The 57,671-nt window shown below is 71.0% G+C and carries 42 protein-coding genes and 1 pseudogene (2 of these 43 only partly in view); 28 read left to right on the top strand and 15 right to left on the bottom strand.

Going from position 1 to position 57,671, the window contains the following annotated elements:
* A protein-coding gene (gene dnaE, locus ABIA35_RS15205) for a DNA polymerase III subunit alpha (protein ID WP_370358302.1) crosses the window boundary here: on the bottom strand, positions 1–1,688 show its start. It extends 1,885 nt beyond the left edge of the window; the window shows 1,688 of its 3,573 coding nt (coding positions 1–1,688); its start codon is at positions 1,686–1,688; its stop codon lies off the left edge, out of view.
* A gap of 122 nt (positions 1,689–1,810) precedes the next feature.
* On the opposite strand from dnaE, the gene ABIA35_RS15200 reads away from it, so the two are divergent.
* From ABIA35_RS15200 to ABIA35_RS15185, 4 genes are all read left to right on the top strand, one after another.
* Positions 1,811–2,044, top strand: coding sequence for an SCO4848 family membrane protein (locus ABIA35_RS15200; protein ID WP_370346506.1), 234 nt, complete (start codon positions 1,811–1,813; stop codon positions 2,042–2,044).
* Entirely contained in the window at positions 2,041–3,231 is a 1,191-nt protein-coding gene (locus ABIA35_RS15195; RefSeq protein ID WP_370358301.1) for a winged helix DNA-binding domain-containing protein, read from the top strand. Before ABIA35_RS15200 ends, ABIA35_RS15195 begins: the two co-directional genes overlap by 4 nt.
* Before the next feature lie 386 nt (positions 3,232–3,617).
* Positions 3,618–6,029, top strand: a complete 2,412-nt coding sequence (locus tag ABIA35_RS15190; protein ID WP_370358300.1) for a ricin-type beta-trefoil lectin domain protein — start codon at positions 3,618–3,620, stop codon at positions 6,027–6,029.
* Positions 6,030–6,037: 8 nt separating this feature from the next.
* A complete protein-coding gene (locus tag ABIA35_RS15185) occupies positions 6,038–6,610 on the top strand; it encodes a hypothetical protein (RefSeq protein ID WP_370358299.1) in 573 nt (190 codons plus the stop codon).
* 26 nt (positions 6,611–6,636) lie between these two features.
* Here the strand turns inward: ABIA35_RS15185 and ABIA35_RS15180 are convergent, their stop codons facing one another.
* Both ABIA35_RS15180 and ABIA35_RS15175 read right to left on the bottom strand, forming a co-directional pair.
* Entirely contained in the window at positions 6,637–7,332 is a 696-nt protein-coding gene (locus ABIA35_RS15180) for a response regulator (protein ID WP_370358298.1), read from the bottom strand.
* Positions 7,329–8,732 (bottom strand): sensor histidine kinase, encoded by a 1,404-nt coding sequence (locus ABIA35_RS15175; protein WP_370346598.1) that lies wholly within the window; start codon positions 8,730–8,732, stop codon positions 7,329–7,331. The genes ABIA35_RS15180 and ABIA35_RS15175 overlap by 4 nt, the downstream gene beginning before the upstream one ends.
* A gap of 141 nt (positions 8,733–8,873) precedes the next feature.
* On the opposite strand from ABIA35_RS15175, the gene ABIA35_RS15170 reads away from it, so the two are divergent.
* Both ABIA35_RS15170 and ABIA35_RS15165 read left to right on the top strand, forming a co-directional pair.
* Complete coding sequence (locus ABIA35_RS15170) at positions 8,874–9,791, top strand: ATP-binding cassette domain-containing protein (RefSeq protein WP_370358297.1); 918 nt, start codon at positions 8,874–8,876, stop codon at positions 9,789–9,791.
* Entirely contained in the window at positions 9,788–10,678 is an 891-nt protein-coding gene (locus ABIA35_RS15165) for an ABC transporter permease (protein ID WP_370358296.1), read from the top strand. Before ABIA35_RS15170 ends, ABIA35_RS15165 begins: the two co-directional genes overlap by 4 nt.
* 7 nt (positions 10,679–10,685) lie before the next feature.
* On the opposite strand, the gene ABIA35_RS15160 is transcribed toward ABIA35_RS15165, so the two are convergent.
* The 7 genes from ABIA35_RS15160 to ABIA35_RS15130 form a co-directional block, all read right to left on the bottom strand.
* Positions 10,686–12,554 (bottom strand): beta-galactosidase family protein, encoded by a 1,869-nt coding sequence (locus tag ABIA35_RS15160; RefSeq protein ID WP_370358295.1) that lies wholly within the window; start codon positions 12,552–12,554, stop codon positions 10,686–10,688.
* Positions 12,555–12,646: 92 nt separating this feature from the next.
* Positions 12,647–13,525, bottom strand: a complete 879-nt coding sequence (locus ABIA35_RS15155; protein ID WP_370358294.1) for a helix-turn-helix domain-containing protein — start codon at positions 13,523–13,525, stop codon at positions 12,647–12,649.
* Between the two features lie 43 nt (positions 13,526–13,568).
* On the bottom strand, positions 13,569–14,351 hold the full coding sequence (locus ABIA35_RS15150) for an NAD-dependent deacetylase (RefSeq protein ID WP_370358293.1): 783 nt from the start codon (positions 14,349–14,351) through the stop codon (positions 13,569–13,571).
* Positions 14,352–14,364: 13 nt separating this feature from the next.
* Positions 14,365–14,862: an NUDIX hydrolase gene (locus tag ABIA35_RS15145; protein ID WP_370346486.1), complete on the bottom strand. Its 498-nt coding sequence runs from the start codon at positions 14,860–14,862 to the stop codon at positions 14,365–14,367.
* Positions 14,863–14,917: 55 nt separating this feature from the next.
* Positions 14,918–15,415 (bottom strand): peroxiredoxin, encoded by a 498-nt coding sequence (locus ABIA35_RS15140; protein WP_370346484.1) that lies wholly within the window; start codon positions 15,413–15,415, stop codon positions 14,918–14,920.
* A gap of 70 nt (positions 15,416–15,485) precedes the next feature.
* Positions 15,486–16,112, bottom strand: a complete 627-nt coding sequence (locus tag ABIA35_RS15135; protein WP_370358292.1) for a class I SAM-dependent methyltransferase — start codon at positions 16,110–16,112, stop codon at positions 15,486–15,488.
* Positions 16,109–17,758: a PucR family transcriptional regulator gene (locus tag ABIA35_RS15130; protein WP_370346596.1), complete on the bottom strand. Its 1,650-nt coding sequence runs from the start codon at positions 17,756–17,758 to the stop codon at positions 16,109–16,111. Before ABIA35_RS15130 ends, ABIA35_RS15135 begins: the two co-directional genes overlap by 4 nt.
* Before the next feature lie 492 nt (positions 17,759–18,250).
* Between ABIA35_RS15130 and ABIA35_RS15125 the strand changes: the two genes are divergently transcribed.
* The 6 genes from ABIA35_RS15125 to ABIA35_RS15100 all read left to right on the top strand — a co-directional run bounded on the left by ABIA35_RS15125 (position 18,251) and on the right by ABIA35_RS15100 (position 25,537).
* Positions 18,251–19,726 (top strand): gamma-aminobutyraldehyde dehydrogenase, encoded by a 1,476-nt coding sequence (locus tag ABIA35_RS15125; protein WP_370346480.1) that lies wholly within the window; start codon positions 18,251–18,253, stop codon positions 19,724–19,726.
* 62 nt (positions 19,727–19,788) lie between these two features.
* Positions 19,789–21,075, top strand: coding sequence for a spermidine/putrescine ABC transporter substrate-binding protein (locus ABIA35_RS15120; protein WP_370346478.1), 1,287 nt, complete (start codon positions 19,789–19,791; stop codon positions 21,073–21,075).
* A 65-nt stretch (positions 21,076–21,140) separates the two neighbouring features.
* A complete protein-coding gene (locus tag ABIA35_RS15115; protein ID WP_370346476.1) occupies positions 21,141–22,304 on the top strand; it encodes an ABC transporter ATP-binding protein in 1,164 nt (387 codons plus the stop codon).
* The gene (locus ABIA35_RS15110) at positions 22,301–23,260 is read left to right on the top strand and encodes an ABC transporter permease (RefSeq protein WP_370358291.1); all 960 of its coding nucleotides are present in this window, start codon (positions 22,301–22,303) and stop codon (positions 23,258–23,260) included. The genes ABIA35_RS15115 and ABIA35_RS15110 overlap by 4 nt, the downstream gene beginning before the upstream one ends.
* Positions 23,260–24,066 carry an ABC transporter permease gene (locus tag ABIA35_RS15105; protein ID WP_370346472.1) on the top strand — a complete coding sequence of 269 codons (807 nt, stop codon included), beginning with the start codon at positions 23,260–23,262 and terminating at the stop codon, positions 24,064–24,066. The genes ABIA35_RS15110 and ABIA35_RS15105 overlap by 1 nt, the downstream gene beginning before the upstream one ends.
* 91 nt (positions 24,067–24,157) lie before the next feature.
* Entirely contained in the window at positions 24,158–25,537 is a 1,380-nt protein-coding gene (locus ABIA35_RS15100) for an NAD(P)/FAD-dependent oxidoreductase (RefSeq protein ID WP_370358290.1), read from the top strand.
* Positions 25,538–25,603: 66 nt separating this feature from the next.
* Here ABIA35_RS15100 and ABIA35_RS15095 read toward each other — a convergent pair whose 3' ends face one another.
* Positions 25,604–26,014 carry an SgcJ/EcaC family oxidoreductase gene (locus tag ABIA35_RS15095; RefSeq protein ID WP_370346468.1) on the bottom strand — a complete coding sequence of 137 codons (411 nt, stop codon included), beginning with the start codon at positions 26,012–26,014 and terminating at the stop codon, positions 25,604–25,606.
* Positions 26,015–26,240: 226 nt separating this feature from the next.
* Here ABIA35_RS15095 and ABIA35_RS15090 point away from each other — a divergent pair, with 226 nt between their 5' ends.
* Positions 26,241–27,755 (top strand): CoA-acylating methylmalonate-semialdehyde dehydrogenase, encoded by a 1,515-nt coding sequence (locus ABIA35_RS15090; RefSeq protein WP_370346466.1) that lies wholly within the window; start codon positions 26,241–26,243, stop codon positions 27,753–27,755.
* A 61-nt stretch (positions 27,756–27,816) separates the two neighbouring features.
* Here ABIA35_RS15090 and ABIA35_RS15085 read toward each other — a convergent pair whose 3' ends face one another.
* On the bottom strand, positions 27,817–28,203 hold the full coding sequence (locus tag ABIA35_RS15085) for a helix-turn-helix domain-containing protein (RefSeq protein WP_370358289.1): 387 nt from the start codon (positions 28,201–28,203) through the stop codon (positions 27,817–27,819).
* Between the two features lie 434 nt (positions 28,204–28,637).
* Here ABIA35_RS15085 and ABIA35_RS15080 point away from each other — a divergent pair, with 434 nt between their 5' ends.
* The 12 genes and pseudogenes from ABIA35_RS15080 to holA all read left to right on the top strand — a co-directional run bounded on the left by ABIA35_RS15080 (position 28,638) and on the right by holA (position 50,010).
* Entirely contained in the window at positions 28,638–28,970 is a 333-nt protein-coding gene (locus tag ABIA35_RS15080; RefSeq protein WP_370346462.1) for a hypothetical protein, read from the top strand.
* Between the two features lie 128 nt (positions 28,971–29,098).
* Positions 29,099–32,365, top strand: coding sequence for a PDZ domain-containing protein (locus ABIA35_RS15075; RefSeq protein WP_370358288.1), 3,267 nt, complete (start codon positions 29,099–29,101; stop codon positions 32,363–32,365).
* On the top strand, positions 32,365–35,754 hold the full coding sequence (locus ABIA35_RS15070) for a PDZ domain-containing protein (protein ID WP_370358287.1): 3,390 nt from the start codon (positions 32,365–32,367) through the stop codon (positions 35,752–35,754). The genes ABIA35_RS15075 and ABIA35_RS15070 overlap by 1 nt, the downstream gene beginning before the upstream one ends.
* Before the next feature lie 213 nt (positions 35,755–35,967).
* Complete coding sequence (locus ABIA35_RS15065) at positions 35,968–38,943, top strand: BTAD domain-containing putative transcriptional regulator (RefSeq protein WP_370347811.1); 2,976 nt, start codon at positions 35,968–35,970, stop codon at positions 38,941–38,943.
* A 744-nt stretch (positions 38,944–39,687) separates the two neighbouring features.
* Positions 39,688–39,948: pseudogene (locus tag ABIA35_RS15060) on the top strand (helix-turn-helix domain-containing protein); the annotation flags it as partial.
* A gap of 583 nt (positions 39,949–40,531) precedes the next feature.
* Positions 40,532–42,040 (top strand): GTPase HflX, encoded by a 1,509-nt coding sequence (gene hflX / locus ABIA35_RS15055; RefSeq protein WP_370358286.1) that lies wholly within the window; start codon positions 40,532–40,534, stop codon positions 42,038–42,040.
* Between the two features lie 259 nt (positions 42,041–42,299).
* Entirely contained in the window at positions 42,300–43,574 is a 1,275-nt protein-coding gene (locus ABIA35_RS15050; RefSeq protein WP_370358285.1) for a ComEA family DNA-binding protein, read from the top strand.
* Positions 43,575–43,578: 4 nt separating this feature from the next.
* Positions 43,579–45,150 carry a ComEC/Rec2 family competence protein gene (locus tag ABIA35_RS15045; protein WP_370347817.1) on the top strand — a complete coding sequence of 524 codons (1,572 nt, stop codon included), beginning with the start codon at positions 43,579–43,581 and terminating at the stop codon, positions 45,148–45,150.
* Positions 45,147–46,229 (top strand): ComEC/Rec2 family competence protein, encoded by a 1,083-nt coding sequence (locus ABIA35_RS15040; RefSeq protein ID WP_370358284.1) that lies wholly within the window; start codon positions 45,147–45,149, stop codon positions 46,227–46,229. The genes ABIA35_RS15045 and ABIA35_RS15040 overlap by 4 nt, the downstream gene beginning before the upstream one ends.
* 130 nt (positions 46,230–46,359) lie before the next feature.
* Positions 46,360–48,228, top strand: coding sequence for a tetratricopeptide repeat protein (locus tag ABIA35_RS15035; protein ID WP_370358283.1), 1,869 nt, complete (start codon positions 46,360–46,362; stop codon positions 48,226–48,228).
* A 108-nt stretch (positions 48,229–48,336) separates the two neighbouring features.
* Positions 48,337–48,921 carry an HhH-GPD-type base excision DNA repair protein gene (locus tag ABIA35_RS15030; RefSeq protein ID WP_370347823.1) on the top strand — a complete coding sequence of 195 codons (585 nt, stop codon included), beginning with the start codon at positions 48,337–48,339 and terminating at the stop codon, positions 48,919–48,921.
* A 96-nt stretch (positions 48,922–49,017) separates the two neighbouring features.
* Positions 49,018–50,010 (top strand): DNA polymerase III subunit delta, encoded by a 993-nt coding sequence (holA, locus tag ABIA35_RS15025; RefSeq protein ID WP_370347825.1) that lies wholly within the window; start codon positions 49,018–49,020, stop codon positions 50,008–50,010.
* A gap of 67 nt (positions 50,011–50,077) precedes the next feature.
* Here the strand turns inward: holA and ABIA35_RS15020 are convergent, their stop codons facing one another.
* Both ABIA35_RS15020 and rpsT read right to left on the bottom strand, forming a co-directional pair.
* On the bottom strand, positions 50,078–52,453 hold the full coding sequence (locus tag ABIA35_RS15020) for a protein kinase (protein WP_370358282.1): 2,376 nt from the start codon (positions 52,451–52,453) through the stop codon (positions 50,078–50,080).
* A 202-nt stretch (positions 52,454–52,655) separates the two neighbouring features.
* Positions 52,656–52,922: a 30S ribosomal protein S20 gene (gene rpsT / locus ABIA35_RS15015; protein WP_370338494.1), complete on the bottom strand. Its 267-nt coding sequence runs from the start codon at positions 52,920–52,922 to the stop codon at positions 52,656–52,658.
* Positions 52,923–53,159: 237 nt separating this feature from the next.
* Here rpsT and lepA point away from each other — a divergent pair, with 237 nt between their 5' ends.
* The 3 genes from lepA to ABIA35_RS15000 all read left to right on the top strand — a co-directional run bounded on the left by lepA (position 53,160) and on the right by ABIA35_RS15000 (position 56,417).
* Positions 53,160–55,013: a translation elongation factor 4 gene (gene lepA, locus ABIA35_RS15010; RefSeq protein WP_370338496.1), complete on the top strand. Its 1,854-nt coding sequence runs from the start codon at positions 53,160–53,162 to the stop codon at positions 55,011–55,013.
* Positions 55,014–55,050: 37 nt separating this feature from the next.
* Positions 55,051–55,758 (top strand): PhzF family phenazine biosynthesis protein, encoded by a 708-nt coding sequence (locus ABIA35_RS15005; RefSeq protein ID WP_370338498.1) that lies wholly within the window; start codon positions 55,051–55,053, stop codon positions 55,756–55,758.
* Between the two features lie 68 nt (positions 55,759–55,826).
* Entirely contained in the window at positions 55,827–56,417 is a 591-nt protein-coding gene (locus tag ABIA35_RS15000; RefSeq protein WP_370358281.1) for a hypothetical protein, read from the top strand.
* Positions 56,418–56,445: 28 nt separating this feature from the next.
* Here the strand turns inward: ABIA35_RS15000 and ABIA35_RS14995 are convergent, their stop codons facing one another.
* Positions 56,446–57,671, bottom strand: the final stretch of a protein-coding gene (locus ABIA35_RS14995) for an RNA repair domain-containing protein (protein WP_370358280.1). The gene runs 1,516 nt beyond the window's last position; 1,226 of the gene's 2,742 nt are visible here — the last part of the coding sequence; the start codon falls outside the window, past its right edge — the gene reads right to left on this strand; its stop codon occupies positions 56,446–56,448.

Below are 57,671 nucleotides of genomic sequence, written 5' to 3'. Positions count from 1 at the left end.
CCGTCGGCGGGGCGCATCATGACCGGCACGTGGTCGGTGATCGTCTCCGGGGAGATGATGACGCCGGCCGCGTGCACGCCGGGCTGCCGGATCAGGCCCTCGACGCCGCGGCCGGTGTCGATGACCTTCTTGACGTCCGCGTCCTGCTCGTACATCCCGCGGATCTCGCCGGCCTCGCCGTAGCGCGGGTGGTTGCTGTCGAACACGCCGGTCAGCGGCATCGACTTGCCCATCACGTCCGGCGGCAGCGCCTTGGTGATGCGGTCGCCCATCGCGAAGGGGTAGCCCAGGATCCGGCTGGAGTCCTTGATCGCGGCCTTGGCCTTGATCCGGCCGAAGGTGGCGATCATCGCGACCTTGTCCTCGCCGTACTTCTCGGTGACGTAGCGGATCACGTCCGAGCGGCGGCGGTCGTCGAAGTCGATGTCGATGTCGGGCGGGGTGACGCGGTCGGGGTTCAGGAACCGCTCGAACAGCAGGTCGAAGGGGATCGGGTCGACGTCGGTGATGCCCAGCGACCACGCCACCAGCGAGCCTGCGGCCGACCCTCGGCCCGGGCCGACGGCGATGCCGTTGTCCTTGGCCCAGTTGATGAAGTCGGCGACCACGATGAAGTAGGACGGGAAGCCCATCGACAAGATGACGTCGAGTTCGAACTCCAGGCGCGCGTGGTAGGTCTTCTCATCCGGCACCCCGGCCGGGAAGCGCTTGTTCAGGCCGTCGTAGGCGAGCTTGCGGAACCACTGGTCCTCGGTCAGCCCGTCCGGGGCCTCCAGGCGCGGCATCAGGTTCCGGTAGGAGAACATCCCCTCCGGATTGACCTTCTCCGCGATCAGCAGCGTGTTCCGGCAGCCCTCCTGCCAGATGTCGTCCGTGGCGGCGATCGCCCGCATCTCGTCGGCGGACTTCAGGTAGTAGCCGTCGCCCCCGAATCGGAAACGGTCCGGGTCGGCGATGTTCGAGGCGGTCTGGATGCACAGCAGCGCGTCATGCGCGGCGGACTCTTCGCGGTAGGTGTAGTGCGAGTCGTTGGTGACCACCGGCGGGATGTTCAGCCGCTTGCCGATGTCCAGCAGCCCCTCGCGGACCCGGGTCTCGATGTCCAGGCCGTGGTCCATCAGCTCCAGGTAGAAGTTCTCTTTGCCGAAGATCTCCTGGTACTGCGCGGCGGCCGCGAGGGCCTCGTCGAACTGGCCCAGGCGCAGCCGGGTCTGGACGAAGCCCGAGGGGCAGCCCGTGGTGGCCATCAGACCGGCGGAGTGCTGCGCCATGAGCTCGGCGTCCATGCGCGGGTACTTGCGGGCGAAGCCCTCGGTGAAGGCGCGGGAGGAGAGCTTGGTGAGGTTCTGCAGGCCGGTGACGTCCTTGGCCCAGATGGTGGCGTGGCCGTAGAGGCCGCCGCCGGAGACGTCGTCGGACTTCTGGTGCGGCTGGCCCCAGCGGATCGGCTTCTGGTTGTAGCGCGATTCCGGGGCGACGTACGCCTCGATCCCGAGGATCGGCTTGATGCCGGCGGCCGTCGCCTGCTTGGTGAAGTCGGCCGCGCCGTGCATGTTGCCGTGGTCCGTCATGGCCACCGCGGGCATGCCCAGGGAGGAGGCATGCTTGAACATGTCCTTCAGTCGTGCCGCACCGTCGAGCATCGAATACTCGGTGTGAACGTGCAGGTGGACGAAGGAATCGGACACGGAGGATCCTCCTGCGGGACGTGACTTTCGGTGGGGCACCGAGAGTCTAATCCGCTTCGGCGGGCCGGGCGGCGGGGCCCGATAGGCTGCTTGCGGATCCGCTGGTAAGTAGGAGTGAAGAAGTGAAACTCGGGCGTGTCGCGTCATGGTTCCTGGTCGCCTTCGGCGTCTGGTCGGTGATCATCTGGCCGCGCTTCATGGAGGCCATCTGGGATGACAAGAGGTCGTGGGACAACGGGCCCACGTCGTTCTTCCTGGTGCACGCGGTGCTGGTCACGGTGTCGATCGTGGCCGGGGTGTCGATCGGCGTGATCGGGTGGCGCTCGGTGCGGGGGCTGCGCAAGATGAACCCGTGACTTCGCGTGTGGTGGACACCATGAACAACAGCGAACGCCGGGCCCGGCTTGCGACGCGACACCTTCTGGCACCGGGGACCAGGGCGGCCTCGGCGGAGGCCGTGGCCGACGCGCTGGTCGCGCTGCACGCGACCGACGCCGCGACGGTCTACCTGTCCGCGCTGGCCCGTTTGCGGAAGCCCGAGACCGGCGAGGTCGAGCGCGCGCTGTACGACGACCGGACGCTGGTGCGCATGCACGGCATGCGCCAGACGCTGTTCGTGGTCCCGGCCGACCTGGCCGCGGTGGTGCAGGCGTCGACGACCCGCGAGATGTGGGGCAAGGAACGCGGCTCGCTGCTGAAGAGCGCGGCCGACGCCGGCCTGGACGCCGCCTGGCTCGATCGGGTCGAGGCGGCGACGGTCGCGGAGGTGGCGCGGCGCGGTTCGGCGACCGGCGCGGAGCTGGGCAAGGCCGTGCCCGGACTGCGCGACCAGGTGCTGTACGGCAAGGGCACGAAGTGGGAGGCCTGGCAGCCGGCCTCGGGCCGGGTGCTGCGCGTGCTCGGCTTCGACGGCGCGGTGGTGCGCGGCCGGCCGGTCGGCTCGTGGCTGTCGAGCCAGCACCGCTGGGAGCCGGGCAAGGGGCACGCGGAGATCGCGGTGGCCGACGCGCAGGCGGAGCTGACCCGGCGCTGGCTGCGCGCGTTCGGGCCGGCGACCGAGGCGGACCTGAAGTGGTGGACCGGCTGGAAGGTCACCGACGCCCGCAAGGCGCTGAAGGCGGTGGGCGCGGTGCAGGTGGCGCTCGGCGACGGGACGGCCCCCGGGCCCGGCCCCGGCTGGGTGCTGCCCGACGATCTGGAGGAGGTCGCGCCGCCCGAGCCCTGGGCCGCGCTGCTGCCGGGTCTGGACCCGACGGCGATGGGCTGGCAGGGCCGCGACTGGTACCTGGCCGAGGCGATCCGCCCGCGGCTGTTCGACCGCGCCGGGAACGTCGGCCCGACCGTGTGGTGGAACGGCGAGGTCGTGGGCGGCTGGGCGCAACGCGCTGACGGGACGGTGGCGACGAAGCTGCTGCGGGACGTCGGTGCCGATGCCGAGGCGGCGATCGCGGTGGAGGCCGAGCGGTGGCGGAAGGCGCTGGGGGAGCACCGGGTGACGCCGAGGTTCCGGACGCCTGTGGAGCGGGAGATCTCGGAAGGCTGACACCGCCGAGGGCTGATACCGCCTGGCCTGACACGCCTGGCCTGACACGCCTGGCCTGACACGCCGGGACTGACACCGCCGAGGCAGACGGACCGGGCCTGCCTCGGCCTGCGACTCACTGATCAGAGCGTCGGGGCAGCGGACCGATCCCGCCCCGGCGCTCGGCTCCCGGCCTCGGGTCGCGGGGCGGGAAATCGGTGTCCCGGAAAGGTTTCCGGCTGATCAGCAGTCCGGCTTCCGCGGACAGTAAGCAGATGTAAGAGCTCTGTCAACGGCGCCCCGAAACCCGTTGTGAGGGAAGTGTTGACGATGCGTAACAATGCGCTTAACCTGTGCGACTGCGATCGATGGCGTTTATTCGTAGTCGAAAATGTTGGAGCGTGCTCATGTCACCCGCTGCAAGACGCCGCACCGCCCTCGCCACCGTCCTGACCCTCCTCCTCAGTCTCCTGACGGCCTGGGCCGTCGCCTCCCCGGCGGCGCACGCGGCCACCTCCACCACCGTGACCGTCGACGGCGGCTCCTCCGGCCGCACCTTCGACGGCATCGGGGCGATCAGCGGCGGCGGGGGCAACTCCCGCCTGCTGGTCGACTACCCCGAGCCCGAGCGCAGCCAGATCCTGGACTACCTGTTCAAGCCCGGATACGGCGCCTCGCTGCAGATCCTGAAGATCGAGATCGGCGGCGACACCAACTCCACCGACGGCGCGGAGTCCTCGCACGAGCACAGCCGCGGGGTCGTGGACTGCAACCAGGGCTACGAGTGGTGGCTCGCGGAGCAGGCCAAGGCCCGCAACCCCAACATCAAGATCTACGGCCTGGCCTGGGGTGCCCCGGGCTGGATCAACGGCGGCTTCTGGTCCACCGACACCATCAACTATCTGATGGACTGGTTCGGCTGTGCCGCGCAGCACAACCTGACCGTCGACTACCTCGGCGGCTGGAACGAGCGCGACTACAACACCACCTGGTACGAGAACCTCAAGAGTGCGCTGAACTCGCACGGCTACGGGGCCACCAAGGTGGTCGGGGCCGACAGCGGCTGGGGCGTCGCGGACTCGATGACCTCGGACTCGACCTTCAACAACTCCGTGGACATCGTCGGCGTCCACTACCCCTGCGGTTACGGGAGCGCCTTCGACTCCTGCGACAGCACCACGAACGCGGTGAACCTCAACAAACCCTTGTGGGCCAGTGAGAACGGCTCGGAGTCGACCGACGGCAGCTCCACGTTCGGCGCCCCGAGCATCGCGCGCGCCCTCAACCGCGACTACATCGACGGCAAGATGACGGCGTACATCAACTGGCCGCTGGTATCCGCGATCTACCCGAACCTGCACTACGCCGACCAGGGGCTCGGGATCGCGAACCAGCCGTGGTCCGGCAACTACTACATCGGCAAGACCACCTGGGTCATGGCGCAGACCTCGCAGTTCACCGCGCCGGGCTGGAAGTACCTGGACTCCGGCAGCGGCTTCCTCGGCGCGAACCGGGCCAACGGCAGCTACGTGTCGCTGAAGTCGTCGAACGGCAGCGACTACAGCACCGTGGTGGAGACCATGGACGCCACGGCCGCGCAGACGATGACGGTGAAGGTGGCCGGCGGCCTGTCGACCGGAGCCGTGCACGTCTGGCAGACCAACGTGAACTCCGGCAGCTCCTCCGACTGGTTCGTGCACAGCGGTGACGTCACGCCCTCCGGCGGGTCCTACACGGTGACCCTGCAGCCCGGCTACGTCTACACCTTCACCACGACCACCGGCCAGGGCAAGGGCGTCACCTCGCCGCCGGCGGCCTCGGCGATGCCGCTGCCGTACACGAACAACTTCGACACCGCGGCCACCACCACCTCGCCGCTGTACTTCTCGGACATGAACGGCGCCTTCCAGACCGCCGCCTGCGACGCCGGCCGCGCCGGGACGTGCCTGCGCCAGATGGCGCCGAACGTGCCGATCCGGTGGACCGGGGAGTCCTATGACGCCCCCTACACCCTCATCGGCGACCAGACCTGGTCGAACTACACGGTCAAGACCGACGCGCTGTTCGAGCAGGCCGGCAGCGTGGAGCTGATCGGCCGGGCGAACCTGCAGGGCACGAACAACAACGGGCTGAACGCCTACCACCTGCGGGTCGGCAACACCGGGGCCTGGTCGATCGTGAAGAGCGACAACTCCTGGAACTTCACGACGCTGGCCAGCGGCACCACCTCCGCGCTCGGCCTGAACACCTGGCACACGGTCGCCTTCCAGCTGAACGGCTCGACGCTGACGGCGTCCGTGGACGGCAGGACCGTCGGCAGCGTCAACGACAGCACCTGGACCAACGGCCAGGCGGGTCTGGGCGTCACCGGCTACCAGACCGACGAGTTCGACAACTTCTCCATCACCCCGGGCTCCACGCAGGTCGTGCACCAGGGGCCGGTCCCCTCGGCCGAGGCGGGCAAGTGCCTGGACGACAACGGCGGCTCGACGGCCGACGGCACCGCCGTCCAGATGTACGACTGCAACAACACCACGGCGCAGAACTGGTTCTGGGCCAACGGCTACTTCCAGCTGAACGGCGCCAGCGGCAAGTGCCTGGACGTCACCGGCAACAACAGCACCAACGGCACGCTGGTCGAGCTCTGGGACTGCAACGGCGGCGCGAACCAGCAGTGGGCGCCGCAGTCGAACGGCGAGCTGGTGAGCGTCGCATCCGGCAAGTGTCTGGACGATCCGGGCTTCAACACCGCCAACTACACACAACTGGAGATCTGGGACTGCAACGACGGGGCCAACCAGCAGTGGACGGTGCCATAATCCGGTGAATGAGCACTAGAACATGGGGGATCGTCGGTGCCGTCGTCGTCCTGGCCGCTGCCGGGACGACGGCGGCACTGCTTTTGCACGGCGGCAAGACCGGTGACTACAAGACGCTGCCGGCGTGCGACAAGCTCTCGGGGGCGGTACAGGGCAAGCCGGCGTTCCACGTCGGACAGAACGTGACGGACGCCGCCGACATCCGCGGGCTGCACCCGGCGTACACGAACATCCGCTGCGAGACCGCCGACGGCGTCACCTTCGTCGAGGTCGATCTGTACCAGGCGAGCACCATGAACCCGCTGACGGCGACCATGTACCCGGACAAGCAGCTCCACGACGGCGACTGGCGCGCGAAGGACATCTTCGGCCACAACCAGCTCACGGCCCTGACCCCGGACACCGCCTACGGATCGTTGGACTTCGCCGCCAGCACCTGCACGGTCGAGCAGGTGAAGCGCAACGCCGAGGTGATGATGACGGTGCCGATGCCGAAGGGGACCTCGCCGACCGCGTGGAAGGCGGCGTGCAAGCAGATCGCTCAGCAGCAGATGCCGAAGGTGATCGGCGCGGCGCTGTAGCCGGCTGGTGATGGTGGCTGTGGTGGTCAGCGCGACGGCGAGACCAGCCCGGCCTCGTAAGCCATGATGACCAGCTGCACCCGATCCCGCGCGGCGAGCTTGGTGAACAGCCGGGCCACGTGCGCCTTGGCGGTCGCCGCGCTGATGAACAGCTCCTCGGCGATCTCGCCGTTGGACAGGCCGCGGCCGACCAGCGTCAGCACTTCGCGCTCGCGCTCGGTGATGTTGCCCAGCAGTGCCTTGTCGCCCCGGTTCTGCACCGCGCCGGCCGGCTCGGGGCGGATCGCGAACTCGGCGATCAGCCTGCGGGTGATGCTCGGGGCGATGAGCGCGTCGCCGGAGGCCAGGACCCGGACCGCGTCCAGGATCGAGTCCAGGGCCATGTCCTTGACCAGGAAGCCGCTGGCGCCGGCGCGCAATGCGGAGTAGACGTACTCGTCGTCGTCGAAGGTGGTCAGCATGACGACGTGGGTGGTGCCCGATGACTCCGTGATGCGGCGGGTGGCCTCGATGCCGTCCATGCCGGGCATGCGGATGTCCATGACGGCCACGTCGGGAGCGAGCTCGGCGGCCAGGCCGACCGCCTCGGCGCCGGTGCCGGCCTCGCCGACGACCACGATGTCCGGCGCGTCGTTGATCAGGACCCGCAGGCCGGTGCGGATCAGGGGCTGGTCGTCGGCCAGGATGACCCGGATCGGGGTGCTGGTCTGGTCCTGGGTCACGGGGTCACCGCCGGGTTCGGGTCGGGCGCGGGGTGCGCGGTATCCGCGGTGTGCGCCGAGGAATGGGTATTGCGATCAAGCTTGGCGCGGGCCGGCAAGCCGATTCCGGTGGCTGGGTCGAAAGGGTCGGCGTCGCTGCCGGTGTCGGTGCCCGTGTCGGGATCCGGCTTCGCCGAGCCGAACCTCGTCTCGAACCCCGGCACCGGCAGCATGGCGCTCACCAGGAACCCGCCGCCGAAGCGCGGGCCGGCCCGGAAGGTCCCGTTCACCAGGCTCACCCGCTCGCGCATGCCGACCAGTCCGAAACCGGTGCCGCCGGAGCCCAGGACGCCGTGGCCGTCGTCGGAGACGGTGACGGCCACCGAGGCCTCGCGGTACTCGATTCTGACGTGACAGGTCCGGGCGCCGGAGTGGCGCACCACATTGGTCACCGACTCCTGGATGATCCGGTATGCCGCCAGGTCGATCTCGCCGGGCAGCGGCAGCGGCATGCCGGCGGTCTCGACGATCGCCAGCACGCCGGCGTGCTTCGTGGAGTCCACCAGCTTGTCCAGGTCGGCCAGGCCCGGCGCCGGGTCGGTCGGGGTCTCGGCGTTCTCGCCGTGGCGCAGGGCGGTCAGGGTGCGGCGCAGCTGGGACAGCGTGTCCCGGCTGGTGTCCTCGATCGCCCGCAGCGCGTTGCGCGCCTCTTCCGGCTGCGTGCCGATGACCCGGTTCCCCATGCCGGCCTGGATCGCGATGATGCCGATGCTGTGCGCGATCATGTCGTGCAGTTCGCGGGCGATGCGCAGCCGCTCGTTGGCCACCGCCTGGGCGGCGGCGTCGGCGCGCTGCCGGGCCGCGCCGGCCCGGCGCTCGCGGGTGGAGCTGCCGATCAGCCAGGCCACCAGGGTCAGCAGGCTGACCACGACGACGTGCGTCGGCATCAGCTGCGAGGCGCCGATGGGGAACGCCGCCACGGAGATCAGGCCGCCGGCTCCGATGAGGACCGCGGCCTTCGCCGAGGTGCGCCGCGGCCAGGCCAGCGCGATGGCGAGCAGGCACAAGTTGGCCGCGATGAGCATCGCGTAGCGGATGTCGCCCGAAGCGTGCACGGTGGCGATCAGGAGCTGGCCGATGGTCACGGTGCCGGCGAAGACCAGCGGCCGCCGCCGGACCAGCGGCAGCAGGACGACCGTGAGTAGCGCGGGCAGCGACCGGGTCCAGCCGTCCGCCCGGTAGACGGTCTGGGTGATCGACCCGCCGGGCATGACGACGACTTGGCCCATCGTGTTGTACAGGCCGCTCGGGAAGACCTGCACCGTGTGGAACTCGCGCAGATAAGGCATGACAAGCGCCATCAGCAGCAGGTAGGCGGCCACCAGCAGGCCGTCCACCAGCCACCGGGCGCGTCGTTTCATCTCCACGCCCAAGATCGTAGACAGCCGCCGAGTACCCGCGCATCGGCTCAGGGGCTTACATCCCCGGGCCACCGCCGGCCGATCTCATTGCGGCTCCCCGGCCGATGCCCGTCTACATGCCGTCCCGCCAGTCTGAATCCCATGATCGAGCTGACCGACCTCACCAAGCGCTACGGCGACAAGACAGCCGTTGACCACCTGACCGTGACCGTCCGCTCCGGGACGGTGACCGGCTTCCTGGGCCCCAACGGTTCGGGCAAGTCCACGACCCTTCGTATGATCCTCGGCCTGAACGCGCCGACCTCCGGCACGGTCACCATCGACGGCCGGCGCTTCGCCGACCGGCCTCGCGGGCTGCGCCACGTCGGCGCGCTGCTGGACGCGCAGGACATCCACGGCGGACGTACGGCCGTGGCGCACCTGAAATCGCTGGCCGTCAGCAACCGGATCCCGCTGCGGCGGGTCGGGGAGGTGCTGGAGGAGGTCGGGCTGGCCGAGGCCGGGCGCAAGCGGATCGGCGGCTACTCCCTGGGCATGAAGCAGCGGCTGGGCATCGCCGGCGCGCTGCTCGGCGACCCGCCGGTGCTGCTGTTCGACGAGCCGCTGAACGGGCTGGACCCCGAGGGCGTGCGCTGGGTGCGCGAGATGTTCCAGCGCCTGGCCAAGGAGGGTCGGACGGTGTTCGTCTCCAGCCACCTGATGTCCGAGATGGAGCACACCGCCGAGCGGCTGGTGGTGATCGGGCGCGGCGCGCTGATCGCGGACGAGGCGCTGGCCGACTTCTCGCGGCGCGGCTCGCAGCCCGCGGTCCTGGTGCGCAGCCCCGAGGCGGCCGCGCTGGCCGCGATCCTCACCGCCGAGGGCGCCTCGGTGCAGGCCGCCGATGCCGACGCCGGCGGGCTGACCGTCCAGGGCCTGACCGCGGCCCGGATCGGCGAGCTGGCCTGGCAGAACACGATCATGCTGGCCGAGCTGGCCACCCAGAACGCCTCGCTGGAGAAGGCGTTCATGGAACTGACCGCCGACTCCGTCGAATACGCCGCAGGAGAAGCCCGATGAGCACCATGGCCGCACCGTCACAGACCCCTGTCATCGCGCGCGTCGCCGGCGAGCCGAAGCCGCGCTTCCGCGACCTGTGCCGCATGGAGTGGATCAAGATCGCCTCGCTGCGCTCCACCTGGTTCGTCCTGGTGGCCGCGGCGCTCGCGACCGTGTTCATCAACCTCAACGGCGTCCGCTCCGACTTGCCGTACCTGGACCAGAACCTGGCGCATCCCGAAGGGATCATGCCGAACGGCTACCACTTCCACTTCTACTACGACCCGCTGTTCCGGTCGCTGAGCGATATCGCGGTGCAGCTGATGATGCTCGGCGCGGCGGCGATCGGCGCGCTGACGATGTTCGGCGAGTTCTCCACCGGCCAGGTCCGCACGACCTTCGCCGCGGTCCCGAAGCGGGAGGGCGTGGTCACGGCGAAGATCACGGTGCTGTGCGGGATCACCACGGTCCTGGCCTTCGCCGCCGCGCTGATCTCGTTCCTCGGCGGCCAGGCGATGGTCGCCAGCCGGCACGTCGGGTTGTCGATCACCGACCACGACGCCCAGATCGCCATCGCCGCCTACACCCTCGTGGTCCCGGTCTGCGCGCTGGTCGGCATGCTGTTCGGGGCCCTGATCCGCAACGCGACGGCCTCGATCGTGGCCGTGGTCGCCTTCCTGTTCCTGCTGCCGTCCTTCTTCAACGGTGACAAGTACCGCTGGGTGAACGAGATCGGCCACCTGTTCCCCGGCAGCGCCGAGGGCACGCTGACGTTCTGGGCGAAGGACCTCAACCAGACCGATGGCAAGTGGCCGGCCAGCCACCTGCACGCCTGGCTGGTGTTCGCGGGCTGGGCTGTGATCTCGAGCGTGGTGGCGCTGGTGGTGGTGAAGAAGCGGGATGCCTGAGCGGGGCTCAGTAATCCGCGTGGGTGTAGGGATCCGCGAGCGGGCCGAGATCGGGCTCGTCGCGGATGTCTATCTCAAGGCTCTGCGTACCGTCGGCCGGCTCCAGGGCCAGCACCAGGATCTCGTTCTCGCCGGCCTGCCACAGCGGCGCCGGTGCGTAGAGCGTGACCTGCGGGCCCCGGTCCCACAGCCGTCCGAGCAGGAATCCGTTGAGCCAGACCAGGCTCCGCGCCGTGGAGGGGACGGCGAGGAACGCGTCGGCGGGCTCGGGGAGGCTGACCGTGGCGCGGTGGAAGGCGGGTCCGGCGGTTGCAGGGTCCTGATTGTCGTCGGGTCCCAGCCCCGCCAGCCCCGCCAGCCCGGCCAGATCCTCCAGCGGCAGCACCCGGTGCTCCCAGCCGAACTGGAACTGGTGGTCCAGCCGCACGCCGCCGATCAGGCCCTTGCGATCGGCCAGGTGCGGGCCGTAGTTCACCCGGCCCAGCGGCTCGACGAGGATCTCCAGATCCAGGCCCCCGTCCGGGATCTGGAGATCCAGCGTCTGCTCGGGCTTGTCACGCTCCAACCTCCCGAGCAGCTTGCCGTCCGCGAAGACCTGCGCGAGGTCGCGGACGCCCTCGATGCGCAGCGTGTGGGCGCGCGCGGGGCCGTCGAGGCGGCGGCGGTAGTGGACCAGGCCGAAGGAGTGGCCGAGCTTCTCGATCGGTTCCGGTGTGGGGCGGCGCACCGGGTCCGTCGCGAGCACGTCCAGGCGGTCGCGCAGGGCGGCGATCCGGGGCCCGGCAACGGTTTGCGGCGCTACCCGAGGCAGGGGAGCGGGCAGGTTCGTCTCGGGCATGTCCGTCCCGGGCCGGTCCGTCTCCGGCAGCTCGATGTAGCGGCCGATGACCTCGCGGAAGAGGTGGAACTTCGGCGTCAGCTCGCCGGCCTCGCCGACCGGCGCGTCGTAGTCGTAGCTGGTGATCGTGGGCTGATATCCGGCGTCGCCGCTCAGCACGCCGGAGTGGTTGGCGCCGGCCCAGAACCCGAAGTTGGTGCCGCCGTGTCCCATGTAGAAGTTGACCGAGCCGCCGGCCGCGAGGATCTCGTCCAGGGAGCGCGCGGCGTCCTCCGGGGTGCGGGTGTGGTGCGGCTCGCCGAAGTGGTCGAACCAGCCGTTCCAGTACTCCATGCAGACCGGCGGGTCGTCCGGCCGCACGCGGCGCAGGGTCTCGAATCCCTCGCCGGCGCGCGATCCGAAGTTCACGGTGGCCAGCACGTCCGGCACCGCGCCGCCGGCCAGCATCAGCTCCCGCGGGCCGTCGGAGGTGAACAGCAGCGTGTCCACACCGCGCCCGATCAGGCCCTTGCGAAGGTGGTCGAGGTAGTCGGGATCGGCACCGAAGCTGCCGTACTCGTTCTCGACCTGCACCGCCACCACCGGTCCGCCCCGCGTGACCTGCAACTCCGCCAGCACCGGAATCAGCTGGTCGAACCACTGGTCCACGGCCGCCAGATAGACCGGATCGGTGGTGCGCAGCCGCACGTTCTCATCGGCCAGCAACCACGCCGGCAACCCGCCGAAGTCCCACTCCGCGCAGATATAAGGACCCGGACGTGCGATGACGTCGAACCCGAGCTCCCCGGCCAGCCGAATGAACCCGGCGACGTCCCGCCACCCGTCGAAGCGCCCCGGCTCCGGCGTCGGCTGGTGGAAGTTCCACGCGATGTAGCACTCGACGGTGTTGCACCCCATGGCACGCAACCGCTCCAACCGGTCCCGCCACAGCTCCGGATGAATCCGGAAGTAGTGAATCGCCGCCGAGACGATCCGATGCTCCCGGCCGCCCCGCAGGAACCTGCCGCCGTCGATGGTCAGTAAGCGCTCGTGTGCCACCAACCGATGATCGGGGCCGCCGGGGGCGGGCGGCCATGGATCTTGGTGAGGGGTTCTTGGATATTTGTGGGACAGGCGAGGCCCGGGAGCCCCTACGCCGACAGCGAACTCCGCCGGAACATCGTCGGCGACAATCCGACCCGCTGTGTGAACAACCGCGTGAAGTACGCCGGATCGTCGTACCCGACGGCGCGCGCCACCTGCACCACGCTCTGGTCCGTCGCGGCCAGCAGGTCCTTCGCCTTGGACAGCCGGACACGCAGGATGTACTCCTTCGGCGTCGAGCCGGTCGCCAGTCGCACTTCCTCGCGCAGTTGCGTGACGGTCAGGCCGAGGCGCGTGGCGTGGTCCTGGAGTGCGACGGGGTCGGTGGCGTGCTCGGTGAGGGCGCGGACCGCGCGCGATTCGCGCAGGCCCGGGCCGTTGTCGCGGACCGCGGTGATCAGGCGGTGTACCAGGATGCCGGCCGAGACTTCGTAGTGCGGGCCGGCGGTGCGGACCACGGTGAGGAGTTCGCGGAAGAGCTCGCGGACCGGGCGGGCGTCGCCGAGGGGGACCACCGGGGAGGAGCGGGAGAGGAAGTCCAGGCCTTCGTAGCCGGCCGCCGCCGGGCCGTCGAACAGGGCCCAGGTGATGGTCCAGCCGCCGGCGTCGGGTTGGTAGGAGTGGACCAGGCCGGGGAAGAGCCAGAAGGCCGCCGGGGCTTTGATCGGCAGGCGGGTGCGCGGGCGGTCGCCCCATTCGATCCAGCCCGAGCCGCGGGTCACCAGGTGCAGCGCGTAGCAGTTCAGGACGCGTGCGTCCCAGCGGATGCCGTGTTCGGCGATGGTGTGCCAGCCGGCGCCGTACAGCGCCAGGCCGAGGCGGCGGTGCTCCTCGGCCGGCGTCATGTAGACGGCGTACTCCGAGACCGGCGGGTGCCAGGGCTCCTCCCCGGCGGCCGTCGGCTCGTCGTCCCGGGGCGCACTCACGGGTCATATGCTCCGGCGTGCGAAACCCCGCGTCAATCCGTGGTTAACGTGCGGATTCCGATGACGTCCCGTTCTCGGTGCCGGCCGCGATCAGGTCGGCGACGATCCGCGGGACCGCCTCGCCGATCGGGTCGCGGATCACCTCGGTGGCCAGGTGGTCGTACGGGGTCGGCTCGTTGTTGACGATCACCAGGTCGGCGCCGTTGCCCACGGCCACCTCGCACAGCGAGGCGGCCGGCTGGACCCCCAGCGAGGTGCCGATCGCCAGGAAGATCGCGGAGTTCTCGGCGACCTGCTCGGCCTGCCACAGCGTCTTCGGGTCCAGTTTCTGGCCGAACATGATGGTCGCCGCCTTCAGGATGCCGCCGCAGACCGGGCACGGCGGGTCCGCCTCGCCTGCGGCCACCCGCTCCAGCGTCGCGTCCATCGTGGAGTGGTAGGTGCAGCCGACGCAGACCACGTCGGACATGTTCCCGTGGATCTCGATCACCTTGCGGGGCGAGGAGCCGCCCTTCTGGTGCAGCCGGTCGATGTTCTGCGTGATGATCCGTACGGCCCGCCCCGAGTGCTCCAGCTCGGCCAGCGCCTTGTGCGCCGCGTTCGGCTCGGCGCCGCGCGCCGGGTTGTCCCGCCGCGCGATCCAGGAGCGCTCGCGCAGCTCGGGGTCGGCGACGTAGTTCTGGTAGGTCGACAGCAGTTCGGCGATCGGGTCCTTGGTCCACACGCCCTTGGGCCCGCGGAAGTCCGGGATGCCGGAGTCGGTGCTGATGCCCGCGCCGGTGAGCATGCCGATCGGGCCGGTCCGGCCGCGCCAGTCGGTGGTCATGGAAAAAGCGTAGTCAGTGATGCCACGGCAGTTCGACGAGATTTTCCGGCAGCCCGTCCCGCAGGATCGAGGCCAGCAGCGGCGCCAGGCCCCAGGGCACCACGTGGTCGGCGGCGGCTTCCAGGTCCGCCACCGACCACCACCGGTGCTCGGCGATGGACTTGCGCTCGTAGTCGGTGAAGCCGCTCATGTCGATGTCGTCGGTGTCCACGCGGTGGAAGAAGTAGTCTTCGCGCAGGGTCCCCTTGACCCAGCCCAGATCCGCGTAGCCGCCGGTCACCGCGACCACCTCGCCGAGCTCCTCCGGCGTCGCGATCAGACCGGTCTCCTCGCGCAGCTCCCGGGCCGCCGCGGCGTTCAGCGCCTCGCCCTCGTCCACGCCGCCGCCCGGCGTCAGCCAGACGAACTGCCGCCTGCGGCTGCCGAACTTGAACAGCAGTACCCGGTCCTCCTTGTTCATCAGCAGGACGCGGGCGGTGCGGCGGGCGTACGGGCCTTCGGGCGGCGACATGCCCTCAGGGTAGTCGGCGCCTCGGACGGGCAAGGGTCTCAGGCCGGTGCCGCGATCAGGCCAGTGCGGCGATCTGCTCCGTGAGGGTGTCGACCGACTGGAACATCAAGCCGAACGTCGCCACGTGCTTCCACCGCAGCACGCCTTCGGCGTCGACGAGGAACACGGACCGCTTCAGGCCCAAGCCCTTCATCGCGACGCCGTACTGGCGGATCACGGTCTTGTCCGGGTCGGCCAGCAGCGGCTGCTGGAGCCCGTGCCGCAGCGCGAACTTCTCGTGGCTGTCCACATCCTGCGGGCTGATGCCCCAGACCTCGGCGCCGATGCCGGTGAACTTCTCCAGCTCGTTGTTGTACGCGCACATCTGCTTGGTGCACACCGGGGTGTCGTCGCCGGGGTAGAAGGCCAGCACGATCGGCTTGCCGCGGCTCGCCGACAGCGTGAAGTCGCGGCGCTCGGTGCCGGTGCCGGTGCCGGTTCCAGCACCGGACAGGACGATGCCCGGCAGCGTGAAGTCGGGGGCGGGGGCGCCGATTTCGGGGGTGGAGGCCATGGAGGTCGTGCCCTTCGTGGGTGGGCCGAAGTTACCTGTCGGTATCCAGCATGGCCCATCACCCCCTGAATCAGTTCTCCCGCCGCGCGACCAGATTCACCATCGGGAAGGGCCGCTTCGCGTCGGGGGCCGCGCGCTCGATCAGACGGCCCACCTCTTCCAGGCCGGCGTCGTGCAGCAGGGCGCTGAAATGGTCCGGCCACCAGCGGTAGGCGGTGACGACGGTGTGGTCATAGGAAGCGGTCGGCTGCGAGGCGTCGTCGCCGCCCAGGAAGCTGATGAACGCGTGGCCGCCGGGGATCAGAATCCTGTGGAACTCGGCGAGGACCGCCGGGACGTCGTCCGGCGCGGTATGGATGATCGAGTAGCGGGAGAGGATGCCGCTCATCGACGCGTCGGCGATGTCCAGCGCGGCCATGGATCCGAGCTCGAACCGCAGCTCCGGATGCCGGGCCCGGGCCTGGGCGAGCATGCCCGAGGACATGTCGACGCCGAACGCGTCCAGCCCCAGCGAGTTCAGGTGCGCGGTGACGTATCCGGGCCCGCAACCCAGGTCCGCGACCGGTCCGCCGACCGCCTTCGCCAGCTCGGCGAAGGCGGTGAGCAGGCCGCGCTCCAGCGGGAAGCTTGAAAGGCTGTCGCTGAACTTCTCGGCGTAGAGCTCGGCGACTCCGTCGTAAGGCTCTTCTTCTGTCATGGCCTGATAGCTTCCAGGGCCAGCAGCGCCACGTGCAACGCCAAACACGACTCCACCGAGTCCAGGTCCACCGACAGGATCCGCTCGATCCGGTGCAGCCGCTCGTAGAACGACGGCCGCGACAGGTGCGCCGCGTCGGCCGCCGCCGACTTGTTGCGGCCCGAGTCCACATACACCGTCAGCATCCTGACCAGGTCCGTGCCGCGCTCGGCGTCGTACGCCAGCAGCGGCCCGAGCTCGCGCTCCACGAAGGTCTGCAGGCGCGCGTCGTCGCGCAGCAGGTGCAGCAGGCCGCGCAGCCGGACGTCCACCAGCCGGTGGTACGGCGCCTGGCTCGCGGGCTGGCGCACCGCCGCGTCCGCGACCTGCACCGCCTCCAGCAGCGAGCGGCGCGCGTCGCGCACCGCGCCGACCGAGGTGCCGACCGCGATGACGTAGCCGTCCGCCGACGACGGCGAGGTCGGGCGCTCCACCAGGCGCCGGACCCGCTCGGCGAAGCCGTCCAGGGCGGCGTCCTCGCGGTCCTGCGGGCCCAGGGCCAACAGCAGGCCCACGCTGTGCTCGTCCAGGGTGCCGATCAGCGCGGACAGGCGGCGGTCGCGGATCGCCGCGGCGGCCTGGTCGGTCAGCTCGCGCAGCCGGGCCTGCGTCTCCAGGGCCGTGGGGTGCGCGGCGGTGCGCAGCCGCAGCACCACGCCGACCAGCCGGCGGCCGTCGAGGGTGACGCCGAGCGCCCGGGCCCGCAGCGCCACCTCCGAGGCCGGCTGGCCGTGGGACAGGATGGCGGTCAGCAGGGTCCGGTGCGTCTGCCGCTCCAGGGAGTCCCGGTCCCGCTCGACCAGGCGGTTCAGGGCCAGGGTCGCGGCGGCGCGCTCCAGCAGCATGGACAGCCGGGGGACCGGGGCCGGGTCGTTGCAGATCAGGACCAGGCGGCCCCAGTCGTGGCCGCGCGCGCCGACCACTGTGGTCAGCCACCCGGAGCGCTCGTCGTAGGTCGTGCGGCCAGTGGTCGGCCGGACCGAGCGGGAGCGGCCCTCCCAGCCGTCGAGCAGGACCGAGGGGTCGGCGCCGGCCTGGGAGTAGGTGAGCACCTGGTGCGCCAGGTTCTCCAGGACCACCGGGCAGCCGGACATGCGGCCGATCTGCTGGACCACCTCATCCGGGGAGGCGCCCTCGACGGCGAGCTCGGTGAAGGTCTGGTGGACCTCGTCGGAGGCGCGCAGCTCGGCCAGCTGCGCGTCGATGATCAAGCCGTGCACGGCTTCGGTAATGGTGACGAAACGTGTGTCCAGCGCCAGGGTGATCACCGGCAGGCTGTGCTTCTCGGCGGCGGCCAGCAGCGCCTTGGGCAGGCTGCTGTCGGTGTAGCGGCGGCCCAGCTCCAGCACCAGGCCGGCCGCTCCCAGCTTGGCCAGGTCGGCGACGAAGTCGGCGAGCCGGTCGCGGTCCTCGGGCCAGGCGATGCCGGTGGACAGGACCAGCTCGCCGCCGCGCAGGATGGTGCCGACGTCGACCAGCTCGGTGACGTGCACCCAGCGGACCATGCGGTCCAGCCCGGCGGCGCCGGCCACCACCCGCGGCCCGCCCTGCTTGACCGGGCCGAGCTGCAGGACGTCGCCCACGGTCGGGTACTGGGTGGTGTACATCGGGGCCGGTCGCGCCGCTCCGGCCGTGGTCGTGGCCGCGGCCTGGGCTTCGGCGGCCGGTTCGGGGCGATCTGCGCTGCTCACGGTGGCTCCTGGGAACGTGCGGGGCTCATGGCGCCGGTGGTGTCGTCGGGACGCCTGGGGCGTGGCTGGGGTGCGACGGTGGTGGGACGGTGGTGCGGCTGTGGTGCGAGGTCCTTAACCCATTGTTGTTTGCGCTGTTGTTTGCACTGTGTTCAGAACGACCGCATTGCCGAGGCACCCTGCCAGGTGCGTCCCGTGCCGCGCAAGGGATTGCGTCGCATCGATGCCGAGCTGAGGCGACGCGGGATCGGTTTCCGCAGGCCAAGCCTAGGTCGCGATTTCGTTGCGAGATTCATTTTCTTCGACGGAATCCCTTGTTTCTCCGCTGGATGTCTGTAACGATCCTCACTCGAACGCGGATGACCGTGTTCCCTGCGGGAGGTTTGCAAGCCGTCAAGGGAGAACGTTGTGCACCAGTACTTCGGCGGGGGACCGAGGACCGGATCGTCAGGAGTCGTGCATCAGGTCACGAACCCGGCGGACGGCTCCGTAGTCGCCGACCTCGTACTCGGTGACGCGAGCGACGCCGGCGCGGCCGTGGACGCGGCCAAGCGGGCGTACCCCGAATGGAGCAGGGCCACCCCGGCCGAGCGCTCGGCGGCGCTGCACCGGCTCGCGCAGCTGCTCGACGAGCGCTCGCAGGAGTTCGCCGAGACCGAGTCGCGCCAGACCGGCAAGCCGATCCGGCTGTCCACCGGCTTCGACGTCCCCGGCACCGTGGACAACACCGCGTTCTTCGCCGGTGCCGCGCGCCACCTGGAGGGCAAGGCCGCGGGCGAGTACTCCGCCGACCACACCAGCGCCGTCCGGCGCGAGCCGATCGGCGTGGTCGCCTCGATCGCACCGTGGAACTACCCGCTGCAGATGGCGGCCTGGAAGATCCTGCCGGCGATCGCGGCCGGCAACACCATCGTGCTCAAGCCCGCCGAGATCACGCCGCTGACCGCGCTGCTGTTCGCGCAGGCCTGTACCGACGCCGGGATCCCGGACGGCGTGGTCAACGTGATCGTCGGCACCGGCCCGGTGGCCGGCGAGGCGCTGATGACGCACCCGGACGTGCGGATGGTGTCCTTCACCGGCTCCACCCCGGTCGGCAAGCGGGTCATGGAGCTCGCCTCCCGCACCGTCAAGCGCGTGCACCTGGAACTCGGCGGCAAGGCCCCCTTCGTCGTGTTCGACGACGCCGACCTGGAGGCCGCGATCCACGGCGCCGTCGCCGGCTCCCTGATCAACACCGGCCAGGACTGCACCGCGGCGACCCGCGCATACGTGCACCGCAGCCGTTTCGACGAGTTCGTGGCCGGGGTCGCGGACCTCTACGCGCAGGTGAAGCTCGGCGACCCGTTCGACACCGCGACCGACCTCGGTCCTCTCGTCTCTTACAAGCAGCGCGACAGCGTGGCCGGCTTCGTGGACCGCGCCCGGGCCTACGGCGCGAACATCGTGGTCGGCGGCGAAGCCCCCGGCGGCGCGCTGGCCTCCGGTGCGTACTACCGGCCGACCCTGGTCACCGGGGTCGCGCAGGACTCCGAGATCGTGCGCGACGAGGTCTTCGGGCCGGTGCTCGCGGCGCTGCCGTTCGACACCGACGAGCAGGCCTTCGAGCTGGCCAACGACACGCCCTACGGCCTGGCCGCCTCGGCGTGGACCCGGGACCACCACCGCGCGCTGCGCGCCGTGCGGGAGATCGCCGCCGGCTGCGTGTGGGTCAACGACCACATCCCGATCATCAGCGAGATGCCGCACGGGGGCTACAAGGCCTCCGGGTTCGGCAAGGACATGTCGTCCTACTCCTTCGAGGAGTACACGCAGGTCAAGCACACCATGCACGACCTCACCGGAGTGGCCCGCAAGCCCTGGCACCGGACCATCTTCGAGCTCTGAAACACCTGCCACCGCACCAACCGCCGCATTCCAGCCCCACAGGTGATAGGACGGACCATCGCATGAACGACATATCCCGGGCCCGCGACGAGTTCCTCGACGCTGCCGGCCGTTTTCCCGAGGCCTTCAAGCGCCAGCTCGGCGGCGCGGCCTCGCGCCGGGGCTTCCTGGCCGCCGGCCTCGGTGTGGGCGCGGCCGGCCTGCTCGGCGCGTGCGCCACGAAGACCAAGGCCGCCTCCTCCGGCGCCGGCGCGGGCTCGGGCTCGTCTTCGGCCGTCCCGTCCGAGGGCAAGGCGGGCGTCGACAAGTCCGACGCCGAGAAGATCGTCAACTTCTCCAACTGGGTGTCCTACATCGACGTCGACCCCAACGACAAGAACAAGCGGCCGACGCTGGACAACTTCAAGGCCGAGACCGGGATCACGGTCAACTACACCGAGGACGTCAACTCCAACGACGACTTCTTCGCCAAGATCCACCAGCAGCTGGCCGCCGGCCAGGACACCGGCCGGGACCTGATGGTGCTCTCGGACTGGATGATCGGCAAGCTCCGGCAGATGGGCTACCTGGAGCCGCTGAACCTGGCGAACATCCCGAACTTCAAGGACCTGCTGCCCGAGGCGGCCAACCCGGCGTACGACCCGAACCGCAAGCACACCGTGCCGTGGGCGCTGGGCTTCACCCTGATGGGCGTCAACCTGAAGTCCGCGGGCCTGACCGCGGCCCAGGCGCAGCAGCTGTCCATCAAGGACATGATGACCGACACCAAGTACAAGGGGAAGGTCGGCTACTTCTCCGAGATGGAGGACGGCGTCGGCTTCGGCCTGCTGGCCACCGGGGCCGACCCGGCGAAGTTCACCGACGACCAGTTCAGCGCCGCCGTGGCCTACATCCAGAAGGCCCGCGACAACAACCAGATCCGGCAGTTCACCGGCAACGACTACATCAACGACCTGACCAACGGGAACTACGCCATGTGCATGGCGTACTCCGGCGACATCGCGCAGATCGGCGACCCGAACATCGTCTGGGTGGTGCCCCAGGAGGGCATGCTCTGGTTCACCGACAACATGTGCATCCCGGCCATGGCCTCCCACAAGACCAACGCCGAGAAGTTCATGAACTACATGCTCGAGCCCAAGGTCGGCGCCGCGCTGGACGACTACATCAGCTACATCCCCTCGATGCAGGGCGCGGACACCGCGATGCAGGACATCGACAAGGCCGCGCTGCAGAACCAGCTGATCTTCCCGGACGCGGCCACCAAGGCCAAGGCCCACGAGTTCCAGAACCTGGACCTGAAGACCCTCGACAAGTACGTCTCGCAGTTCAAGGACGTCACCGGCTGATGCCGGTCCTCTCCCTCCCCCTTCCGAATCCCCTCCCCGATGGCATGACAGGCAGGCAGCGGTAGATGAGCAAGAACACAGACACCCTGGCCGCCGGCGGCGTGGCCGGAGACCTGAGGCTGGTGAACGTCACCAAGCGCTTCGGCGACTTCGCCGCTGTGCAGGATCTGACACTGACGATCCCGCAGGGCTCGTTCTTCGCGCTGCTCGGCGCGTCCGGCTGCGGCAAGACCACGACGCTGCGCATGGTGTCGGGTCTGGAGGAGCCGACCGCCGGCCGCGTCCTGATCGGCGACCACGACATCACCCGGCTGCGGCCCTACAAGCGCCCGGTGAACACGGTCTTCCAGAACTACGCGCTGTTCCCGCACCTGACCATCGCGGACAACATCGCCTTCGGCCTCAAGCGGCGCGGCGTCAAGGACGTCCGCAAGCCCGTGCAGGACATGCTCGACCTGATCGAGCTCTCGCACATCGGCGCGCGCAAGCCCAACCAGCTCTCCGGCGGCCAGCAGCAGCGCGTCGCGCTCGGCCGGGCGCTGATCAACCAGCCGCAGGTGCTGCTGCTGGACGAGCCGCTGGGCGCGCTGGACCTGAAGCTGCGCCGGCAGATGCAGATCGAGCTCAAGCGCATCCAGACCGAGGTGGGCCTGACCTTCGTGCACGTCACGCACGACCAGGAGGAGGCCATGACCATGGCCGACACCATCGCGGTGATGAACCACGGCCGGGTCGAGCAGCTCGGCTCGCCGACCGACTTGTACGAGAACCCGAAGACGACTTTCGTGGCGAACTTCCTCGGGCAGTCGAACCTGTTGCCCGGCAAGACGTCCGGGACGGTCGGGGAGCACGTCCAGTGCGTGCTGGAGGACGGCACCCGCGTGCTCATCCCGGCCGCGCGCAACCACGCCTCCGGCGAGGAGGTCATCGTCGGGGTACGACCGGAGAAGGTGTCGATCCACGCCTCCGCCGAGGAGGTGCCGGACGGCCGCAACGTGCTCACCGGCGGCGTGGTGGTCGACACCAGCTTCGTCGGCGTGTCCACGCAGTACATCGTCAAGGCAAACGGTTGCGACGAGCTCGGCGTGTTCGTGCAGAACGACGGCGCGCAGATCTTCCGCCCGGGCTCGGAGGTCGTCGTGTCCTGGGACCCGTCGCAGGGCTTCGGCCTGGACGGCAAGCAGGACATCGACGCCGGCGCGGAGGCGGACCTGGAGGCCGCCTCGTGACCGCGCCTCCCGCGGCCGCCGAGGTCGTCGACGAACTGGTCCCCGGCGTCACCGACGCCGAACGGCGGGCTGACAAGCGAGTGCTGCGGCGCCGGGCGAGTCTGCCCTACCTGCTGCTGGCGCCGGGCATCATCTGGCTGGTCGTCTTCTTCATCGTGCCGATGTGGTCGATCGTCTCGACCTCGGTCGAGACCGGCGACATGGACACCGGGTTCGTGCTCAGCTGGCGCTGGGCCAACTTCGGCGACGTCTGGAGCCAGTGGCACCAGCAGATCATCCGGTCGCTGGAGTACTCGGTGATGTGCACCGTGTTCTGCCTGATCCTGGCGCTCCCGCTGGCCTACTTCATCGCCTTCAAGGCCGGGCGCTGGAAGAACCTGCTGATGGCCCTGGTGGTCGCGCCGTTCTTCACCAGCTACCTGATCCGCACGCTGGCCTGGAAGACGATCCTGGCCGACGACGGCTGGGTGGTGCACACGATGAACACGCTGCACATCACGCCGCTGCTGAGCGGGATGGGCTGGACGTACTCCAGCAACAGCGTGCTGCAGACGCCCTTCTCGGTGGTCTGCGGCATGGTCTACAACTTCCTGCCGTTCACGGTGCTGCCGATCTACACCGCGATGGAGAAGATCGACCCGCGGCTGCACGAGGCCGGCCAGGACCTGTACGCCTCGGCGTGGGCCACGTTCCGCAAGGTGACGTTCCCGCTGGCGCTGCCCGGCATCGTAGGCGGCACGCTGCTGACGTTCATCCCGGCGGTCGGCGACTACACCAACGCCGTGATGCTCGGCGGGCCGAAGACGAAGGTCATCGGCACCGTGATCGAGCAGCAGATGATCGGCACCGGCGGCAACATCCCCTATGGCGCGGCCCTGTCGGTGATGCTGATGGTCGGCACGCTGGTGATCACCCTGGCGTACATCAAGAAGGCCGGGACGGAGGAGATCGTCTGATGGCTGTCATCAATTGGTTCCGCAAGCACGTCATCGCGATCGTCGCTTTCCTGATCTTCTTCTTCCTGCTGGTCCCGAACTTCGTCGTCGTGTGGATGTCGTTCAACAAGCCGTCCGGCAAGTACAACGTGAAGTGGGAGAAGTTCTCCTTCGACGCGTGGAAGAACCCGCTCGACGACGGCATCCTGCACGACCCGCTGATGCTCTCGCTGGAGATCGCGCTGCTGGCCACGCTGGTCGCGACGATCCTGGGCACGATGATCGCGTTCGCGATCGTGCGGCACAGCTTCAAGGGCCGCGGGTTCGTCAACAGCGTGCTGTTCCTGCCGATGGCGGCACCCGAGATCGTCATGGGCACCACGCTTCTGGCGTTGTTCCTGAACACCTTCGGCGTGGACTTCCTCGGCTTCAAGTCGATCCTCATCGCGCACATCATGTTCTGCGTCAGCTACGTGGTGATCACGGTGAAGTCCCGGCTCAACGGCATGGACCCGATGCTGGAGAAGGCGGCGCAGGACCTGTACGCCACGCCGTGGCAGACCTTCTGGCGGGTGACGTTCCCGTTGGTGGCGCCGGGGATCGGGGCGGCGGCGCTGCTGTCGTTCGCGCTGAGCTTCGACGACTTCATCATCACGGAGATGACCGCGGGCAACTCGGTGACCTTCCCGTACTGGATCTGGAACGCCGTGCAGAAGGGCATCCCGCCGCAGGTCAACGTGATCGGCTCGCTGATGCTCATCGTCACGCTGGCCGGGATCGCGGTGGCCGAGGTGCCGAAGTGGCTGAAGACTTCTAAGGCTCGCTAAGAGTCATAGAGCACTGTTAATCAGTACAATCCATCCATAGGGGGCGTCGTGTCGGCGCCCCCTTCCGTTTGCGAGAGGGTGCCACTGCACCATGAAGTACGACCATCTGCTGGCCGACGCGTCCCCGACTCCCTACTGGCTCGACACCCGCGACCGCCCCGGAGCCCTTGACGCGTTGGCCGGCCGGACCGCCGCCGATCTCGTCGTGGTCGGCGGCGGCTACTCGGGCCTGTGGACCGCGCTGCTGGCCAAGGAACGCGACCCGGGCCGGGACGTGGTGCTGCTGGAGGCCAACCGGATCGGCTGGGCCGCCTCCGGGCGCAACGGCGGGTTCTGCTCCTCCTCGCTGACCCACGGCTACGACAACGGCGAGTCGCGGTGGCCCGACGAGATGGCCACCCTGGAGCGGCTCGGCCACGAGAACCTCGACCAGATCGAGGCCGCGCTGAAGCGGTACGGCATCGAGTGCGACTTCCGCCGCTCCGGCGAACTCGCGGTGGCGACCGCCGAATGGCAGGCCGAGGACCTGGCTTCGGTCCAGACGTCGGAGGACGTGGTGTTCCTCGACCGCGACGCGGTCCAGGCGCAGCTCGCCTCGCCGACCTACCACGCCGGACTGTGGGACAAGACCGGCTGCGCGATGGTCGATCCGGCGCGGCTGGCCTTCGGACTGCGGGACGCCTGCTTGCAGCTCGGCGTCCGCATCTACGAGAAGTCACCGGTGTCGGTGCTGGAACGCGCCGACCGATTGATGCGCGTGGCGACCGACCACGGCGAGGCCGTGGCGCCGAAGGTGGCGCTGGCGACGAACGCGTTCCCGAGTCTGCTCAGGCGGGTGCGGTCGTTCATCGTCCCGGTCTACGACTACGCGCTGATGACCGAGCCGCTGTCGGAGGCGCAGATGGCGGCCATCGGCTGGGAGAACCGGCAGGGCGTCGGCGACTCGGCGAACCACTTCCACTACTACCGCCTGTCCGCGGACAACCGGATCCTGTGGGGCGGCTACGACGCGGTCTACCACTTCGGCTCGAGGATCTCCTCGCGGCTGGACCAGCGGCCGGAGACCTTCGACAAGCTGGCCGGGCACTTCTTCGAGACCTTCCCGCAGCTGGAGGGGCTGAAGTTCGCGCACAAGTGGGGCGGCGTCATCGACACCTGCTCGCGGTTCTGCGCGTTCTTCGGCACGGCCCACGGCGGCGCGGTCGCCTACGCGGCCGGGTACACCGGGCTCGGTGTCGGGGCGACGCGGTTCGGCGCCGACGTGATGCTCGACCTGCTCGCCGGTGAGGAGACCGAGCGCACGGCGCTGAAGATGGTGCGCAGCAAGCCGGTGCCGTTCCCGCCGGAGCCGTTGAAGTGGTTCGGGATCACGGTGACCGCCGACGCCCTGGGGCGCGCCGACCAGAACGGCGGCCGGCGGAACCTGTGGCTGCGGACGCTGGACCGGTTCGGGATGGGATTCGACTCCTGACAGCGCGTGGCGCCCCGCTGCGGCCAGTACGGCTGGTGCGGCCGGGGCGCCACGCGGCGGTTCAGGTCACTGGGCAGCCGCGAACACCGGGCTGTTGTGGTAGGCCGCGATCAGCCAGCGGCCGTCCCGCTTCTCGAAGACCCAGGTGGCGTTCACCTTGCGGGCGTCCGGGACCTCGGTCTCGCCGCCGAACAGGATGCCGGACTCGCTGATCGCGATCGCGGCGTCCGGACCGAGGAAACGGAGGCTCAGTTGCTTGTTGGAGGTCGAGGTGTCCTTGAGCGGGCCTCCGAAGGCCAGGGCCATGTTCTCGCGGATCACCTCGCGGCTGTCGCGCAGCGAGCCGGTCATGATGGCGGTGGCGTCCGGCGTGTAGTCGGCGACCATGCCTTCGGCGTCGCCGTCCTGCCATGCCTGGTAGGAAGCGGTCAGGACCGCCTGGATCGCTGCCTTGTCCGCGTCACGGTTGTCTGACATGGGTGTCTCCCTTGCTTGGAGGTCGGTCGCGAATACATACCGGCGGCGCCGCCCGAACTCATCGCTTCGGCCAAAACCCGTTTGGCCGGACCCGATCCGCCAAGCTGTCAGCCTTTTTGCCGGATCGCCTGACAGCTTGAGCGTTGTCGGACCGGGACGGCGGTCGCAGACTCAACACCATCGTCGGAATCCATCCCAGCCAGCCTCCAAGCCTCTAAGGAACGCCATGACCAAGCACGTCACCCACTGGATCGACGGCCGCGCGTGGGAGGGTTCCGCAGCCCGCCACGGCGACCTGCACGACCCGGCCACCGGCGCCGTCACCGGGTCGGTGGACTTCGCGGCGGTGAAGGAGGTCGACGACGCGGTGGCCGCGGCTGCGGCGGCCTTCCCCGGCTGGCGGGCGGCGTCGGTGGCCAAGCGCACGACGGTGCTGTTCGCGTTCCGCGAGCTGCTGAACCAGCACAAGGACGAGCTGGCCGCGCTCATCGTCTCCGAGCACGGCAAGGTGCACTCCGACGCGCTCGGCGAGGTGGCGCGCGGGCTGGAGGTCGTGGAGTTCGCCTGCGGGATCGGGTCGATCCTCAAGGGCGGGTTCTCCGAGTCCGCCTCGACCGGCGTCGAGGTGTACTCGCTGCACCAGCCGCTGGGCCCGGTGGCGATCATCTCGCCGTTCAACTTCCCGGCCATGGTCCCGATGTGGTTCTTCCCGATCGCCGTCGCGGCCGGGAACACGGTGGTGCTCAAGCCGTCGGAGAAGGACCCGTCGGCGTCGGTGTTCCTGGCCGAGCTGTGGAAGCGCGCGGGGCTGCCCGACGGCGTGTTCAACGTCGTGCACGGCGACAAGGTGGCCGTGGACCGGCTGCTGGAGCACCCCGACATCCAAGCGGTGTCCTTCGTCGGCTCCACGCCGATCGCCCGCTACGTCTACGAGAACGGCACCCGCTACGGCAAGCGCGTGCAGGCCCTGGGCGGTGCGAAGAACCACATGGTGGTGCTGCCGGACGCAGACCTGGACCTGGCCGCCGACGCCGCGGTCTCGGCCGGCTTCGGCGCCGCCGGCGAGCGCTGCATGGCCGTCTCGGTCCTGGTCGCGGTGGACCCGATCGGCGACGAGCTGGTCGCCAAGATCACCGAGCGCATGGCCAAGCTGAAGGTCGGCCCGGGCTGCCTGCCGGACAGCGAGATGGGCCCGCTGGTCACCGGCGTACACCGCGACAAGGTCACCTCCTACCTCGACGCCGGCGTCACCGCGGGCGCGGAGCTGGTGGTGGACGGCCGCGGCCACTCGATCGGCGGCGCCGAGGCCGGCATCGACACCAAGGACGGCTTCTGGCTCGGCCCGACCCTGTTCGACAAGGTCACCTCCTCGATGAGCATCTACACCGACGAGATCTTCGGCCCGGTCCTGTCCGTGGTCCGAGCCCCGTCCTACGACCAGGCCCTGGCCCTGGTGAACAGCAACCCCTACGGCAACGGCGTGGCGGTGTTCACCAACGACGGCGGCGCCGCGGCCCGCTTCCGCGACCAGGTCGAGGTCGGCATGGTCGGCGTGAACGTCCCGATCCCGGTCCCGGTGGCGTACCACTCCTTCGGCGGCTGGAAGGCCTCCCTGTTCGGCGACACCCACGCCTACGGCCCGCACGGCGTGCACTTCTTCACCCGCACCAAGGCGGTCACGCAGCGCTGGCTGGACCCCAGCCACGGCGGCGTGAACCTCGGATTCCCGACGAACGCCTGACGCACTCGGCGCCCGGCGTCGGCTTCCGCGCTGCTCGCAGCGTGGAAGCCGACGCCGGACCTCAGTCGGCCGCCTTGCCCTTCGAACCGTTCGAACCGTTCGAGCCGTTCGAGCCGTTCGCGCCGGAGCGCGTCGGCCGGACCTTGACGGCCGCGGCCCCGGGGACCGCCTTCAACTCGACCGACAATCGCAGGCCGAGCGCGACGGCGATGCGCTCCAAGACGGGCAGCGTGGGCGTGGTCCCGCCGGCTTCGAAGCGAGCGACCGCGGGCTGCCGCATACCCGCGCGCTCGGCGAGCTCGCTCTGACTCCACCCGAGCTCTTCGCGGCGCGTCCGGACCGCCTCACCGAGCTCGAAGCGCAGTCGCGCCTCTGCGTAGGCGGCCTGGAATTCGGGGTTCGCAGCGTTCTCTTCCCGAAGATCGGAGAGCGTCTTGCGGCTTGTCACGCGACTTCCTCCTCGTCGACGGTGTGCTGCTCGGTCTGGCACCGGGTTATGGCCCTTTTGGCGCGGAGGACTTCGGCAGCCTCGTTGCTTCGTGTCTTACGAAACACCGTGAGCAAAATGATGCGCCGGTCGGCGGCGATCCAGCAACGGTGATCGCTCAGCCCGGCAGCGTGAACCTCGGGTTCCCGGCGAACGCCTGGCGAACGCCTGACCGACGTCTGAGGTGCCTGGCCCGGAGCTAGCGGGAAAGTATCAGCTTTCGGACAACACCGGTTCACGGATCCGGGATTGTCCGGCCCGCCGAAGCCCTTCGTGTCGGCAGGAGACCCGTTTCGGGGGTTTCAGTGTGATGATCCGCTTATGGCCCGCTCTGCGGTGTGAGAATCGCAGTGCGGGCCCTGAAGGGGGGCTTCACACACCACACGGAGGACTGCATGTCTTTTGTGACCAAGACCCTGGCGACGACCGCGACGGTCGCCGCCCTGATCCTGGCCGGCGCCGGCGCTGCGAGCGCCGACGTCAACTCGTCCGGCACCACCATCGGCACCACGTCGGGTTCGACCTCGGGCAACAGCGGGGTCGGTACCGGCAACGTCGTGCAGGGGACCGGCGGCAACGTGACGCAGGGGGCCGGCAACGTCGTGGGGAACCACAACGTGGTCGGCAACGGGGAGGCCGTGGTGGTCAGCGTCGGCGGCTGGCAGGGGGGCTGGGACGACGGCTGGCACGGCTTCTGGCACCACTGCCACCACGGCTTCGACTACTAGGAGCGCGTTCGGCTGAATGAACGGCGGCGACCCCGGCTCAGTGCCGGGGCCGCCGCCGTTCTGGACGAAACGGCCCCATCGTCCCTAATCAGTGGCACAGTCGGAACGCTTTGGCCTACGTTCGACAGGTGACGCAGACGACGACGTACCTCCGTTACCCGCATCTGTCCGGATCTACTTTGACCTTCGTCGCCGACGACGACGTGTGGCTCACCGACCTGCCCGGCTTCGCCGCCTCGGCCCGAGCGTGGCGGGTCACCTCGGACCGCGTCCCGGTCAAACGGCCGCTGCTGTCCCCGGACGGCTCGCGGGTGGCGTGGACCTCCGCGCGGGAGGGTGTCGTCGAGGCCTTCGCGCTGCCGGTGGACGGCGGGGAGACCAACCGCCTCACGTACTGGGGCCACGCCCGCACCGAGGCCATCGGCTGGGCCTCGCCCGACGAGGTGATCGTGCGCGGCTGGGGCGGGCACGGCCACCGCTTCTACAACTTCGCGCACACGGTGCCCTTCGAGGGCGGCCAGCCCGCCCGGCTGCCCTACGGCAACCTCAAGAGCCTGGCGGTCGCCGAGCCCGGGGCCGAAGGCAGTCCCGTTGTCCTGAGCCGCTTCTACGCCGGCAACTCCTGGCTGTGGAAGGGCTACCGCGGCGGCGCGACCGGACAGCTGTGGATCGACCGCGAGGGCACCGGCGAGTTCGAGCGCTTCCTGGCCGACCTCGACGGCAACCTCGGCGACCCGATGTGGTTCGACGGCCGGGTGGTCTTCCACTCCGACCACCAGGACGGCGTCGCCGAGCTCTACTCCGCGCTGCCCGACGGCACCGACCTGCGCCGCCACACCACCGGCGAGGGCGGCTACTACCTGCGCAACGCGATGACCGACGGCGTCCGCATCGTCTTCCAGCGCGCCGGCCGGCTGTGGGTCATGGAAGACCTCGAAGACGACCCGCGCGCGCTCGACATCCGCCTGCCCGGCGCCCGCACCGCCACCACCCGGCGCCCGATCGACGCCGCGAAGCACCTCGGTGCCGTCTCCCCGGACCGCACCGGCCGCGCCAGCGCCGTCGAGGTCCGCGGCACGGTGCACTGGCTGACGCACAAGGACGGCCCGGCGCGCAGCCTCGGCGCCGAGGAGGGCACGCGCGGCCGGCTGCCGGTCGTGCTCGGCCAGACCGGGCGGGCGGCGTGGATCAGCGACGCCGGCGGCCCGTACTCGATCGAGATCGCCGCCGTGGACGGCTCGGCCCGCCGCAGCATCCTGACCGGCGAGTTCGGGTACGTCAACGAGCTCGTCGCGGCCCCGGACGGCAAGCACCTGGCCGCCGCCACCCGCGACAACAAGCTGCTGCTGGTCGACGTCGACGCCGGTACGCTGCGGGTCGTCGCCGACGGCGAGGGCGCGTTTCGCGCGATGCCGCGCTGGGGCGTGAACTTCGTCTCGGATCCGGCCTTCTCGCCGGACTCGAAGTGGCTGGCCTGGAGTCAGCGTTCGGACATCCCGGACGCCTGGCAGATCCGCGTCGCCGACGTCGAGACCCTGGACACCGTCGACATCACCGAACCCCGGTTCCGGGACTGGAACCCGGTGTTCACCCTCGACGGCAAGCACCTGGCGTTCCTGTCGGCGCGGACGCTGGACTCCTACGAAGAGGACATGTACTTCGACCTCTCCTTCCTGCCCTCGACCCGGCCCTACCTGGTGCCGCTGGCCGAGACCGAGCCCTCGCCGTTCGACCCCGAACTCGGCGGACGCCCGGTGGAGGGCGAGGACGGCGAGGACGCCAAGAAGAATGCTGATGCCGACACCAACACCGACGCCGACGCACCGCCGGCGACCGTGATCGACGCCTTCGGCATCACCACCCGCGCCGTCCCGTTCCCGGTCGCCTCCGGCACCTACGCCGAGCTCGCGGCCGTCAAGGGCGGCGTCGTCTGGCTGGCCAAGCCGATCACCGGCGCGCTCGGCACCCACCTGGCCGGCTCCGGCAAGGACCAGCCGCGCCCGGCCCTGGTGCGCTTCGACCTCGGCAAGCGCGAGGAGCAGACGCTGATCGAGGAGCTCGACGGCTACGCGGTCTCCGGCGACGGCGCGCGCCTGGTCGTCACCGACCACGACGCGCTGTCGGCGCGTCCGGCCGACAAGGCCGACGACGACGCCAAGCCGGAAGCCGTGGACCTGTCCCGGATCCGGCTTTCGGTGCTTCCCAAGGCCGAGCGCACGCAGGCCTTCCTGGACGCCTGGCGCCTTCAGGTCGAGAACTACATCAAGCCGTCCCTGGACGGCCTGGACTGGGACGCGGTCCGCGACCGCTACGCGCCGCTGGTCGCCGCCACCGCGACCGACGACGACTTCGTGGACCTGCTGTGGGAACTGCAGGGCGAGCTGCGGACCTCGCACGCCTACGTCGACCCGCCGAAGACCTCGCGCGAGGACTCGCGGCAGCAGGGCCTGCTCGGCGCCGACCTGGCTCCGGACGAGAACGGGGTCTGGCGCGTCGTCAGGATCCTGCCGGGCGACAGCTCCGTGCCCGCGGCCCGCTCGCCGCTGCTGGCGCCGGGCATCGCGGCCCGGGTCGGCGACGCGATCACGGCGGTCGACGGCGTCGCCGTCCCGGCGCGCGTCGGTCCTGCCGCGCTGCTGGCGGGCAAGGCCGGCCAGCCGACCGAGCTGGTCCTGGAGAACCAGTCCGGGACCAGGCGGGCCGTGGTCGTGGTCCCGATCGCCGACGAGATCCCGCTGCGCTACCGGGCCTGGGTCACCGACCGCCGGGCGTACGTGCTGGAGAAGTCCGGCGGCCGGCTGGGCTACGTCCACCTGCCCGACCAGGCCGAGCCGGGCTGGGCCGAGTTCCACCGGGACCTGGGCGCGCAGGTGGTGAAGGACGGCCTGGTCGTCGACACCCGCGGCAACCGCGGCGGCCTCACCTCCGCCCTGGTGGTGGAGCGGCTGCTGCGCAAGCCGATCGCGTGGGACTTCGCCCGCGGGGAGCTGCCCGACACCTATCCGCCCTACGCGCCGACCGGGCCGCTGGTCTCGGTGTGCGACGAGGAGGCCGGCAGCGACGGCGACATCATCAACCAGGCGTTCAAGGACAACGGGGTGACCGTGGTCGGCGCGCGCACCTGGGGTGGCGTCATCGGCATGGACGACTGCTTCTACCTGGTGGACGGCACGTTCGTGACGCAGCCGCGCTACGCGCTGGCCTTCAACTCCGTCGGGCTCTACGGCCTGGAGAACCACGGCTGCGAGCCGACGGTGCCCGTCGACTTCCGGCCGCAGGACTTCGTCGCCGAGCGCGATCCGCAGCTGGACAAGGCGATCGAGATCGCGCTGGACGCGCTGGCCAAGGAACCGCCGGCGGCCCCGCCGTCGGTGCCGGGAGTGTACGAGCACTGATGACTCAGTCCTCGTATCTGCGGTTCCCGCACCTGGCGGGAGACCTGCTGACGTTCGTCGCCGAAGACGACGTCTGGATCGCCGAGCTGCCCGCCGACGCGGGCGGCCCGGTGCGCGCCGCCCGGTTCACGTCGGACTGGCAGCCGGCCAAGCACCCGAGGCTGTCGCCGGACGGCGCGCTTCTGGCGTGGGCGCGGCAGCGTGACGGGGCGCCGGAGGTGTACGCGGCGCCGGTGGACGGCGGCACCCCGAAGCGGCTGACGTACTGGGCCGACCACCGCACCACGGTGCTCGGCTGGGCGTCGGCCGACGAGGTGATCGTGGCCCGCGGTCTGTTGCCGGCGCGCGGGGACGTGCGTGCTTATACGATCCCGGCCGCCGGCGGCCTCCCGGTCCCGCTGCCCTACGGCACCCTGCAGGCGCTCGCGGTCCACGGACCCGGCGGCGCGGTCATGACGCGGCGCGGGGTCTCGCACGACGCGTCGTGGTGGAAGCGCTATCGGGGCGGCGGCGCGGGCAAGCTGTGGGTCGACGCGGACGGCTCGGGCGACTTCCAGCGGATCCTGCGCGGGCACGAGGGCAACATCGACACGCCGATGTGGGTCGGGGACCGCGCGGCGTTCCTGTCCGACGCCGGGGGAGTGTCGGAGCTCTACTCCTGTCTGCCGGACGGCTCCGATCTGCGTCAGCACACCGACCAGCCGTCGGGGTACTTCGCGCGGCACGCCTCCAGCGACGGTACGCGCGTGGTGTTCATGCGGAACGGCCGGTTGTGGCTGTTGGACGGGCTCGACGGGTCTGACGGGCCTGACGGGCCTGACGGCGGGGCGCGGCCGCTGGACGTGCGGCTGGCCGGGGCCCGAATAGGCCGCACCGAGCATCCGGTCCAGGCCTCGAAGAACCTGGGCGGGTTCGCGGCCGACCGGACCGGTCGGGCCATCGCGGTCTCCGTGCGCGGCACCGTGCACTGGCTGGCCGCCAAGGACGGTCCGGCGCGGGCGCTCGCGGTGACGCCGGGAGTCCGGGCACGGATACCGGTGGTGCTCGGCGAGACCGGGTCGGCGGCGTGGGTGACCGACGCCGGCGGGGAGTGGTCGATCGAGATCGGGCCGGTCGACGGAGAGGGCGAGGTCCGCAGGATCCTGACCGGCGAGGTGACGCGGGTCGCGGATCTGGTGGCCTCGCCGGACGGTGCGCACCTGGCCGTCTCCACCGAGGACAACCGGCTGCTGGTGGTCGAGGTCGAGAGCGGGACGGCCCGGACCGCGGTCGGCGGCTCTCACAACGCCTGGGGGACGCTGGCCGAGGACCCGGTGTTCTCGCCGGACTCGCGGTGGCTGGCCTGGGCCGAGGGGACGTCGTCGGCCCGGCCGCGCCGGATCCGGCTCGCCGACGTGGCGACGCTGACACCGGTCGACGTGACCGACGGCCGGTTCCTGGACTGGAGTCCGGCGTTCACGCTGGACGGCAAGCATCTGGCGTTCTTGTCCAGCCGGACCTACGACCCCTATTACGCGGACGAGGTGTTCGACCTCTACTTCGTCCCCGGGGATCGGCCGTATCTGGTGCCGCTGGCGGCCGACGAGCCCTCTCCGTTCGCGCCGTCGTTGTTGGGGCGGCCGATCAAAGAGGAGACGAAGCCGGACTCCGACGACCGGGACTCCGACGACGAGAACGACACCGACAACGCCGACAACACCGACGGCAGCACTAAGGACAGCACCGAGGATTCCGGCGGCTCTAAAGCGGACGCACCCCGAGCGCCGCGTACCCGGGTCGACGTCGAGGGCATCGCAGGCCGGATCGTGCCCTTCCCGGTGCCGACCGGCAACTACTACGGACTGCGCGCGGCGAAGGGCGGCGTGCTGTGGCTGGAGAGCTTCAAGCACGGCGCGCTCGGAGACAGCCTGGCGGACCCCTCGGACGAGGCCGACAAGCCCCGGCTGCGGCGGTATGACTTCACCAAACGCGACGTGCTGACCCTCGCCGACGAGGCGACCTCCTTCGACGTCACCGGCGACGGCAGCCGGGTGCTGGTCAGCGACGGCGGCGCGCTGCGGCAGCAGCCCTCCGACGCCCGGGGCGACAACGGCGACCGGGAGCCGCTGGACCTGGACCGGATCCGGGTCACCGTGGACCCGGTCGCCGAGCGGCGCCAGGAACTGCGCGAGGCCTGGCTGCTGCAGCGCGACTTCTACTGGCGCGAGGACCTCGGCGGGATCGACTGGACCGGGGTGTGGGAGCGGTACGCGCCGCTGGTCGAGGCCGTGGCCACCCAGGACGACCTGGTGGACCTGCTCTGGGAGATGCAGGGCGAGCTGGGCACCTCGCACGCCTACGTCATCCCGACGGGCAACGGCTTCGATCCGGCCCGCAGACAGGGCCGGCTCGGGGCCGACCTGGAGCCCGACTCCGAGGGACGCTGGCGGATCACCCGCATCCTGCCCGGCGACGCCTCGGTGGCGCAGGCGCGATCGCCGTTCGAGGCGCCCGGGGTCGGCGCCCGGATCGGCGACGTGGTGGCCGCGATCGACGGCCGGCCGGTGGACCCCGACCTCGGGCCGGGACCGCTGCTGGCCGGGAAGGCGGGCAAGCCGACCGAGGTGCTGCTGGTGCGCGACGCGGAGTCCGATGCGCGGGTGTTCCAGGGCGCTGATGCCGACGCCGACGCCGCCGCCGAGGGTTCGGGCACGGTCCGGCCCCGCCGCGTGGTGGTCGTCCCGCTCGTGGACGAGCGGCTGCTGCGCTACCAGGCGTGGGTCGCCGACCGGCGGGCTTATGTGCGGGAGCGTTCCGGCGGTCGTCTGGGCTACGTCCACCTTCCCGACCAAGGGGTGCGGGGCTGGGCCGCGTTCCATCGCGACCTCGCGACGCAGACCGTCTGCGAGGGTCTGGTCGTCGACACCCGCAACAACGGCGGCGGGAACACCTCGTCGCTGGTCGTGGAGCAGCTGATGCGCCGCGTCGTCGGGTGGGGGCTGGCGCGCGGGCGGGTGGCGCGCACCTATCCGCAGGCGGCGGTCCGCGGGCCGCTGGTGTCGGTCTGCGACGAGGACTCCGGGTCCGACGGCGACATCATCAACCAGTACCTGAAGGACCGGGGCGTGCCCATCGTCGGGACGCGGACGTGGGGCGGGGTGGTCGGCATCGACTCCCGGTTCCGCCTGCTGGACCGCACCCTGGTGACGCAGCCCAAGTACATGAACTGGTTCGAGTCGGTCGGCTACGGCTTGGAGAACCACGGCTGCGATCCGACCGTCGAGGTCGAATTCACCCCGGCCGACGCCCACGCCGGCCGCGATCCGCAGCTCGACACCGCCGTCGACCTGGCGTTGGCCTCGCTCGCGGAGCATCCGGCCGCGACCGCGCCGGAGCGCCCCTGGATGTGAGCGCACGCGGTGGCTGCCGGCGGTCGGCAGTCACCGCGTACGTGACAACCACGACTACCCCGGGTGCGCCCGGGGAATCCCGCGCTATGGTGGCTCGGTGGCTCCGAGCGGTCTAGTCCACCGGTGGACCACAGTTCGCCTGCGGCACGACACTGCCGCGGGACCCGGCAAGACACGGCCACGGGGGCCACGTTCATGAGGTGGGATTGGTCAGTGGTGGTGCAGTACGGGCTGCTCGGACCGGTCCGCGCGCTGCGAGTGGGCGCCGCGGGAGAACCAGCCGAGGAGCTCAAAGTAGGGTCCCCGCAACAGCAGGCCGTGCTGGCGCTGCTGGCGTCACGGGCCGGTCGGGTGGCGACAGCCGACGAACTCATCGAGGGCCTGTGGGGCGACGAGCCGCCCGAGGGCGCGCTCGGGACGGTGCGCACCTATGCGTTCCGACTCCGTAAGGTCTTCGGCGCGGAGGCCTTAGCGTCCATAGCCGGCGGCTACGCGCTACGTGCGGAGCGTTCGCACGTCGACCTGTTCACCTTCGAAGATCACGTCTCGACCGCGGAGCAGCGGCGGATGTCCGGAGACGTGGCGGGCGCGCGCGGGGAACTCGCTGATGCGTTGGCGTTGTGGCGCGGTACTCCGCTGGCCGGGATTCCGGGCCCTTATGCGGAGTCGCTCCGTGCGACGCTGCTGGAACGGCGTACTGCGGCCCAGGAGAGCCGTATCTCCCTGGACCTGGCGTTGGGCCGGGTGGGAGACGCCGTCTCCGAACTCACCGTCCTCACCGCTGAGCACCCGCTGCGCGAGGGACTGCGTGCGCAGCTCATGCTCGCGCTCTACCAGACCGGACGGCAGGCGGAAGCGCTCGGCGTCTACGCGGACACCCGACGGCTCCTGCGCAGAGAACTGGGAGTCGAGCCGGGCGCCGAACTCGGCGAACTGCATCAGCGGATCCTGCGCGCCGACCCATCTCTGGCGCGTCCCGCTGCGGACAGCACTGAGATTGCCCCTAGGGCGGCCGAGGCCGCCTCTGGAGCCGCTCTGGAGAAGCCGGCCACGATCCCCGCACAGCTCCCCGCCGACACGGCCGACTTCACCGGACGCGAGAACCTGACCCGCGTGCTCGCGGCCCGCATCTCCACCACTGTCGGGCAGTCGGTCGCGGTCTGCGCGCTGTCCGGGCTGGGCGGGGTCGGGAAGACGGCGCTCGCCATCCACCTCGCGCACTCGGTGCGGGAGGAGTTCCCGGACGGGCAGCTCTATGTGGACCTGCGCGGAGGCGACCCCGAGCCCGCAGATCCGGCGCCGGTGCTCGCGGCGTTCCTGCGCGGTCTGGGGATATCGGAGGCGGAGACGGCGACCGGGCTGGAGGAGCGCGCCGCGGCGTACCGGTCGGCGCTCGCCGGTCGCCGGGTGCTGATCGTCCTGGACAACGCACGGGACGCGGCGCAGGTACGGCCTCTGTTGCCCGGAGCCCCGGGGTGTGCGGTCGTGGTGACGAGCCGTCCGAAGCTGACCGGGCTGGCCGGGGCGACGTTCGCGGATCTGGACGTGCTGGATCCCGGCGAGGCGATGAACATGTTCACGCGGATCGTCGGCGAGGAACGTCTCGGCGTGGAGCACACGGCGGCTATAGAGGTGGTGTCGCTATGCGGATACCTGCCTCTGGCGGTGCGTATAGCGGCAGCGCGGCTCGCGTCCCGGCCGCGGTGGCGCATCGGGTCGCTCGCCGCCCGGTTGTCCGACGAGCGGCGCCGCCTCGGCGAGCTGGCCGTGGGCGATCTCGCGGTGCGTGCGGCGTTCGAGCTCGGCTACCACCAGTTGTCCCCGGCGCAGGCGGATGCCTTCCGGCGGCTGTCGTTGTTGGACAGTGCCGACGTGTCGGCCGCCGCGGCCGCCGCGCTGCTGGGCCAGGACGAGGCCGACACCGAGGAAGTGCTGGAGTCGCTGGTGGACGCCGCGATGCTGGAATCTTCTTCTCCGGGGCGCTACCGCTATCACGACTTGCTGCGCCTCTATGCGCGGGAACAGCACGAGGCCGAAGGCGGCGACCTCGACGCGGGGTTCGTGCACCTGCTCGACTTCTACCTCGCCTCGATGCGTCGCCTGCGCCGCATCCCCGTGGAAGAACTCGGGCTTTCCCCTACGCGGTCCTCCGGCCGGGAGTTCGACTCCGTGGAGGCCGGTGTCCGGTGGATCGCCGACGAGGGCAGCTGCGTGGACGCGGTGTTCAACCGGCGGGTGCTGACTCGGCCTCCGTGCGCCGGCGGTGTCGCCGCCCCGCTGACGCTGGCGGTCGAACTGCTCGACCACCTTGTCTCGCTGCCCGGCATCGAACGCTATGCGGACGAACTGTCCACGGCCGCGCGCAATGCGGCTGCGGCGGCTGTGGAGAGTGGGGACGTACGGAGTGAGGCGCGGGTGCGGCACTCCTTGGCGCGCGTCCTCTATGCGACGTACCAGATAGAGGCCGCCGCGGAGGAGGCCGAACGGTCGCACCGCGCTGCGGAGTCGGTGGGCGGCGACGAGACCCAGGCCGATGCCGTCAACCTGCTCGCCATGACGTATGCGGACCTTGGCCGGGACGCGGAGGCGATCGCGCTGTACGAGCGCGCGGTGGACGTCAGCCGGGCGTTCGAGGACGTGGCGTCCGAGGCCGCCGCACGGCAGAACATGGCGCGCTCGCTGCTCGTGCTGGGCCGGACGGAGGAGGCGCTGGAGAGCACCATGGCGGGACTCGCCCTGTGCCGTGCTCTCGGGGACGACGTCTCGACGGGCTACGCGCTCTTCCAGACCGGCTCCATCTACCTGCAGACGCACGCCTGCCGGGAGTCGTTGACGTACTTCACGGAGGCGGCCCGGTACTTCGCCGACGTCCATCCGCCCATGGAGGGCGCCGCGCACGCCTCCAGCGCGCGGGCCCTGTTGGGGCTCGGCGAGCCCAGCGGCGCGCTGGAGTACGCCGAGCGTGCGGTGAGCGTGCTGCGGGGGACCGCCGACACGTGGCAGCACGCGACCGCGCTGGCGGTGCTGGCGGACGTGCTGGACGTCGCCGGGCAGCCGGAGCGGGCCCGGGGCTGCCGGGAGGAGGCGCTGGCCATGTTCGTCGTCATCGGGGCACCGGAGGCGGACCGTATCAGAGGCATGCTCTCCGGCCCGGAGGCAACCTCGGCGGGTGCTCGAACGTCGCGCTAAGGAAACGGTTGGAGCGCACGGGAGGATGACAAGGTGATGAGGGAAAACGTGTCGCGTGCACCGGAGGCCTCGGCCTCGGGTTCGCACCGCTTGCACGGCGCCCCTGCGGGACCTTCCGCTGTGGCCGCGTCGCACGAGACCGGCCGGGACGCGGACGCGATCCGCGCGACGGTCGGCCAGCCTGCGCACCGGGTGCGAGGGTGGCTCGTGGCGGCGCCCCGTTAGGTCCGGGGGCCCGGGTCCCCAGAGCGCGGGAACGCGTTGTCAACGGCTGATCCAGCGGTGAACAAGAGCCCCACTGCCGCTGGATCGGCCGCGCGGCGCCATCGGGCGCCGACCGGCGCCAGCCCTCCGCCGTGACGATACTCACGGTGCCGGTGTGACGTGCGGTGCGCCGGGCGCTGCGAGCGGCCCCGGGCCGGTCACGTCCGGTATTGAAGAACCTACGTTCGATTTTGTCCGATGGGTGGCCTTCACCCGACGCTTGTCGGCGGCTCGGGATACGGTTGCAGTCAGGTGGTCGTCCTCCTCGTGGCGGCCAGTGGGCTGCGAGTTCACAACGGGACTGCAACTTCTTGGAATGGAAACCGCGTCCTAACCGTTGAGAACCTTTGAACGGGGAATAACAACAAGCAAAGCAGGAGAGTAATCCGGCAACAGCCGGGGTACGGTGGCTCCACAGGCTCATGATTCACACAGGAAAACCAGCAGGCCAGCGGAAACGATGAGGGAGGGGAAGCCGAGATGATCTTGGTTCGCCGCCTACTCGGCGACGTGCTGCGCGGCCGGAGGCAGCGCAGCGGACGGACGCTCCGTCAGCTCGCCGCGACGGCACGGGTGTCCCCCGGCTACCTCTCCGAGGTGGAGCGGGGACAGAAGGAGCCGTCGAGCGAATTGTTGGCCGCCATCTGCGACGCGCTGGAGGTCAAGCTCTCCGACGTGTTGCTCGAACTGTCGACCGAACTCGCCGCGGCCGAACTCGCCGCCGAGATCGAGGCGGCGGAGCTGGGCCGTCTGGTGCCCGCCGACGGACGCTCCCCGCAGCGGGTCGCGATGCCGCCGGCGCGCAGCGGTCAGGCCGACACCGCGCGCCAGGGCTCGGCCGGCTCCGGCCAGCGGTCCGGTGTCGTGGTCGGCGTGGGTGCCGGCGCCCCGCGCGGGGCCCGCACGCTCCCGACCGCGAAGATCCCGACCGCGGTGATCAACTCCCGGACCGCCGCCAACCGGCCCGGCAACACCCGGCCGGCCTCCGGCTCGCCGCGGGTCGCGCCCAAGTCCGGTGCGGTACCCCAGGCTGCGCTCGGCACCGGCATGGCCGCCACCGGCCTGGGTCCGGCGCTGGGACCGCAGCCCCCGATGGGTCCGCTGCCCTACGTCCCGGGCTCGCCGTTGCCCGGTCCGGACAACCCCTACACGTTCGGCACGCCTCGGCTGCCCTCACCGACGGGCCGGTAGTGCTGTTCCGAATGGAAATCGGGTGTCGGAGATCGGCGACGACGTGCCACCATCGAGGCGGGGAGAGCATTGCTCCCCGCCTCGCGGCGTCTCTGCGGCGCCGCACTAGTCACAACTCATGAAGAGGAAGCACATGACGGAATCCCACAAGGACGCTGCCCGCGACGAGGTCTACGCATTGCACGACCACGAGACGCCGGAAGCCGAGTGGGACACCGAGGACGCCTTCGAGGCGCCGGCCCCGCTCTACCGCAACCGCTGGGCCGCCTCGCAACACGACGGCGAGCAGTTCGACCTGGAGGAGCGCGCGTCGCTCCGCCGCGTGGCCGGACTGTCCACCGAACTCGAGGACGTCACCGAAGTCGAGTACCGGCAGCTGCGCCTGGAGCGCGTGGTGCTGGTCGGCGTATGGACCGACGGCACCGCCTCGGACGCCGAACTGTCGCTGCGCGAACTGGCCGCGCTGGCCGAGACGGCCGGCTCGGAGGTGTTGGAGGGCGTGGTCCAGCGCCGCGAGAAGCCGGACCCGGCGACCTACATCGGCAGCGGCAAGGCCCAGGAACTGCGCGACATCGTGGTGGCCACCGGCGCGGACACGGTGATCTGCGACGGGGAGCTCAGCCCCGGCCAGCTGATCCACCTGGAAGACGTGGTCAAGGTCAAGGTCATCGACCGTACGGCCCTGATCCTGGACATCTTCGCCCAGCATGCCAAGTCCCGCGAGGGCAAGGCGCAGGTGGCGCTGGCCCAGATGCAGTACATGCTGCCCAGGCTGCGCGGCTGGGGCCAGTCCCTGTCCCGGCAGATGGGTGGTGGCCGCGGCGGCCTGGCCACCCGCGGTCCCGGTGAGACCAAGATCGAGACCGACCGCCGCCGCATCCGCGAGCGCATGGCCAAGCTCCGCCGCGAGATCGGCGACATGAGCAAGGGACGCCAGACCAAGCGCGCCGAGCGGCGCCGCGGCTCGGTCCCCTCGGTGGTCCTGGCCGGCTACACCAACGCCGGCAAGTCCTCCCTGCTCAACCGCCTCACGGGCGCCGGTGTCCTGGTGGAGAACGCCCTGTTCGCCACCCTGGACCCGACCGTCCGCCGCACGGAGACCGCGACGGGCCGGGCCTACACCCTGTCCGACACGGTCGGCTTCGTCCGCCACCTGCCCCACCAGCTGGTCGAGGCGTTCCGCTCGACCTTGGAGGAGGTCGGCGAGAGCGACCTGGTCCTGCACGTGGTCGACGCCAGCGACGAGGACCCCGAGGGCCAGATCTCCGCGGTCCGCGCCGTCTTCGCCGACATGGGCGCCGGCGACGTGAAGGAGCTGATGGTCTTGAACAAGGCCGACCTGGCCGACCCGGAGGTCCTGGCCCGCCTGCTGCGCCGCGAGCCGCACAGCATCGTGGTGTCGGCGCGCACCGGCGAGGGCATCGAGGACCTCCTCGTGGCCGTCGAAAGGGACCTGCCCCGCCCCGGCGTCGAGCTCGAGGCGCTGGTCCCGTACGACCGCGGCGACCTCGTCGCCCGCATCCACGCCGAGGGCGAGATGCTCAAGGAGGAGCACACCGACCACGGGACGCTCGTGCGGGCGCTGATCCACCCGGATCTGGCGGCGCAGCTGGAGCCGTTCCGGACGGTGGGTGCGGTCTAGGGCTCCAGAGCCTGAGGGTCGGCCGGGCCTGCTCAGTTCGCCTGGCCTGCTCGATCCGCTCGTTGTACCGAAGGCGGCCGTCACTCTTCGCGAGAGGCGGCCGCCTTTTCGCTGTTCGCGGCCTCCTCGCTGAATCCGTGCTGAGCCCCGCCTGCGGTTAGGCCGAAAGAGTGAAGGCTGTCCGCTCGCCCGGAAAGTTGTCCACAGGCTCTGAAGAGCGGGTGGTTTGCGTGCTTTGCGCCGTTCTACCTTCACAGGCATGGAACGAACCACCCCGGGAGCCGCGCCGAATGGCAGCGCCCAACCCCGCAGCCCGCAGCCGACGGCGCGCGACCGGCTGGCTTCGCTCCAAGGGGACCCGCCGCGGTATTGGTCGCCTGCCGCAGAAGGTCCCCTGCCTCTCTCCGAGGCGCTGGCCGCCCGGCGCCACGCGCACCGCCCCTGGTGGCGCCGGGCGGCCCAGTCGATCGAGCACCGTGTCCCGCCGACCCTGCGCGGTCGCTGGGCCCTGAGCCTGCCCGCCGCGACGGCGGTGGCGCTGGTGGCCGTCGCCGGTGCCGCCGCGGGCGGGTGGTATCTGACCCGTTCGCAGAGCACGGTCGTGGATGTCGCGGCGGGGAACGCCGGAGAGGCGGTCTCGGCGACCCAGCCGCCTGACGACGACCATGCCGCTCCGGCCGGCGACGCCGGTAGCGCCGGTAGCGCCGGTAACGCCGGCAACACCCCATCAGGGCACGACGCCGCATGCCGGCCGCACTCGTCGCCATCGGGAACACCCCGGGCACTGCCTCAGGCCTCGCCGACGAGCTGGCACGCACACCGCGCGATCGCGGTCCTGGCAACAGCGAGGCCCATCGGGAACACGCGCCCGGCGCACACCGCCGCGGTCGAACCGGCTTCCGGATCCGGCCTGGCCGCGAGTTGGTCCCGGGCCCCCATCACGCACCGCTATGCGCAAGCGATGGCCGCGAAGCGTCCGACCTGTCAGCCCCACACCGCCAGGTCCACCACCCCGGCCCTGGCCGGCGCGGCATCCGCATCCGCATCCGCATCTACTGGCGCGGTCGGTGGGGCCTCGGCCGGCGCGGTCGTCGTGGACGTCGAAGGCAAGGTCGCGCACCCCGGTATCCAGACCCTGCCCGCCGGATCGCGCGTCTACGAGGCGTTGGCCGCCGCCGGCGGCGCGCTGCCCGGCGTGGACGCCACCGCGCTCGACCTCGCGCGGCCGGTCACCGACGGCGAGCAGCTGCGCGTCGGGATCGCGGGGGCGCCGACCCCCGTCGTCGGCCTGCCGCAACCGTCGTCCGGTGGGGCCGCGCGCGGAAAGCGCGGCAAGCCCGTGCAGCCGGTGGATCTCAACACCGCGACGCTGGAGCAGCTGGAGACGGTGCCCGACATCGGTCCGGCGCTGGCCCAGCGGATCCTGGACTATCGGACCGAGCACGGCCGCTTCGAGTCCGTGGCGCAGCTGCGGCAGGTCCGGGGGATCGGCGAGCGGAAGTTCGCTGACATGCGTGACTCGGTGACGGTGTGACGCCATGAGCCTGACCGTCACCTTCCGCTCCGTCGAGCCCGATCGGCATTCGCGCCGCGATCTGCGCCTCGTACCGATCCTGCTGGCCGCGTACAGCGCGGCCTTCGTCGGCGACGGCCTCGTCTCGCCGGCGGCGCTGCTGCTCTGGGCCGGCTGTGCCCTGGCCGGCCTCTCCCTTCTGCTGCGCAGCGGGATCCGGCGCCACGAAGACCTGCACGTCGGCCAAGCTCTCCACCGAACTCGCCCGGCCTCGACCCGCACCAGAACCCGCCGCCGTACCCTCGCCGCCGCCTGCTTCGTCGCGGCCGGAGCGGGCACCGCCGCCACCACGCGTACCATCGCCACCCACACCGGCCCGCTCCCGCGCCTGGCCGCGGCGCACGCCCAGGCGACCGTCGAGGCCGTCATCACCGACGATCCGCATACTGCGACGTCCGCGCACGGCCCTTTCGCGGTCGTGCCCCTGCGCATCGAGCGCGTCAACGAGTTCGGCACCCGGCTTCCGGCGACCGCACTGGCTTCCGACCCCGGCGCGTGGCAGTTCCTGCCGTCCACCCGCGTGCGCGTCACCGGCCGCCTCCGTCCGGCCCACGACGACACCCCCGATGCCGCCGCCGTCTCCGTGCACCGGCCGCCCGACGTCCTCGCCGGCCCGAACGCCCTCCAGCGGCTGGCCGGCAGACTGCGCCAAGCCCTGCGCGACGCCTGCGCCGACCTGCCCGCCGACCCGCGCGGTCTGGTGCCCGGCCTGGTGATCGGCGACGTGTCGCAGGAGCCGGAGAGCCTGAGTGCCGCCTTCCGCGACACCGGCCTGACCCACCTGACCGCGGTGAGCGGCGAGAACCTGGTGTTCGTCCTGACCGCCGCGATGCCGATCGCGCGCCTGGCCGGAGTCCGGGGCAGGTTCCTGACGCTCACCGGCCTGGTCGTGGTCATCGGCTTCACCGTCCTGGCCCGCCCCGAGCCGTCGATGGTGCGGGCCAGCGTGATGGCCGTGCTCGGTCTGCTCCTCGCGGCCGTCGGACGGCGCGCGCGGGGGCTCCCGCTGCTGTGCGCGGGCGGGACCCTGCTGCTCCTGTTCGATCCCTGGCTCGCCCGGTCCTACGGATTCGCCCTCTCGCTGGCCGCGACCGCCGGCCTCTTCATCCTGGCGCCGGGCTGGCAGCAGGCGCTCCTCGACCGCCGGGTGCCGCACCGCATCGCCGAGTCGCTGGCCTGCACGGCCGCGGCCGAGGCCTTCTGCCTGCCGATCCTGGTCTCCTTCACCGCCGCCGTCACCCCGCTCTCGCTCCCGGCGAACCTGCTCGCCGAGTTCTGCGTCGGGCCGGCGACCGTCCTCGGGGCCGCCGCCCTGCTCGCCGCGTCCGTCTGGCTCCCCCTCGGCCACGCGGTGGCCTGGCTGGCCCAGTGGCCCGCCGACGGGATCGTCGCGGTCGCCCGCTACGGCTCCCGGCTGCCCGGCGCGACCGTCGGCTGGCCCGACGGGCTGCCCGGGACCCTCGCCCTGCTGGGGGTCTACGCGCTGGTGTTCCTGATCTCGGCCGCGATGGCCAAACGCAAGGAGGAAGTGTCATGAACGAACAAGGACCCTGGATATCGCCGGGCCCGGAGCCCGGACCCGGAAGCCGCGGAGGGGATGGCTTGCGGGGCGACCCGAACCGCTCCGGCGGTCGAAAGGCCGCCGGTGCCGCCCTCCTCATCCTGCTCCTGATATGCATCGCCGCCGCCCTGCTCTTCATTCGCAGCCAGACGGTCGCCTGGCCCCCGCCGGACTGGATCTTCGCTGCCTGCGACGTCGGCCAGGGCGACGCCTTGGCGCTCGCCGTGGGGCCGGCCGAGGCCGTCGTCGTCGACACCGGTCCCGACCCCGCCAAGGCCGACCACTGCCTGACCCTGCTCGGCGTCCGCAAGGTGCCGTTGCTGGTCCTGACCCACTTCCATGCCGATCACATCGACGGGGTCCCGGGTGTGCTGAAGGGGCGCGCGGTCGCCGAGATCGAGACCACGAACGACCGTGATCCGCCCAAAGGCGCCTCCGAGGTCGCGGCCTGGGCGAGCGCGGCGAGCGTCCCCACCTCGGTGGCGGCGGCCGGCGAGCACCGGCGATTCGGTCCGGTGTCCTGGGACGTCCTGTGGCCCGACCCGGCCGCCGAGAGCCCGACGACCCCGCCGACCCTGCCGACCCCGTCCGACCCGGTCCACAAGAGCCGCCGACGAGGCCGTCACGAGCCCCGGGCCTCGCCGCGAGGCGGTGGCGAGGAGGGTTCCGGTCCGAACAACTCCAGCGTCGTGCTCCAGGTCACGGTCGCGACGCGGGACGGTCCGGTCCGGCTCCTGCTCACCGGCGACGTCGAGCCGCCGTCGCAGGCGGCGATCCTCGCCGCGCACCCGGATCTGGCCGCCGACGTCCTGAAGGTGCCGCACCACGGCTCCGCGCATCAGGACCCGGACCTGTTCGCCGCCGTCCACCCGCGAGTCGCGGTCATCTCGGTCGGCAAGGGCAACACCTACGGCCATCCGGCGCCGCGCACGGTCGCGTTGGCATCGGGGGCCGGGGCGCGGGTCTTCCGGACCGATGACGACGGGCAGGTCGTGGTGTTCGGCACTGCTGCCCGGTTGCGGGTGGCCACCCGCCGTCAGGACTCGATGCCCTGATGCCCTGATGCCCTGATGCCCGCTAAGAAAAGGGAAGGGAAAGGAGGAGTAAAGACCCGTCCGCGCCTGTCGCAGGTTATGGATAGTCTCGTGTCCCTATCCGACGCCGAGTCTGGAGGGGAGCCGGCACTTGGACACGCACGGCAGCGATACGTACGGCAGCGACACGAACGGCACGCACGACGAGGACGCCGAGCAGCACACCCACGCGCACACCAACGCGTGCGACACCGGGTGCTGCGAGCGTCTGGAAGCCGAGGGAGAGGTCGCCGTCGCGCGACTGATCCTTGACAGCGGCGACCTCGGGCACGCCGCCGACCACGTGGCCGGCGCGATCGGGACCGACCCGTCGCTGCCGGAGGCGCACGAGGTGCTGGCGGAGCTCGTGGCGCGGGTCGGCGGTCCGGTGGCGGCCCTGGAGCTGTTCCCGGGTACGTCCCGGTACACCGGGACACTGGCCTGCCGGGCCGGCCTGCTGGCCGCGCTCGACCGGCCCGACGAGGCGGTCATGCTGCTGGCCGGGGTCATGGCCGCGGCGCCGGTGAGGCCGTGGGCGGCGGTGGCGTGGCTCGCGGACCCGGAGCTGCCGTCGCGGCTGAGCGCCGAGCCGCTGACGCAGGCTGTACTGCGGCTGTGTCAGGGCCTCGGCGACCCGGTGGCGGAGGAGGAGCGTGCGGCGCTCGTCCCCTTCGCCGAGGTCGTGCGGGCGGTGCTGGCCCGCGGGGAGGACCCGCAGCTGGCCGCCGTCGCCTCGGGCCTGGCCCGGCGGCTCGGTGACATCGGGCTGGCCCTGGAGTGGGGCGAGGCCGCCGTCCGGTCCGGCGCCGGGGCGATGGGGGCGATCATGCTCGGCAACGCCCTGCGAAGGGCGGGCCGCGTGGACGAGACCATCGCGCTGTGGACCCGGACCATCGAGCAGGACCCGGGCCAGAGTTACCTGGTGGTCGATCTGGCCGAGCTGCTGGCCTTCACCGGTCGGCGCCCGGAGGGCCTGGCGCTGCTGGAGAAGCTGGTGGCCGCCGAGCCGGAGCACGAGAAGGCCGCGCCGGCGCTGCTCGGCATGCGGTTCGAGGCCGACGGCGACACCGCGCACCTGCTGGAGCTCACCGACCACCACCGGGCGCACCCCGACCACGACTACGCCGGCTACCTGGTCGGGCACCACGTCCAGCGGTTCCCGTGGCTGGGCCGGGTGACCGGCGGGACCGAGGCCTGCGTCAACCTGTTGCGGCAGCTCGTCGAGGCGGACAACCTCACGGTGTCCGGGGAGATGTCGCTGTCGATCATCGAGCCGCCGAGCGCGATCACCACCCTGCGGCTGGTGATACCCGGCCTGCAGGTCGGGTTCCTGGAGACCGGCGACCCTGATCCGCGGTTGCCGGGTGCCGAGGTCGGCGTGCGGGTGTGGCGGTACGAGGGCTGCGACGCGTTCCCGGCGGTCGAGCCGCCATCCGCGCGGGCCCTGGCACTGGTGCGGGACCTGGCCACGCCGAACTGGCCTGGCCCGACGGCCCTGTACGACCACGCGGTCGCGCTGGCCGGCGTGCCGGTCGCGGAGCTGCTCGGCGTGCTGGCCCATCCGCCGGTGCCGCAGGACGCGCCGTGGCAGGGCGGGTTCGCGATGGAGGTGCCGGACTACTGGGTGCGCTCCGTGCAGACGATCGTGTGCATGGGGATCGCGCACCACCGCGCCGACCAGCCGTGGGGGGACTCGGAGCGGCGGCGGATCCTGGTCGACCTGCTGAACGGCGCCGAGGACTGGGTGTGCGAGGCCGCCGGGATGGCGCTGGTCGCGACGGGGTGGGCGTTCCCGGAGACGCGCGAGGACGTCCTGGAATGGCTGCTGAACCGGGTCGGCCAGTTCATGCAGGTGGCGGAGAAGCGCGCGGTGACGGTGCTGGCGTCGATGTGCCACCTGGTCCTGGCGTGTCCCTGGCTGGAGCCGAAGGGCCGGGCGTTCATCGCCGATGTCGTCGAGCGGCTGGAGTCCGAGGACTGAGCCCGCGCGGCCCGGTGGTTGGTGGTTGGTGGTTAGTGCTTGGGGCTTGGTGCCTCGAACGGACCAGAACCGCCAGTGGCAAGGCGGCGGTTCTGTCAGGCTGAGGGCATGGTGACGCTGCATCTGGCCCAGGACCCCGACGCCGACGCCTTCCTCGCGAGGGACCCCTTGGGTGTACTGACCGCAATGCTTCTGGATCAGCAGATCCCCATGGAGAAGGCCTTCTCCGGGCCGTACGTGCTGGCCACGCGCCTCGGGGTGGAACAGCTCGACGCCGAGCAGATCGCCGCATATGACCCGGAGAAGTTCGTGGCCGTGTTCTCCGAGGTGCCGGCGATCCACCGCTTCCCGAAGGCGATGGCCGAGCGCACCCAGAAGCTGGCGAGGGCCGTGGCCGAGGACTACGACGGCGACGCGTCGGCGGTCTGGACCGGTGCGAAGGACGGCGCCGACCTGCTGAAGCGGGTCGCGGCGCTGCCCGGGTACGGGAAGCAGAAGGCGCAGATCCTGGTGGCGCTGCTGGGCAAGCAGTTCGACGTGACGCCGAAGGGCTGGCGGGAGGCCGCGGGCGACTACGGCGTGCGGGGCTCGACGCGGTCGGTGGCCGATGTGACCGACGCGGCGAGCCTGGTGAAGGTGCGCGCCTTCAAGAAGGAGATGAAGGCCGCCGCCAAGGCCAAGGCGGGGGAGTAGCGGGGCCCGGGCGACCGATGCCGCCCGCACATCCGCCGGGCTTCGCTGTAGCCGGGCAATAGGGACTTGTCACCGGCGCGTGCCATGCTTGACCCGATGCCAGCCCAAGCCGCCGCCCCGCCCCAGCTCGTCCTCGTCGTCGGGGCCGAGGAACTGCTCGTCGACCGCGCCGTGGGCCGGGTCGTCGCGGCCAAGCGCGCCGCCGATCCGGAGACCGAGACGCGCGACCTGGCCCCGGGCAACTTCAGCCCGGGCACCTTCGCCGAGCTGGTGAGCCCGTCGCTGTTCGGCGAGAGCCGGGTCGTGGTGGTGCGCTCGGCGCAGGACCTGGCCGCCGAGGACGCCGCCACGCTGACCAGCGTGCTGCACGACCTGGCCGAGGAGATCACGCTGGTGGTCGTGCACATCGGCGGCGTGAAGGGCAAGGCGCTGCTCACCGCGGTCGAGAAGGCCGGCGCGGCGCGCATCGACGTGGCGAAGGTGACCAAGCCGGCCGAGCGCATCGCCTTCCTGCGCGAGGAGTTCAAGGCGGCCCGCCGGCAGATCACCGAGGAGGCGGCGCGCACGCTGCTGGACGCGGTCGGCAACGACCTGCGCGAGCTGGCGGCCGCCGCGTCGCAGCTGATCTCCGACACCACCGAGGACGCGAAGGCCCCGATCGACGAGACCGTGGTCGCCAAGTACTACAGCGGCCGCGCGGAGGTGTCCGGCTTCACCGTCGCCGACCTGGCCGTCGACGGCCGCACCGCCCAGGCGCTGGAGCAACTCCGCTGGGCCCTGGCCACCGGCACCGCCCCGGTACTGATCACCAGCGCCCTGGCCGCCGGGGTGCGATCTGTGGCGCGGGTGGCCTCGGCCCCGCGAGGTGCGCGGCCGGCCGATCTGGCGCGGGACCTGGGCATGCCGCCCTGGAAGATCGACAAGGTGCGCCAGCAGGTACGCGGCTGGACCCCGGACGGGATCGGCACCGCGCTGCTGGCCGTGGCCGAGGCGGACGCCGCGGTCAAGGGCGGCGGCGACGATCCGGCTTACGCGCTGGAGCGGTGTGTGGTGACGGTGTGCCGGGCCCGCGGGCAGGGCACTCGCTGAGACAACCAGTCGCAGCCGCGCGCACGAGATCGTGCGGCGTGGCTGCGACCGGTGAATCGCTTGTGGCCTACTTCCCGGGCAGGCGGCTCGCGACCTGCTTGGCGATGTTCAGGACGTCGGCGTGGGCGGCGGCCGCGGAGCCGGGCTCGACGAAGACGATGTTCACGTCCAGTCCGCCGCGCAGTACCTCGATCTGGCAGTGCTGCAGGCCGCTGCTCTTGTCCGTGGAGACCTGGATCTCGGTCTTGTCGGAGTTGCCGAGGGCGCCCTCGTCCTCGAACGGGGTGTCCGTCGCCAGGGTCGAGGTGTGGCTGAGGAAGTCGCTGGTGGCCTGCTTGCTGTCGCTCTTGTAGTTCGAGGCCTGGATCCGCAGCTCGGCGTTGGTGGAGCTGACCGTCCAGTCCTTGCCGTACGTCGTGGGGTCGTCCGTGGAGTCGTCGGTCGGGGCGGCGGCGGCCGGCGTGGACTTGAGGTACTGCGCGGCGTCCGCGTCGGTGAGCAGGCCGGACAGGTGGAAGTCGGCGGCGATCGGGGTCAGCGTGCCGATACCGCCGCTGCCGCCGAGGGTGCCCCCGGACGTGCCGCCGCTGGAGCCGCCCGAGGAACCGCCGGAACCACTGCCGGCCAGGTAGATCGCGACGCCGCCGCCGATGACCACCGCCGCGGCCACGCCGACCGCGGCTATCAGGCCATTGCGGTTCTTCTTGGCCGGCGCGGGCCCCGGCATCGGCACGCCGTAGGGCGGCGAGGGCTGCGGCTGCATCCACGGGCTCGCCGCCTGCGCGGCCTGCGTCGGCGGCGCGGCCTGGTACATCGGCGAGGCCGGGGACCCCTGCCGGCCGGACGTCTGCTGCGACCACTGGTTCGGCGAGGGCGTACCCCACGCAGGCGACGACGACGCCGAAGGAGCGGAGTTCCAGGCCGGCGCCGACGGCTGCGACGGGGCGGGCCCCCAGGTCGACGCGGCGGGGTTCGGACCCGAAGCCGGCCCGGCGACCGGGCCGGAGCCCCATGCGGGCTGCGCGGGCTGAGAAGCCTGAGACGGCTGCGAGGAGGCGGCGGGGCCAGGGCCGGAGCCCCACGCGGGGGTCGCGGGCTGCGCGGGCTGAGAGGGCTGAGACGGCTGCGAAGGCACGCCGCCGCCCGAGCCCCAGGTCGGTGCCGGACCCGGTGCCGGAGCCGGTGCGGCGTTCTGGCCCGAGTTCCAGGCAGGCGTCGCAGGGTTCGGACCGGGTGTCGGTCCGGCGTTCTGGCCGGAGTTCCAAGCAGGCGTCGCAGGAACCGGACCGGCGTTCTGGCCCGAATTCCAGGCAGGCGTCGCAGGATTCGGACCAGCGTTCTGCCCCGAGTTCCAAGCCGGCGTCGCAGGATTCGGACCGGGTATCGGTCCAGCGTTCTGGCCCGAGTTCCAGGCAGGCGTCGCAGGACTCGCCCCGGACACCGGTCCGACATTCTGTCCCGAGTCCCGAGCCGTCGCCGCCGCCTGACTCGCCTGCGCCTGCGCTTGTGCCTGCGCGTGAGCCGCGCTCTCACCGCTCGGCCAGACCGGCTCCGCCTGAGCGCCGCCGCCCGCACCCGCGCCCGCGCCGGCCGCCTCGGCCACCGGCGGCTGCACCTCCATCGCCATCGTCGGCTGCACTCCGGCGCCCTCGGACAGCACCTGCAGGATCCGGGCCGGGGTCGGCCGGGCGTTCGGGTCCTTCATCATGCACGCGCTGACCAGCTGCGCCAGGGTGCCGGTCAGGCCGGACAGGTTCGGCTCGCCGTTCATCACGCGCAGCATGGTCTCCATGGTGCCGCCGTCGCCGAAGGGGGAGGTGCCGGTGGCGGCGTAGGCCAGGACCGCGCCCAGGGACCAGACGTCGGAGGCGGGGCCCACGTGCTGGCCGGAGACCTGCTCGGGGGACATGAAGGCGGGGGTGCCGACCACGGTGCCGGCCTGGGTCAGGCCGGAGGTCTCGGCGGTGACCGCCAGGCCGAAGTCGATGACGCGGGGGCCGTCGTCGGCCATCAGGACGTTGCCGGGCTTGAGGTCCCGGTGCGTCAGGCCCTCGCGGTGGATCGCGTTCAGGGCCTCGGCCAGGCCGGCGGCCAGCAGGAGCACGTCCTGGTGCGGCATCGCGCCGGCGTCCTCGACCGCGCTCTCCAGGGAGGGGCCCGGGACGAAGGCGGTGGCCAGCCAGGCCGGGTCGCCGTCGGGGTCGGCGTCGACCACCGGGGCGGTGAAGAAGCCGGACACCTGGCGCATCGCCGTGACCTCGCGGCGGAAGCGCTGGCGGAAGGTGGCGTCGTTGATGAGCTCGGGGCGGATCACCTTCACCGCCACCCGGCGCCCGGACGGCGAGCGTCCGAGGTACACCTGCCCCATCCCGCCGGCGCCGAGCCGGTTCAGGATCTCGTAGCTGCTGATCCTTCTCGGATCGCCCGATCGCAGCGGCTCCATGAAGTCGTCCCCACCCCCAGTGATTCCCGTGTGGTGCCTGCGGCGCCCGTGCTCAGCGTAGCGCGGCGGCCCGACGCCTCACGTCGCGGTAAGGGTGCCGGCCAACGCGAACGATCGGCGCGGCCCCTGGGGAAGGGGCCGCGCCGATCGGGAGTTCGTTTTCTCTACCGCGGCGAGAGGGACCGCATGGCAGGGAAGAGGGTCAGCCCTGCAGGGCGTTCACGCTCTTGGCCAGCGCCGACTTCTTGTTCGCGGCCTGGTTGGCGTGGATGACGCCCTTCGAGGCGGCCTTGTCCAGCTCGCGGGAGGCGGCCTGGGCCAGCTCCTGCGCCTTCGCGGTGTCGCCGGACTCGACGGCCTCGCGGGTCTTGCGGATCGCGGTCTTCAGCGAGGACTTGACGGCCTTGTTCCGCTGGCGCGCCTTCTCGTTGGTCTTGATCCGCTTGATCTGGGACTTGATGTTCGCCACTGAAAGATGCCTCTACTTTGGTGAGTGAGATGGTGGTGGGCGCGAGGCAACGCACGCGCCACGCAAGGGACCAGACTAACAGGCGGCCGTGCGCGGACCCAAACCGGGCACGTGGCCGGTGACGTCCCCATATACCCGTTCCCGGTAACCCCGTGGGTCGTGGGACGATAGGTGGCAGTGTAATAACCCACGATCGCATCCCCATCACGTCGTACCCCGGACAGACTGGACCGTCGAGTGCCCGCCCTTCCGCCGAACATCCCCCAGCCGTCGAAGACCGACCAGGCGCTGATCCGCAACTTCTGCATCATCGCCCACATCGACCACGGCAAGTCGACCCTGGCCGACCGGATGCTCCAGCTCACCGGTGTGGTCGACGAACGTGCCATGCGCGCGCAGTACCTGGACCGGATGGACATCGAGCGCGAGCGCGGCATCACCATCAAGTCGCAGGCCGTCCGGCTGCCCTGGCAGGCCGACGACGGCAAGACCTACATCCTGAACATGATCGACACCCCCGGGCACGTGGACTTCACCTACGAGGTCTCGCGCTCGCTGGCGGCGTGCGAGGGCACCCTCCTGCTGGTCGACGCCGCTCAGGGCATCGAGGCGCAGACCCTGGCCAACCTGTACCTGGCCATGGAGAACGACCTGCAGATCATCCCGGTGCTGAACAAGATCGACCTGCCGGCCGCGCAGCCGGAGAAGTACGCCGAGGAGATGGCCCGGCTGATCGGCTGCGAGCCCGAGGAAGTGCTCCGGGTCAGCGCCAAGTCCGGCGTCGGCGTCCCGGACGTGCTCAACGAGGTGGTCCGCCGGGTCCCGGCCCCGGCCGGCGACCCGACCGGCCCGGCCCGGGCGATGATCTTCGACTCGGTCTACGACTCCTACCGCGGCGTGGTCACCTACGTCCGGGTCGTCGACGGGAACCTGAACAAGCGCGAGCGCATCCAGATGATGTCCACCGGCGCCACCCACGAGCTGCTGGAGATCGGCGTCATCTCCCCGGAGTCGACCCCCTCGCAGGGCCTGGGCGCCGGCGAGGTGGGCTACCTGATCACCGGTGTGAAGGACGTGCGCCAGTCCAAGGTCGGTGACACCGTCACCACCCTGAACAAGGGCGCCACCGAATCCCTCGGCGGGTACAAGGAACCCAAGCCGATGGTGTTCTCCGGCATCTACCCGATCGACGGCTCGGACTACCCGGAGCTGCGCGAGGCCCTGGACAAGCTGCAGCTCAACGACGCGGCGCTGGTCTACGAGCCGGAGACGTCGGCGGCCCTGGGCTTCGGCTTCCGCTGCGGCTTCCTGGGCCTGCTGCACCTGGAGATCATCCGCGAGCGCCTGGACCGCGAGTTCAACCTGGACCTGATCGCCACCGCGCCGTCGGTGGTCTACCGGGTCGTCATGGAGGACGGCACCGAGCACATCGTCACCAACCCCTCGGAGATGCCCGGCGGCAAGGTCATGGCGATCCACGAACCGGTGGTGCGCGCGACGATCCTGACCCCGAACGACTTCGTCGGCGCCGTGATGGAGCTGTGCCAGAGCCGGCGCGGCGCGCTGCTGGGCATGGACTACCTGTCCGAGGACCGCGTCGAGATCCGCTACACGCTGCCGCTGGCCGAGATCGTCTTCGACTTCTTCGACTCGCTGAAGTCCAAGACCCGCGGCTACGCCTCGCTGGACTACGAGCCCACCAGCGAGCAGCAGGCGGACCTGGTGAAGGTGGACATCCTGCTGCACGGCGAGACCGTCGACGCCTTCTCGGCGATCGTGCACAAGGACAAGGCCTACGCCTACGGCGTGCGCATGACCGAGCGGCTGCGCGAGCTGATCCCGCGCCAGCAGTTCGAGGTGCCGATCCAGGCCGCGATCGGCTCCCGGGTGATCGCCCGGGAGTCCGTGCGCGCCATGCGCAAGGACGTGCTCGCCAAGTGCTACGGCGGCGACATCTCCCGCAAGCGCAAACTGCTGGAGAAGCAGAAGGAAGGCAAGAAGCGCATGAAGATGGTCGGCCGGGTCGAGGTGCCCCAGGACGCCTTCATCGCCGCGCTGACCAACGAGACGGGTGACAAGGCCAAGAAGTAGGGGCCGCGCGGCCGGGTGCGGGCTGTAGCCTGCTCGAATGAGCGTGATGGCCGACGTCCACATAGTCCGCGTGTTCACCGATGCGCACGGGTTGTTCGGCAACAACCTGGGTGTCGTCCTGGACGCCGCGCACCTCGACGCCGCGGCGGGGCAGAAGCTGGCCTCGGACTTGCGGTTCAGCGAGGTGGTGTTCGTCGACGACGTCGAGAACGCCCGGCTGCGCATCTTCACCCCGGCCGCCGAGCTCCCGCTGGCCGGCCACCCCCTGGTCGGCACGGCCTGGCTCCTGACCCGCCTGTCCGGCCGCGGGGTGCCCACCCTGCGCCCGCAGAAGGCCGCCGAGGTCCCGACCTGGGCCGAGGGCGGCCGCACCTGGATCCGGGGCCGCATCGCCGACGCCCCGGACTGGGGCCTGGTCCAGGTCGCGGACGAGGCCGCGGTGGAGACCCTGGCGGTCCCGCCGGGCCCGGAGTACCGGCGCCACCAGTTCTGGGCCTGGACGGACGAGCCGAACGGGATCATGCGCGCCCGGGTGTTCGCCGCGGACAGTGGCGTCGACGAGGACGAGGCCACCGGCTCGGCGGCGATGCGGCAGGTCGGGGCGCTGCGCCGGCCGCTGGTGATCCGGCAGGGCTGGGGCTCGGAGATCTTGGCGCGGCCGGCGAAGGCGGAGGGCTGGGCCGAGATCGGCGGCCGGGTCGCGGGGGATGGGATGCGAACGGTGACGGTCGGCGGAGAGGCTTAGGCCGCGGCCTCCTTGGGGCGGGCGCCACTTCGTCCCCAGACGGCTGTGCGCGGCATTATCCTGGGCCGATGGCACGCCGCAAAGCCCACCGCACCTCGCAGCCGGTTTCCAGCGACCGGCTCTTCCCGCCGCGCAGCCGCGAAGAGAGCCTCGCCATCGCGAAGGCGCTACGCGGCGACGGCGACGAGGATCCCCGATCGCGGGCCCAGAACTACACCGAGGCCGCCGAGTACTACGCGATGGCTGGGGAGGACGCCACCGCCGAGGAGCTGTACCGGGCGGCGATCGACGACGGCGGCTTCGTCGCAGGGGGCGTGCACGGCTTCTTCGCTGAATTCCTCTTCGGGCGGGACCGTGACGAGGAGGCGCTGGCGGTCATCGAGGCGGCACGCAAGCTGCGCCTGGAGGATCCTGACATGGTCGTCTTCGTTACTGAGACCCTCCAACTGCACGGCCACCACCGGGAAGCCGCAGCGTGGGCGACCCGCGGCCTGGTCGCGCTGTACGGCGGCCTGGCCGAGATCACCGTTGACGACCTCGACGAGGAACCGGACGGTCAACTGCTCGCCGTCGAACGGATGCGAGCCCGTCGGGCCATGGGGCTGACCGCCGACCACATCGACGAACTCATCGGCGCAGCTGTCGGACAGGACGGCTGAGCGAACTTCCAACCAGCCTTCCTGCCACCTACACCAGCGTCGGCACATCCCCGTTCGCCGCCAGCTCCACCGTCACCCCGCCCAACCCGCGCAGCCACGGCTTGGCGATCGCGCTCAGCTCCTCGCGCGTGGGTGGCGTGCGGCCCAGGCCGATGGCGGTGCGGAGTTCGGTCGCTGTGGTGTGGAAGGGGCGGGGCCAGGCGTGGGTGGCGGTGGTGCCGGCTTCGTCGAGGGCTGACAGGAGGCTGCGCAGGCGGCCTCGGACGCGTCCTTCGAGGACGTCGCGCTGCTCGATGTCGGGGGCGGTGAGGCTGATCACGGCCCAGCGGCGGTGGCGGCGGTGCATCGGGGGCGGTGCCAGCAGTGCGGGGAGCGGGTCGGGGTTCGCCGTCGCCGTCTCCCAGGCGTCGTAGAGCTCCTCGGTGATCAGGTCGCGCATCGCGGGTGTCAGGTGCAGGGTCAGGTCGCGGATCGGGGCGGTGGGGGTCGGGATCGGGGTGCGCCAGGTGTGGGCGGCCCAGGTCTCGAAGAAGTCGGTGAGGTCGTGGCAGCGTGCCGCCATCAGCGCCCACGCCAGGCCGGGGAGTCCGCCGAGCGGGGCGGCGTCGAGGCCGCGGGCGTGCGCCCAGGCTTTGACCTGCCGCACGTGCGGGCCCGGGCGCAGGGCGAGGAGCGCCTCGGCGTCGGAGACCGCGGACAGGGAGCTGGCGATCGTCTCGCCGAGCTCCATGCGCCGCGCCACAGCCTCGGCAGGCGGGATGTCGCCGGTCGGTGCCAGGACCAGGTCCGCGCTGAGGCCGGGGGCGACGATGCGCAGGCCGGGCACCCGCGCGGCGACCAGCTGCCGCACCCGGTGCCCGTCGCCGAGTGCCTTGGCGACACGCCGTTCGAGCACGTCCACATCCGGCGTGCCCGGGACCGCCGCGACGAGATCGACGTCCGCGCCGGCGAGGTGCGTGCCGGTGCGGCGGGAACCGGTCAGGTGGACGACCGCCTCGGGCAGGGCCTCGGTGATGCGGCTGGTCAGGGTCGCGGCCGGCCGGTCGAGATCGGGAGATCGCCGACCTGCCGAAGTACCCGGTGCGGCCGGATCGCCGGACTCGGCGTCCATCCAGCGAATCGCCCCGCTGCCCAGCTCGATGACCGCGCGCACCTCCATCGGCCCGTCACCGCGCCGCGAGAGCACCGCCAGCTCTCTGACCTCGGTTGCGATCGGTGCGATCTTCACCGGCGTCCGGCTCGGATCCGAGACCT

It is taken from the genome of Catenulispora sp. MAP12-49 (assembly GCF_041262705.1).
Classification (GTDB): domain Bacteria; phylum Actinomycetota; class Actinomycetes; order Streptomycetales; family Catenulisporaceae; genus Catenulispora.
The sequence above is the reverse complement of the archived record's forward strand: the minus strand, read 5'-3'. Positions and strand labels throughout refer to the sequence as shown.

What these genes read in the sequence shown, in the direction of transcription:
- ABIA35_RS15190 (WP_370358300.1), top strand. Translation starts at nt 3,618, where the DNA reads ATGTCACCCGCTGCAAGACGCCGCACCGCCCTCGCCACCGTCCTGACC.
- ABIA35_RS15185 (WP_370358299.1), top strand. Translation starts at nt 6,038, where the DNA reads ATGAGCACTAGAACATGGGGGATCGTCGGTGCCGTCGTCGTCCTGGCC.
- ABIA35_RS15175 (WP_370346598.1), bottom strand. Translation starts at nt 8,732, where the DNA reads ATGAAACGACGCGCCCGGTGGCTGGTGGACGGCCTGCTGGTGGCCGCC.
- ABIA35_RS15170 (WP_370358297.1), top strand. Translation starts at nt 8,874, where the DNA reads ATGATCGAGCTGACCGACCTCACCAAGCGCTACGGCGACAAGACAGCC.
- ABIA35_RS15165 (WP_370358296.1), top strand. Translation starts at nt 9,788, where the DNA reads ATGAGCACCATGGCCGCACCGTCACAGACCCCTGTCATCGCGCGCGTC.
- ABIA35_RS15150 (WP_370358293.1), bottom strand. Translation starts at nt 14,351, where the DNA reads ATGACCACCGACTGGCGCGGCCGGACCGGCCCGATCGGCATGCTCACC.
- ABIA35_RS15145 (WP_370346486.1), bottom strand. Translation starts at nt 14,862, where the DNA reads ATGTCGCCGCCCGAAGGCCCGTACGCCCGCCGCACCGCCCGCGTCCTG.
- ABIA35_RS15140 (WP_370346484.1), bottom strand. Translation starts at nt 15,415, where the DNA reads ATGGCCTCCACCCCCGAAATCGGCGCCCCCGCCCCCGACTTCACGCTG.
- ABIA35_RS15135 (WP_370358292.1), bottom strand. Translation starts at nt 16,112, where the DNA reads ATGACAGAAGAAGAGCCTTACGACGGAGTCGCCGAGCTCTACGCCGAG.
- ABIA35_RS15130 (WP_370346596.1), bottom strand. Translation starts at nt 17,758, where the DNA reads ATGTACACCACCCAGTACCCGACCGTGGGCGACGTCCTGCAGCTCGGC.
- ABIA35_RS15120 (WP_370346478.1), top strand. Translation starts at nt 19,789, where the DNA reads ATGAACGACATATCCCGGGCCCGCGACGAGTTCCTCGACGCTGCCGGC.
- ABIA35_RS15115 (WP_370346476.1), top strand. Translation starts at nt 21,141, where the DNA reads ATGAGCAAGAACACAGACACCCTGGCCGCCGGCGGCGTGGCCGGAGAC.
- ABIA35_RS15105 (WP_370346472.1), top strand. Translation starts at nt 23,260, where the DNA reads ATGGCTGTCATCAATTGGTTCCGCAAGCACGTCATCGCGATCGTCGCT.
- ABIA35_RS15100 (WP_370358290.1), top strand. Translation starts at nt 24,158, where the DNA reads ATGAAGTACGACCATCTGCTGGCCGACGCGTCCCCGACTCCCTACTGG.
- ABIA35_RS15095 (WP_370346468.1), bottom strand. Translation starts at nt 26,014, where the DNA reads ATGTCAGACAACCGTGACGCGGACAAGGCAGCGATCCAGGCGGTCCTG.
- ABIA35_RS15090 (WP_370346466.1), top strand. Translation starts at nt 26,241, where the DNA reads ATGACCAAGCACGTCACCCACTGGATCGACGGCCGCGCGTGGGAGGGT.
- ABIA35_RS15080 (WP_370346462.1), top strand. Translation starts at nt 28,638, where the DNA reads ATGTCTTTTGTGACCAAGACCCTGGCGACGACCGCGACGGTCGCCGCC.
- ABIA35_RS15070 (WP_370358287.1), top strand. Translation starts at nt 32,365, where the DNA reads ATGACTCAGTCCTCGTATCTGCGGTTCCCGCACCTGGCGGGAGACCTG.
- hflX (WP_370358286.1), top strand. Translation starts at nt 40,532, where the DNA reads ATGACGGAATCCCACAAGGACGCTGCCCGCGACGAGGTCTACGCATTG.
- ABIA35_RS15050 (WP_370358285.1), top strand. Translation starts at nt 42,300, where the DNA reads ATGGAACGAACCACCCCGGGAGCCGCGCCGAATGGCAGCGCCCAACCC.
- ABIA35_RS15045 (WP_370347817.1), top strand. Translation starts at nt 43,579, where the DNA reads ATGAGCCTGACCGTCACCTTCCGCTCCGTCGAGCCCGATCGGCATTCG.
- ABIA35_RS15040 (WP_370358284.1), top strand. Translation starts at nt 45,147, where the DNA reads ATGAACGAACAAGGACCCTGGATATCGCCGGGCCCGGAGCCCGGACCC.
- ABIA35_RS15030 (WP_370347823.1), top strand. Translation starts at nt 48,337, where the DNA reads ATGGTGACGCTGCATCTGGCCCAGGACCCCGACGCCGACGCCTTCCTC.
- holA (WP_370347825.1), top strand. Translation starts at nt 49,018, where the DNA reads ATGCCAGCCCAAGCCGCCGCCCCGCCCCAGCTCGTCCTCGTCGTCGGG.
- ABIA35_RS15020 (WP_370358282.1), bottom strand. Translation starts at nt 52,453, where the DNA reads ATGGAGCCGCTGCGATCGGGCGATCCGAGAAGGATCAGCAGCTACGAG.
- ABIA35_RS15005 (WP_370338498.1), top strand. Translation starts at nt 55,051, where the DNA reads ATGAGCGTGATGGCCGACGTCCACATAGTCCGCGTGTTCACCGATGCG.
- ABIA35_RS15000 (WP_370358281.1), top strand. Translation starts at nt 55,827, where the DNA reads ATGGCACGCCGCAAAGCCCACCGCACCTCGCAGCCGGTTTCCAGCGAC.